The 57,270-nt window shown below is 60.9% G+C and carries 49 protein-coding genes (1 of these 49 only partly in view); 20 read left to right on the forward strand and 29 right to left on the reverse strand.

Annotation, left to right across the window (positions count from 1 at the left end):
• Window positions 1–22: 22 nt before the first annotated feature.
• The 7 genes from FKG95_RS23345 to FKG95_RS23375 form a co-directional block, all read right to left on the reverse strand.
• On the reverse strand, window positions 23–922 hold the full coding sequence (locus FKG95_RS23345) for an NAD(P)-dependent oxidoreductase (protein ID WP_142898836.1): 900 nt from the start codon (window positions 920–922) through the stop codon (window positions 23–25).
• Between the two features lie 289 nt (window positions 923–1,211).
• Window positions 1,212–1,418: a cold-shock protein gene (locus tag FKG95_RS23350; protein WP_142898837.1), complete on the reverse strand. Its 207-nt coding sequence runs from the start codon at window positions 1,416–1,418 to the stop codon at window positions 1,212–1,214.
• Window positions 1,419–1,519: 101 nt separating this feature from the next.
• On the reverse strand, window positions 1,520–2,926 hold the full coding sequence (locus tag FKG95_RS23355; RefSeq protein ID WP_142898838.1) for a DEAD/DEAH box helicase: 1,407 nt from the start codon (window positions 2,924–2,926) through the stop codon (window positions 1,520–1,522).
• A 287-nt stretch (window positions 2,927–3,213) separates the two neighbouring features.
• Entirely contained in the window at window positions 3,214–4,029 is an 816-nt protein-coding gene (locus tag FKG95_RS23360) for a DUF6134 family protein (protein WP_142898839.1), read from the reverse strand.
• Window positions 4,030–4,050: 21 nt separating this feature from the next.
• Complete coding sequence (locus FKG95_RS23365) at window positions 4,051–4,692, reverse strand: DUF3833 domain-containing protein (protein WP_142898840.1); 642 nt, start codon at window positions 4,690–4,692, stop codon at window positions 4,051–4,053.
• A 39-nt stretch (window positions 4,693–4,731) separates the two neighbouring features.
• The gene (locus FKG95_RS23370) at window positions 4,732–6,267 is read right to left on the reverse strand and encodes an MFS transporter (RefSeq protein ID WP_142898841.1); all 1,536 of its coding nucleotides are present in this window, start codon (window positions 6,265–6,267) and stop codon (window positions 4,732–4,734) included.
• 214 nt (window positions 6,268–6,481) lie between these two features.
• Window positions 6,482–8,149 (reverse strand): beta propeller repeat protein, encoded by a 1,668-nt coding sequence (locus FKG95_RS23375; protein ID WP_142898842.1) that lies wholly within the window; start codon window positions 8,147–8,149, stop codon window positions 6,482–6,484.
• A gap of 182 nt (window positions 8,150–8,331) precedes the next feature.
• On the opposite strand from FKG95_RS23375, the gene FKG95_RS23380 reads away from it, so the two are divergent.
• Window positions 8,332–9,003 carry a DNA-3-methyladenine glycosylase I gene (locus tag FKG95_RS23380; protein WP_142898843.1) on the forward strand — a complete coding sequence of 224 codons (672 nt, stop codon included), beginning with the start codon at window positions 8,332–8,334 and terminating at the stop codon, window positions 9,001–9,003.
• Here the strand turns inward: FKG95_RS23380 and FKG95_RS23385 are convergent.
• Window positions 8,969–9,931, reverse strand: a complete 963-nt coding sequence (locus FKG95_RS23385; RefSeq protein ID WP_142898844.1) for a GlxA family transcriptional regulator — start codon at window positions 9,929–9,931, stop codon at window positions 8,969–8,971. The two genes, FKG95_RS23380 and FKG95_RS23385, sit on opposite strands and share 35 nt — an antisense overlap.
• Before the next feature lie 92 nt (window positions 9,932–10,023).
• Here FKG95_RS23385 and FKG95_RS23390 point away from each other — a divergent pair, with 92 nt between their 5' ends.
• The gene (locus FKG95_RS23390) at window positions 10,024–10,917 is read left to right on the forward strand and encodes a beta-keto acid cleavage family enzyme (RefSeq protein ID WP_142898845.1); all 894 of its coding nucleotides are present in this window, start codon (window positions 10,024–10,026) and stop codon (window positions 10,915–10,917) included.
• 40 nt (window positions 10,918–10,957) lie between these two features.
• Window positions 10,958–12,442, forward strand: coding sequence for a carnitine 3-dehydrogenase (locus FKG95_RS23395; protein WP_142898846.1), 1,485 nt, complete (start codon window positions 10,958–10,960; stop codon window positions 12,440–12,442).
• Here the strand turns inward: FKG95_RS23395 and FKG95_RS23400 are convergent.
• The 3 genes from FKG95_RS23400 to FKG95_RS23410 form a co-directional block, all read right to left on the reverse strand.
• Window positions 12,439–13,629 carry an aromatic ring-hydroxylating oxygenase subunit alpha gene (locus tag FKG95_RS23400; RefSeq protein WP_142898847.1) on the reverse strand — a complete coding sequence of 397 codons (1,191 nt, stop codon included), beginning with the start codon at window positions 13,627–13,629 and terminating at the stop codon, window positions 12,439–12,441. The genes FKG95_RS23395 and FKG95_RS23400 overlap by 4 nt on opposite strands.
• Before the next feature lie 204 nt (window positions 13,630–13,833).
• Window positions 13,834–14,760 carry a LysR substrate-binding domain-containing protein gene (locus FKG95_RS23405; RefSeq protein ID WP_142898848.1) on the reverse strand — a complete coding sequence of 309 codons (927 nt, stop codon included), beginning with the start codon at window positions 14,758–14,760 and terminating at the stop codon, window positions 13,834–13,836.
• Between the two features lie 177 nt (window positions 14,761–14,937).
• A complete protein-coding gene (locus FKG95_RS23410; protein ID WP_142898849.1) occupies window positions 14,938–15,819 on the reverse strand; it encodes an IclR family transcriptional regulator domain-containing protein in 882 nt (293 codons plus the stop codon).
• Between the two features lie 576 nt (window positions 15,820–16,395).
• Between FKG95_RS23410 and FKG95_RS23415 the strand changes: the two genes are divergently transcribed.
• Together FKG95_RS23415 and FKG95_RS23420 are read left to right on the forward strand one after the other, a co-directional pair.
• Window positions 16,396–17,556 (forward strand): ABC transporter substrate-binding protein, encoded by a 1,161-nt coding sequence (locus FKG95_RS23415; protein WP_142898850.1) that lies wholly within the window; start codon window positions 16,396–16,398, stop codon window positions 17,554–17,556.
• A gap of 67 nt (window positions 17,557–17,623) precedes the next feature.
• Window positions 17,624–20,326, forward strand: a complete 2,703-nt coding sequence (locus tag FKG95_RS23420) for a methyl-accepting chemotaxis protein (protein ID WP_142898851.1) — start codon at window positions 17,624–17,626, stop codon at window positions 20,324–20,326.
• A 65-nt stretch (window positions 20,327–20,391) separates the two neighbouring features.
• On the opposite strand, the gene FKG95_RS23425 is transcribed toward FKG95_RS23420, so the two are convergent.
• From FKG95_RS23425 to FKG95_RS23440, 4 genes are all read right to left on the reverse strand, one after another.
• Entirely contained in the window at window positions 20,392–21,714 is a 1,323-nt protein-coding gene (locus FKG95_RS23425; RefSeq protein WP_142898852.1) for a DUF1835 domain-containing protein, read from the reverse strand.
• Window positions 21,715–21,915: 201 nt separating this feature from the next.
• The gene (locus tag FKG95_RS23430) at window positions 21,916–23,958 is read right to left on the reverse strand and encodes an NADH:flavin oxidoreductase (RefSeq protein ID WP_142898853.1); all 2,043 of its coding nucleotides are present in this window, start codon (window positions 23,956–23,958) and stop codon (window positions 21,916–21,918) included.
• A 25-nt stretch (window positions 23,959–23,983) separates the two neighbouring features.
• Complete coding sequence (locus FKG95_RS23435; protein ID WP_142898854.1) at window positions 23,984–25,183, reverse strand: mandelate racemase/muconate lactonizing enzyme family protein; 1,200 nt, start codon at window positions 25,181–25,183, stop codon at window positions 23,984–23,986.
• A gap of 21 nt (window positions 25,184–25,204) precedes the next feature.
• On the reverse strand, window positions 25,205–26,785 hold the full coding sequence (locus tag FKG95_RS23440; protein WP_142898855.1) for a trimethylamine methyltransferase family protein: 1,581 nt from the start codon (window positions 26,783–26,785) through the stop codon (window positions 25,205–25,207).
• Window positions 26,786–26,929: 144 nt separating this feature from the next.
• Between FKG95_RS23440 and FKG95_RS23445 the strand changes: the two genes are divergently transcribed.
• On the forward strand, window positions 26,930–27,835 hold the full coding sequence (locus FKG95_RS23445; protein ID WP_142898856.1) for a LysR substrate-binding domain-containing protein: 906 nt from the start codon (window positions 26,930–26,932) through the stop codon (window positions 27,833–27,835).
• 51 nt (window positions 27,836–27,886) lie between these two features.
• On the opposite strand, the gene FKG95_RS23450 is transcribed toward FKG95_RS23445, so the two are convergent.
• Window positions 27,887–29,707, reverse strand: a complete 1,821-nt coding sequence (locus tag FKG95_RS23450; protein ID WP_142898857.1) for an IlvD/Edd family dehydratase — start codon at window positions 29,705–29,707, stop codon at window positions 27,887–27,889.
• 231 nt (window positions 29,708–29,938) lie between these two features.
• Between FKG95_RS23450 and FKG95_RS23455 the strand changes: the two genes are divergently transcribed.
• Both FKG95_RS23455 and FKG95_RS23460 read left to right on the forward strand, forming a co-directional pair.
• On the forward strand, window positions 29,939–30,838 hold the full coding sequence (locus FKG95_RS23455; protein ID WP_179954239.1) for an SMP-30/gluconolactonase/LRE family protein: 900 nt from the start codon (window positions 29,939–29,941) through the stop codon (window positions 30,836–30,838).
• A gap of 27 nt (window positions 30,839–30,865) precedes the next feature.
• Entirely contained in the window at window positions 30,866–32,050 is a 1,185-nt protein-coding gene (locus tag FKG95_RS23460) for a fumarylacetoacetate hydrolase family protein (RefSeq protein WP_142898859.1), read from the forward strand.
• 9 nt (window positions 32,051–32,059) lie between these two features.
• Here FKG95_RS23460 and FKG95_RS23465 read toward each other — a convergent pair whose 3' ends face one another.
• The 6 genes from FKG95_RS23465 to FKG95_RS23490 form a co-directional block, all read right to left on the reverse strand.
• Window positions 32,060–33,121 carry an ABC transporter ATP-binding protein gene (locus tag FKG95_RS23465; protein WP_142898860.1) on the reverse strand — a complete coding sequence of 354 codons (1,062 nt, stop codon included), beginning with the start codon at window positions 33,119–33,121 and terminating at the stop codon, window positions 32,060–32,062.
• Between the two features lie 15 nt (window positions 33,122–33,136).
• The gene (locus tag FKG95_RS23470; RefSeq protein ID WP_218940336.1) at window positions 33,137–34,444 is read right to left on the reverse strand and encodes an MGH1-like glycoside hydrolase domain-containing protein; all 1,308 of its coding nucleotides are present in this window, start codon (window positions 34,442–34,444) and stop codon (window positions 33,137–33,139) included.
• A complete protein-coding gene (locus FKG95_RS23475) occupies window positions 34,441–35,676 on the reverse strand; it encodes a carbohydrate ABC transporter permease (RefSeq protein WP_246116874.1) in 1,236 nt (411 codons plus the stop codon). Before FKG95_RS23475 ends, FKG95_RS23470 begins: the two co-directional genes overlap by 4 nt.
• Entirely contained in the window at window positions 35,673–36,965 is a 1,293-nt protein-coding gene (locus FKG95_RS23480; protein WP_218940337.1) for a carbohydrate ABC transporter permease, read from the reverse strand. Before FKG95_RS23480 ends, FKG95_RS23475 begins: the two co-directional genes overlap by 4 nt.
• Before the next feature lie 145 nt (window positions 36,966–37,110).
• Complete coding sequence (locus tag FKG95_RS23485; protein WP_142898861.1) at window positions 37,111–38,490, reverse strand: ABC transporter substrate-binding protein; 1,380 nt, start codon at window positions 38,488–38,490, stop codon at window positions 37,111–37,113.
• A 56-nt stretch (window positions 38,491–38,546) separates the two neighbouring features.
• A complete protein-coding gene (locus tag FKG95_RS23490; RefSeq protein ID WP_142898862.1) occupies window positions 38,547–39,629 on the reverse strand; it encodes a LacI family DNA-binding transcriptional regulator in 1,083 nt (360 codons plus the stop codon).
• Window positions 39,630–40,130: 501 nt separating this feature from the next.
• Between FKG95_RS23490 and FKG95_RS23495 the strand changes: the two genes are divergently transcribed.
• From FKG95_RS23495 to FKG95_RS23505, 3 genes are read left to right on the forward strand one after another with little or no spacing between them, the layout of a single operon-like run.
• Entirely contained in the window at window positions 40,131–41,660 is a 1,530-nt protein-coding gene (locus FKG95_RS23495; protein ID WP_142898863.1) for a cryptochrome/photolyase family protein, read from the forward strand.
• A 26-nt stretch (window positions 41,661–41,686) separates the two neighbouring features.
• Entirely contained in the window at window positions 41,687–43,123 is a 1,437-nt protein-coding gene (locus tag FKG95_RS23500) for a cryptochrome/photolyase family protein (protein ID WP_142898864.1), read from the forward strand.
• A complete protein-coding gene (locus FKG95_RS23505) occupies window positions 43,120–43,389 on the forward strand; it encodes a DUF3253 domain-containing protein (protein ID WP_142898865.1) in 270 nt (89 codons plus the stop codon). The genes FKG95_RS23500 and FKG95_RS23505 overlap by 4 nt, the downstream gene beginning before the upstream one ends.
• Here FKG95_RS23505 and FKG95_RS23510 read toward each other — a convergent pair.
• Together FKG95_RS23510 and FKG95_RS23515 are read right to left on the reverse strand one after the other, a co-directional pair.
• Window positions 43,370–43,549, reverse strand: a complete 180-nt coding sequence (locus tag FKG95_RS23510) for a DUF2256 domain-containing protein (RefSeq protein WP_142898866.1) — start codon at window positions 43,547–43,549, stop codon at window positions 43,370–43,372. The two genes, FKG95_RS23505 and FKG95_RS23510, sit on opposite strands and share 20 nt — an antisense overlap.
• Window positions 43,546–45,144, reverse strand: a complete 1,599-nt coding sequence (locus FKG95_RS23515) for an FAD-binding domain-containing protein (protein ID WP_246116875.1) — start codon at window positions 45,142–45,144, stop codon at window positions 43,546–43,548. Before FKG95_RS23515 ends, FKG95_RS23510 begins: the two co-directional genes overlap by 4 nt.
• A 549-nt stretch (window positions 45,145–45,693) precedes the next feature.
• Between FKG95_RS23515 and FKG95_RS23520 the strand changes: the two genes are divergently transcribed.
• The 6 genes from FKG95_RS23520 (at window position 45,694) to FKG95_RS23545 (ending at window position 50,487) form a co-directional block, all read left to right on the forward strand.
• Entirely contained in the window at window positions 45,694–46,764 is a 1,071-nt protein-coding gene (locus FKG95_RS23520) for a putative urea ABC transporter substrate-binding protein (RefSeq protein WP_142898867.1), read from the forward strand.
• A gap of 85 nt (window positions 46,765–46,849) precedes the next feature.
• A complete protein-coding gene (locus tag FKG95_RS23525; protein WP_142898868.1) occupies window positions 46,850–47,671 on the forward strand; it encodes an ABC transporter permease in 822 nt (273 codons plus the stop codon).
• Window positions 47,668–48,465, forward strand: a complete 798-nt coding sequence (locus tag FKG95_RS23530) for an ATP-binding cassette domain-containing protein (protein ID WP_246116876.1) — start codon at window positions 47,668–47,670, stop codon at window positions 48,463–48,465. The genes FKG95_RS23525 and FKG95_RS23530 overlap by 4 nt, the downstream gene beginning before the upstream one ends.
• Window positions 48,466–48,484: 19 nt before the next feature.
• Window positions 48,485–49,741, forward strand: a complete 1,257-nt coding sequence (locus FKG95_RS23535; RefSeq protein WP_246116877.1) for an agmatinase family protein — start codon at window positions 48,485–48,487, stop codon at window positions 49,739–49,741.
• 1 nt (window position 49,742) lies between these two features.
• Window positions 49,743–50,267, forward strand: coding sequence for a hypothetical protein (locus FKG95_RS30250; protein ID WP_246116878.1), 525 nt, complete (start codon window positions 49,743–49,745; stop codon window positions 50,265–50,267).
• On the forward strand, window positions 50,257–50,487 hold the full coding sequence (locus FKG95_RS23545) for a hypothetical protein (RefSeq protein WP_142898869.1): 231 nt from the start codon (window positions 50,257–50,259) through the stop codon (window positions 50,485–50,487). Before FKG95_RS30250 ends, FKG95_RS23545 begins: the two co-directional genes overlap by 11 nt.
• Window positions 50,488–50,523: 36 nt before the next feature.
• Here FKG95_RS23545 and hemN read toward each other — a convergent pair whose 3' ends face one another.
• Window positions 50,524–51,873, reverse strand: coding sequence for an oxygen-independent coproporphyrinogen III oxidase (gene hemN / locus FKG95_RS23550; protein WP_142898870.1), 1,350 nt, complete (start codon window positions 51,871–51,873; stop codon window positions 50,524–50,526).
• A 238-nt stretch (window positions 51,874–52,111) separates the two neighbouring features.
• On the opposite strand from hemN, the gene FKG95_RS23555 reads away from it, so the two are divergent.
• A complete protein-coding gene (locus tag FKG95_RS23555; protein ID WP_142898871.1) occupies window positions 52,112–52,621 on the forward strand; it encodes a hypothetical protein in 510 nt (169 codons plus the stop codon).
• Window positions 52,622–52,823: 202 nt separating this feature from the next.
• Window positions 52,824–53,783, forward strand: a complete 960-nt coding sequence (locus FKG95_RS23560) for a YceI family protein (protein WP_142898872.1) — start codon at window positions 52,824–52,826, stop codon at window positions 53,781–53,783.
• A 432-nt stretch (window positions 53,784–54,215) separates the two neighbouring features.
• On the opposite strand, the gene FKG95_RS23565 is transcribed toward FKG95_RS23560, so the two are convergent.
• A complete protein-coding gene (locus tag FKG95_RS23565) occupies window positions 54,216–54,815 on the reverse strand; it encodes an isochorismatase family protein (RefSeq protein ID WP_142898873.1) in 600 nt (199 codons plus the stop codon).
• A 34-nt stretch (window positions 54,816–54,849) separates the two neighbouring features.
• Complete coding sequence (locus tag FKG95_RS23570; RefSeq protein WP_142898874.1) at window positions 54,850–55,335, reverse strand: hypothetical protein; 486 nt, start codon at window positions 55,333–55,335, stop codon at window positions 54,850–54,852.
• A 191-nt stretch (window positions 55,336–55,526) separates the two neighbouring features.
• On the opposite strand from FKG95_RS23570, the gene FKG95_RS23575 reads away from it, so the two are divergent.
• On the forward strand, window positions 55,527–55,910 hold the full coding sequence (locus FKG95_RS23575) for a VOC family protein (protein ID WP_179954240.1): 384 nt from the start codon (window positions 55,527–55,529) through the stop codon (window positions 55,908–55,910).
• Window positions 55,911–56,304: 394 nt separating this feature from the next.
• Here FKG95_RS23575 and FKG95_RS23580 read toward each other — a convergent pair whose 3' ends face one another.
• Together FKG95_RS23580 and FKG95_RS23585 are read right to left on the reverse strand one after the other, a co-directional pair.
• A complete protein-coding gene (locus FKG95_RS23580; RefSeq protein ID WP_142898876.1) occupies window positions 56,305–56,685 on the reverse strand; it encodes a hypothetical protein in 381 nt (126 codons plus the stop codon).
• A 506-nt stretch (window positions 56,686–57,191) separates the two neighbouring features.
• Window positions 57,192–57,270, reverse strand: partial view of a tetratricopeptide repeat protein gene (locus FKG95_RS23585; protein WP_142898877.1) — the 3' end only. It continues 1,826 nt past the right edge of the window; the window shows 79 of its 1,905 coding nt (coding positions 1,827–1,905); its start codon lies off the right edge, out of view — the gene reads right to left on this strand; its stop codon occupies window positions 57,192–57,194.

Raw genomic sequence — 57,270 nt, forward strand, 5'->3', positions numbered from 1 at the left:
TTTTCTGGTCTGACCCGGAAACTCAATCGCGCAGTTTGACGCCGCCCACATCGCCGACGAAATCACAGAGTGTCGGCACATAGTCCTCGCCTCGCCCGTCGGCTTTGGCCATGGAAAGCAGGTGATAGGTGGCAGGCGCGATAAAAGAGGGCATGTCGGCGGCTTCGGCCATGCGCATGTAGTAGCCGACGTCCTTTCGGGCATTCGCGACCGAGAATTGCAGGTTTGAGGCATCGCCTTTCATGGCATTTGTCATGCAGAAATCGAACATGCCGCTTTTGAGGGGGCCGGCGGCCATCACCTTGTAGAGATTTTCCAGATCGACACCGGTCTTGACCGCCATTGCGGCGGCTTCCGAGATCGCCGAGGCCGTGGTCATGGCAAAAAAATTGTTGATCAGTTTCAGCTTGTGCCCGCTGCCCAGGGGGCCGACATGGAAGATGTTCTCGGCCATGTCTTCGAGAACCGGCCAGACCTTCTGCACCTCATCCTCACCGCCGCCGACCATCATGTTGAGCAGGCCCTGTTCCGCATGCAGGGGCGTGCGGCCCAATGGAGCATCGATCAGCTTTGCACCCTTTGCTTCCAGGGCCGCGCCCATACGCGCGGTCGAAGTCGGATCCGATGTACCACAGTCCACCACCAGCGTGCCCGGCTGGATTCCGCTGAGCAGGCCGGCCTCGCCGGTGATCACCGCTTCCACGGCATCCGAAGTCGTCACGCAGATGAAGATGACGTCTGCTTCCAGTGCCAGCGCGCCGGCGTTGGCCGCTTCCTGAGCGCCTTTGCCGACGAGTTCATCAATGGGTGCGCGGTTGCGGTGCGCCATGACCGTGAGCGGATAGCCTTTGTTGATCAGGTTGAGGCACATGGCCCGCCCGATCAGCCCGATCCCGACAAAACCAATGCGTTGCTTACTCATATCTTCCTATCCCTGGTGCTGTTCGTTGTTGTGCCGGCAGTCGGGCGCAGTTTCACCATCTCTCCCGACTGAAGGAGATTTAGAGGCAAAGTCTAAACGACGGAGGCACGCCGCGCTATGTCTCTCCCAGCAGACTGCTTTGCGGAAAGACGCAGGTATGCTCTCTTTGCTGCACTCTTCCGGGAGCCTGTGCGGAGACAAAAAAAGCGCCCCGCTATGCGGGACGCTTTTTCTATTCCTGCCCGTTCAGACCCGATGGCGGGTTTGAACGGCGGTCAATAAACCGGTTTTACTCTACGCGGAGGTTCGCGGCGGACGCACGGCCCTGCCGGTCATTCTCCAGATCGAATTCGATCTTCTGACCTTCCTGCGGGTGGTCGATGCCGGAGCGCTCGACTGCGGAAATGTGGACAAAAACGTCCTTGCCGCCATCGTCAGGTTGGATGAAGCCGAAGCCCTTCTGGGCGTTAAACCACTTTACGGTACCAGTAGCCATTTATCGTTCCTAGTCTTCTGTGTGAATGTGATCCGACCTGGATCACGGGGTGGAAATCTCCACGTTCCCTATCTGGAAACGTGCCTCAAAAAAAGTGCCTATCATGCCGCGGTACGGACAGGACCACGCCTGGACCGCCGCCTGCGATTCCTCGGTTTTGCGGGATCGGCCGCCTGGCCGTTCTGCTTCGCAGCCGCTTTCTGGGCGCCCTGGGCGGCCACCGGCTGTTTCGATCGCTCCTGCTTCTTACCTGCAGGTTGCTTTTGTTGCGGGCGCCCTGGTTTGCGGCCCCGGTTGCGCTGGCGTTTGGGTCCGTTGCCCCGGCGTTCGTCCCGGTTGTCGCGGTCCGCTTCAGGACTTGCGGCCTGGGCAAAACCTTCAGGGGTCCCGGCAACGCTCAACCGCTTCTTGGTCAGACGTTCGATGTCGCGCAGGTAGCTGCGCTCTTTCGAATCGCAGAAGGAGACGGCGATCCCCGTCGTGCCGGCGCGCGCGGTCCGGCCAATCCGATGGACGTAACTTTCCGGCTCGTTCGGCAGTTCGAAATTGATGACGTGCGTGACGTTATCCACATCGATGCCCCGCGCGGCGATATCGGTCGCCACGAGAACCCGGACTGAGCCTTCCTTGAACTCGGAGAGCGCCTTTTGGCGGGCCGACTGCGACTTGTTGCCATGGATTGCACGGGCTGTGATGCCGGCCTTCTCAAGATGGCCGGCCACCCGGTTGGCGCCATGCTTGGTGCGGGTGAAAACGATCACGCGGGCAAAGTCTGTGTCGGCAAGCAGTGTTGCCAGCAGGCCGCGTTTCCGGCTGCCGTCGACAAAATAAACCTGCTGTTCGATCCGCTCGACCGTCGTGGCCGCCGGGGTAATCTCAACCCGTTGCGGGTCGTTCAGAAGGTCTGCGGCAAGATGTGCGACATCGTTCGGCATGGTGGCCGAGAAGAGCAGCGAATGGCGCTTTTTCGGCACAGCCGCGACGATCTTACGGACATCGCGGATGAAGCCCATGTCCAGCATGCGGTCGGCCTCGTCCAGGATCAGGATCTCGACTGCGTCCAGGCGCAGGTGCTTCTGCGACAGCAGGTCCAGAAGGCGGCCTGGGGTCGCAACCAGGATATCGAGCCCTTTTGACAAGGCCCGCACCTGCGGGTTCTGGCCAACTCCACCGAAGATTACGCTGTGGCGAAGCTTCAGGTGCGTGCCATAGGTCTCGATGCCTTCACCGATCTGGATCGCCAGTTCTCGTGTCGGTGCCAGGATGAGTGCCCTGGTGCCGCGCGCCGGCGCGCGCTGGTCCGATTCGGACAGTCGCTGCAGCAGGGGCAGGGCGAAGGCGGCGGTTTTACCGGTTCCGGTCTGAGCGATCCCGAGCAAATCCCTGCCTTTAAGCAGGAGCGGGATGGCCTGTTGCTGAATGGGAGTCGGATTGAGGTAGTTTTCCGCGTGCAACGCACGCTGAAGGGGCTCGACAATGCCGAGCTCGGCAAAAGTACTAGTGGTCAAGAAGTGTCTTTCTGCGCTTTATCACGGTAAATCGTCACTGTTCTTCGATCTACTGTGCGACGCTCTCATTGCGTCCCGTGCGCGACGGGGGACGAAAACAAAATAATTATACTGTCTCATGATACGACGCACTCGGTTATGTTTGGTGCGTATCGCGCTATCATAAGATGATGATGCAATGCACAAATGTGGTATCCCGCGTCAGAAGTCAAGCTTAATCTATTCGCAGGGGTTTTGAGAGCCGGCCCGGCCATGGGCCGGTCCCGGTCTCTCAAACCGCTTTATTTTCAGTGCTGTGCAGGCCCGATGCTGGTCATTTCGAGCCGAACGCAGTCTCCGATCAGGGGGTAACCCGCAAGGCTTGGACCGCTGGCCGACACGGGATGCCGCGCGGGCACATAGTCGATTTGCGAGCCGTCACCGGGCGCAGCGAAGTTCATCTTCAGCAGGCAGCCCTTGTCGTCGTACCAAAGATTGAGATCGACATCGCCTGAAATTTCGAAACTGCGCGCGGCTTCTTGTCCCCAGGGCATGGGGACATAGCTCTTGCTCGCTGCTGCTGCCACGTTGATCTGTGCGAGCTCGCCGGTTTGGGTGTTCAGGAGCGTCTCGGCTTTGGGCGTATCCGGGTGCCAGTAGCTGCTGGGGATAACGTCGGACGGCAGGACCGCGTTGCCGCTGTCAGATTCGACCACGAAGCCCTCGGCGCTGGCCCGGCCCTTGACCCAGTGCTCGGTGCCGTCGTCATCGGTCTTTGTCTTGATCGAGTAGAGCTGCCCGTCGCGCCAGATTTCCTGGTTTCGGTGCGTGTAGCGATAGACCGTGATGAAAGCGAACTTGACCTCAAGGTCGATGCTCACATCAACGACCAAGTCTTCGCCGCGCCGGGTAAAATCGATGCTGTGGTTCCCGATCGCATCACCTTCACGCAGGACGCTGAAGCCAAAGTCACTCTTCTTGTGGATGGCGCTGACCTGATCCAGATCACCCGCGGATGCCTGCTTGGCGAGCAGGCCCAGGAAGAGTGCGGCGAAGAGCGTGACCGTCAGAGCCTTTGAGGCCTGACCGGCAAACGATGTGCGGCTCGAAGTCCGTGCAGTCATGGGTCTTTCCTTCATCTGGTTTTAAAACCGGCCGCCGCCAACGGCTGTTTTTACATTGCGGAGGTGTTCACGCGGCTCAAACTCTGCCAGCGTCTCGATGTGATCTGAGCTCTCCCCTTCCAGACCGCTCTCCTGCGCCGGTTCTTTGGAGAAGAAGATCAGGGCTTCGCCGACTTTGATGCCGAACTTGGACACATAAGCGCGGTTGATCATGACCCGCTCGTCCTGAAGCCAGAGCCAATCGTCGAACTTGACGCGCAGGGTGCTGTCGCCGACCGGCAAATCAAAGTAGTAGGTCCAGTTGAGGGCGTTGCCTGAGACTTTGCCTTTGGCTGTGCCGACCACGCCTGCCGCGCTGCCCTCCCAGTCCTCGGGACCGGTTTTACGCAGGGTCCAGATGCGCTGTTCGGTTTCGCCGTCGTCATAGACGAAATCTTCTACGAGGGTCAGCGTTTCGCCGTCCCAGGTGCCTTCGATATCGACGGTAAAGCGCCGCCTCACATTGTCGAAGCGATCCTGGAAATGTCCCCAGGCCTTGAGTTGTCCAACGAAGTATTCTTCGAGTTTCAACGCGGGTTCCGCCTGTTTAAAGTCTTCCAATTTCAATCCACCACATGATGCGACCGACAGTGCGGTCAGTAGAAAAAGAACCCCCCGAATCATTTTCCCCGTCTCCTCATTGCCTTCGCCTTTGTCATGGCGTCAGCGTTGTTCCGCGGGCTGAAAGCCCTTTTCTATTCCGGTTACGGCTGTCACCGCGCCTATTTGGTTTTCGTTTTCTGGGTTCAGGCCTTCGCTCTGGCCGTTGCTCTCTCTCTGGGCCAGGCGTATCCGGATTGCGTCATGCACGGCGTGCGTGACCGGATAGTTCCGCATCAGAAGAACCGCTGAAATCTTGAGCGCGACCGGCAGGCCGCCGTACAGCAGGGACAGCACGAGCAGCCCGACCGCCGTGTTCTCTCCGGTTGCGGAGAAGCCCGCGAGGTCCAGGAGCGGGAAGGCCAGACCGATGGCAATGGCGAAGGTCAATTTCGACGCGGTGCCCCAGACCGCGAAAAAGATTCCGGCGCGCCGGTAGCCGGTTTTGTCTTCGTCCCAGTCGACGAGATCGGCCTGCAAGGCTGCCGGCAGCGCGAGATCCGCACCCGCCGCAATGCCGGTGATCACGACGATCACGAGGAAAGCGGTCGTGTCGCCGGTCCCCAGGAACGGAACCCAGACGAAAGCAAGACAGGCCGTGGTCATGGCGATGCGCCAAGCGCCGTGTTTGCTCCAGCGCTTCGAGGCCACGACCCAAACCGGAACCGACAGAGCGCAGACCCCGAAATAGACCACCAGCAGGAAGCCGGCCTGATCGGCGGCGCCCAGCACATGAGTTGCAAAGAGCAGGAAGAGCGTCGCGGGCAGGGCGTTCGCGATCCCGTTCAGCAGGTAGCTCACCATCAGCTTTCGAACCGGCGGGGCTTCTTTAAAGAGCGAAAAGCTGGCCAGGATCGACCCGGTTGGGAGCTTCGATTTTCCGTTGTCGGGCACGAACAGGCAGCAAACCGCAACCGCGAGGGCAAGGGTGACGACAATCATCACGCTATTACCCTGCAGGATCGCGCCGAGGTTTTCGGCCGCTTCTCCCGCCGGGGCGTCGTTAGCGGCCGTTGTGCCGGCGTCCATGCCCAGGACCAAGGGTAAGGTCAGGGCTGCGAGGCTTCCCAGAAGGCCGAAGAGAACGCGCGTGCCGCTGATCCGGCTGCGCTCATGGTAGTCCGGCGAGAGTTCCGCACCCCAGGCGTAGGTGGGTACGACCACGGCGGTTCCGGCGAGGTAGATGAGGATGGCCCAACCCAGCAGGTAAAAGGCGCTCGGGTTCTCGGGCGGCTGGAACAGCATCCAGACCGAGAGTGCAATCAGGGGGCTGCCGATGAGAACCCAGAGACGGCGCCGTCCCAGGCGTGCCGGGGTCTTTTCCGAGAGATACCCTACGATCGGATCGGTGATGGTGTCCCAGAGCCGCGCGATCAGCAGGACACCGCCGATCATCGTCAGGCTGAGGCCCGTGGCCTGGGCGTAATAGGTGGGCAGGAAGACCTGCAGGCTGAGGACGGTCGCCGCCAATGGAAAGGCCAAAAACCCGTAGCCGGCCATAATGCCGAGAGGCAGTTTCTCAAGAGTCGGAGATGACGAAGGGGTGACCGACGCTGCTGCGTCCGCCTGTCCTTCACTGCTCCGGTCTGTCTGTGCCATCTCTTTGCTTCTTTCCAGTGGGTCGCGTTACCCGATTGACTGAGTGGTTCTGCGGCCAGCTTTGCGAGCGGTTGCAATGGCTTGCCGTCTCTCTTGAACGGTCTCTATACGTCGGGGGGCGGGAATTGGATGTGTGAGGACAGGCGGAATCAGCGCGGGTGGTGATTCCCGGCACGGCAGGTGCACGACAGATGGCGAGAAGTGCCCGGAAAAGTCAGCTTTTTTGCCAATCCGGCCGGGCCTGCCGCCACCAGGATTGCCAGTTCTGAAGATTAAACCCGAAGCGCTGGCCCGTCAGGATGCTCAAGGCGCCGATTGCGTCGCCTTTCAGCCACAGAGGATCGTTGGGCTGCACAAGGCGGGATATGAGCGCATCGATGGTTTCCGCGTCCTTTTGCGCCAGTTCGGCGGCGGCCCACATGGCGGCCTGCTGAGGATCGAAATACTTTGCCGCGCCGTTCTCCGCCTTGGTCCAGGGGGCTGCGATCATGTCCGGTGGCACGCGGCCCTGACCTGACACAGCCATGGCCCAGAGCGTGATCGAGGCGCCGATATCGCCCGCAGGCTCGACAACGACGTCCCGAAAGGGATTCATGCGCCCGGCGGGGCGGGGCGTCTCCAGGAGTCGATTGAAGAAGTCTTTCGGTGGTGATGAGGTTGCGGCATCGTACGCCAGGTTCCGGATCGGACGCCCGAACGCGGCGTAGCTCTGCGGATCACGAAGCGCTTCATCCAGCGCCTGCGCCTGAGCGGTCCAGTCGGTGATGCGCATTTTGGGTTTCGGCTTAAGCTCCGGAAGTGGCGTGATTTCACTGCCGCCAGACCTTGAGGTCCCGTGCTGGAAACCCCAGAGGATACCTTGTCCGTCTGCACCCGCGCCGCCGATGTAAACCCAATCTGCGGAAGCGATCACATCAAAGGGCTCGCCGTCCGCCAGATTCCCGGCCAAGGTCCAGTCGGTGCCATTTTCACTCCGCCAGAGTTGGCCGCCGCTGGCGCTGTCCGAGATCGCCCAAAGCCGGCTGCCGTCGGATGCGAGATCGAAGGGCCGCCAGCCCGGTCGGGTTTCGGTGACTGCTTCGGAACGCGCGCCGTTACTGCGCCAGACCGCCGCACCGTCCTCTCGCCGGATGATGCCGTAAACCTCGTTACCGTGGCGAACCACTTCCGACATGGGCAGATCCCTGGGCCAGTCAGGCAAGTCGCTGACTCTCGTTCCATCGTAGCGGACCATTTTCCGGCCTTCAGGGCCTCTCAGATGCCCGACCAGGACCCCGCCGACTTCAACCAGGTCGACGATCCTCGATACACGGCGATCCGGCGTCGGGTGATCGTAGGCTTGGCGCCAGGTCCGTCCCTGATCGGACGAGACCTGCAGTCCCGCGCGCCAGCCTGAAGTCGCCGCCACCAGCTTCCCCTTCAACTCCGCCATGGCGAAGACGTGGAACATCCGCGCCGTCGTGATCTGGCCTGTCGCCCAGTCTTCGCCGTTAGTGACCTGAAAATCGCCCCAACCCGGCGAGAGGCGCGGATCCTCGGACGGCCAATAAAGCAGTCCGTTGGTGACAAAGGGGGTCCCTGCGTCCTGGCTCCAAAGGTGGCGCTCGTAGCGCGTTTCTTGAGTTGCAGGGTTGTAGCTGTAGATCTCCGCGGAGTTATGATCGACGCCTTTGACGCTGTTGGTAAACCAGAGCCGGTCTCGGAAAACCGCCATTTGGCTGATCACGGGCCATGGGCCCGTCTGCGTCAGAACCGGAAGCTCCGGAACCGATGAGGGAAGGGATTGACCGGCGGCGAACGACGAACCGGCTATCAGGATCGCAGCAGCGAGAAACCCGGTAAACCTGGTGTCAAGCGAGAGACGGGAGATCGGTTTTCGCATTGAAGTAACATAAGGCCGACAGGGTTCTTTACTTGCTTCAATCCTTCACAAACCTGTGAGCGTGATCACGTTGCGTCGGTCTCGGGCCGATTGCCTCGTCTCATCCACGTTGCTATTGGAATATGCTTCCTCATGTTTCAACCGGGTGCCGGTACAGCGGACTGACTGCAAGGGGTTCAGCAATGCGCAGCTACGATGAGATTTTTGAACTGGCCGCCGGTCGCAAGGGCGGCTGCGGGGTTCTCGAGGACTTGCTCTCGAAACCCAAATCCGCCGACGTGCTCGCCAAGCTGGGCGATGACCGCTGGCTTGCGGGCATGACCCGGTCTGTGTTTCAGGCTGGCTTCAACTGGAAGGTCATCGAGAAGAAATGGCCGGGGTTCGAAGAGGCCTTCGAGAGCTTTGATCCAAGGCGCTGGTCGCTGATGTCCGACGAGGATCTCGATCGATTGGTCAAGGATACGCGCATCGTGCGCAACGCCGTGAAGATCCTGTCCGTGCGCGACAACGCGATTTTTCTGACGGACCTTGCCCGCGAACACGGCACCGCGGCCAAGTGTCTGGGGAACTGGCCACCCGACGACTACATCGGCCTGCTGGAACTCTTGAAGAAGCGCGGCGGCCGTTTGGGCGGCACAACCGCCCAGTGTTTCCTGCGCCAAATCGGTAAGGACAGCTTTGTGCTTTCCAAAGACGTCGTCACGGCCCTCATCCGTGAGGGTGTCGTGGAGAAGACGCCCGGATCCAAGTCCTCCATGCGCGCGGTGCAGGATGCCTTTAATACCTGGTCCCGGGAGAGTGGGCGGTCACTCACCGAGATCAGCCGGACCCTCGCCATGTCCGTCGAGAGCTAATCGGAGACTGTCCGAAGTGCTGAACGTAGGCATGAGAGAGCGTAGCTGCGGAGCTGAAGCCACTGCGTGCCGCAATTTCGCTGAGACTCTGAGTTGTCTCCAGCAACAGGCCGCGCGCAAGGCCGAGCCGCAGGTGCAGGTAGTAGCGCTGCGGCGTGGTCTGCAGTTGGTCACGGAAGGAACGCTGCAACTCCCGCTGTGATGTGCCGACCGCCTTCGCGAGTGCACCAAGCTTCAGGGGCGTCTCAAGAGTATCCTGCATGACGGCTATGGCTTCGACCAGCTTCTGCGTCAGGCGCCCTGCGCCGCGCAGGGCCAGACCGGTCTGGGGGTCCTGAGCGGTGAGATGCTGATCGTAGATCAGAACGCCTGCCACATCGAGGGCCTGGGCTTCACCGTAATCCCTCGCGATGACCCGCAACATCAGGTCCAGTGTCGTGGTGGCACCACCCGCCGTGATACGGTTCTTCGCCATGACATAGCGGTCGGGAACCACTTCGATCTCGAGAAACTCTTCCGTGAAGGCTTCGAGTTCCTGCCAGTGGATGGTGGCCTTGTGACCGTCAAGAAGGCCGGCTGAGGCCAGCAGGTAGCTTCCGGTGTCCAGGCCCGCCAGAACGCAGCCGGCGCGCGCATGATACTGAAGCTCCTGCTTGAGCCTGCGCGATGCCTGGCGGCGGTAACCGTAACCGGCGACCACAAAGAGCATATCCGGCTTGCTCAGGCTGCTCAGTTTCTCATCCGCGGCAATGTTCAGACCACTCGAGGTCGTGACCGGTTTGCCGTCCAGGGAAAGAAGCGACCAGTCGTAGAGCCGGGCTCCCGCGAAGTGATTGGCGGCGCGCAAAGGCTCGACAGCGTTCGCGAGGCAGAGATTGCTGAACTCAGGCAGCAGAAGAAATGCGTAGTGAAGTGGCTTGATCGGCATGCTTTGGCGAATTTAATACGATTCAGAATGAAAATCATACGATTTTGGATTGAAGCTGCCGCTATATTCGGGAGGCAAGAGGGAGAAAGCTGATGAACTGGGAAGTCTTTGTGACCTGTGCCGTGACCGGCGCTGCGGAATCCGCCGATAAAAGCGAGCATGTGCCGGTGACGCCGAAGGAAATCGCCGCCGCTGCCATTGAGGCGGCCAAATCGGGTGCTGCCATTGCACATATCCATGTGCGCGATCCCGAAACCGGGCTGGGTTCCCGCGATCCCGAACTCTTCCGCGAGGTGGTCGAGCGTGTGCGGGAGGCGGACACGGACGTGGTGATCAATCTGACCGCGGGCATGGGCGGCGATGTGATCTTCGGCCCCGGTGAAGCCCCACTGCCCCTGAACCCGGAAGGCACCGATATGGTCGGCCCGCTGGAGCGCCTGGCGCATGTTGAGCAGTTACTGCCCGAGATCTGCACCCTTGATTGCGGGACCATGAATTTCCTGGCCGGCGACTACGTCATGACCAATACACCCTCTATGCTGAGGACCATGGCGCGCCGGGTTCAGGAGCTGGGTGTGCGGCCGGAGCTGGAAGTCTTCGACAGCGGCCATCTGGTTTTCGTCAAGCATCTCATCTCCGAAGGGCTGCTTGACGACCCGATCATGATCCAGCTCTGCATGGGTATTCCCTACGGTGCGCCGGATGACCCCATGACTTTTCAGGCCCTGGTCAACGCCCTGCCCAAGGATGCGGTTTTCTCCGGCTTTTCCATTGGCCGCATGCAACTGCCCTTCGTGGCGCAGGCCGCGCTCTGCGGCGGCAACGTGCGGGTCGGGCTGGAGGATAATCTCTACCTGTCGCGCGGCGTAAAAGCGACCAACGGGTCGCTGGTGGAGCGGGCTGTCACCATCCTGGAGGGGATGAACGTCAAGCTGCTGGGACCCGACGAGGTGCGGTCGAAGCTGAAACTGGTCAAACGCGGCTGAAAACCAAAAGAGGCTGACAACCGCCAGGGAGAGATCCGCTATGCGCGAAATTCAGAGAGTCGCCTTAATCGGCGGCGGCGTCATCGGTGCGGGCTGGGCCGCACGGTTCCTCTTTAACGGTATGGATGTGACCGTCGCCGATCCTGATCCAGAGGCGGAACGCAAGATCGGCGAGGTGATCGCCAATGCCCGCCGGGCGCAGAAGAAACTGACCTACAGCTCCGAGATCGCGGAGGGAACCCTCAGGGTGGTCAGTGATATCAAGGAAGCAGTCGGCAAGGCCGACTTTGTGCAGGAGAGCCTGCCCGAGCGTGAAGACCTGAAGATCGAGGTCCTGGCCCAGGTCAGCCAGGCGGTCGCCTCCGATGTGATCATCGGGTCCTCCACCTCCGGCCTCTTGCCCAGCCGCCTGCAAAGCAAGATGCAGAACCCGGAGCGGCTGGTTGTCGGGCATCCTTTCAACCCGGTTTATCTGCTACCTCTGGTCGAGGTCTGCGGCGGGGATCTGACCTCGGCGCAAAGCAAACAGGATGCCGCGGCGATTTACGAATCACTTGGGATGAAGGCGTTGATCCTGCGCAAGGAAATAGACGGTTTTTTGGCGGACCGGTTGCTGGAGGCGGTCTGGCGCGAGTCGCTCTGGCTGGTCAATGATGGCATCGCGACGGTCGAGGAGATCGATGACTCCTTCCGCTACGGCGCAGGGCTGCGCTTCGCGTTCATGGGCTCCTTCCTGACCTACCGGCTTGCCGGGGGCGAGGCGGGCATGCGCCACTTCATGGAGCAGTTCGGGCCGGCTTTGAAGCTGCCTTGGACCAAACTCGAAGCGCCTGAACTGACCGACGAGTTGATCCATAAGGTGGTGACCCAATCCGACGCGCAGGCCGCTGGTGTTTCGATCCGCGATTACGAGCGCAAGCGTGATGATTGCCTGGTCTCGATCCTTCAGAGCCTGCGCAAGAACGATTTTGCCGCCGGTTCCGTGCTGAAGGACTACGAGGCGAAGCTCTTCGGTCAGGCGCAGGTGCGGGTGATGGCGGCGGACGACGATCTCAGTCAGCCGCTGGTCCTACTGCAGACGGCGGTCGATCCTGAGTGGGTCGATTACAACGGACATATGACGGAAAGCCGCTATCTGCAGGTCTTCGGAGAGGCTTCGGATGCCTTCTACCGCTACATCGGCGTGGACGCGGCCTATCTGGCGGCGGGGCACAGCTACTACACTGTCGAGACGCACATCATGCATCTGCTTGAAGTCCATGCCGAGGAACCGATCGAGGTGCAGACGCAGCTTTTAGGGCACGATGAAAAGCGCCTGCGGCTGTTTCACACGATCGTCCGTTGCGAAGACGGCGCGGAGTTGGCGACGGCGGAGCAGATGATGCTGCATGTGAATACCAGGGCGCAGAAGGCCTGCGCCGCTTTGCCCGAGGTGCTCGCGCCGGTAAAGGCGATCGCGGAAGCGCATGCCGAACTGGAGCAGCCCGGTGCAGCCGGCCGGCGTATCAAGGATCTGGCGGGCTAAGCCTGGTACCCGCTGTACTGACTCGCGACCCAGGCATGGAAGGCATGGGTCGCGCTATCCATGACCGGGGAGAGGGTGCCGCCATCGAAATCCGGCGCGTGCCGGCCGCGCTGCATGCCTTCCACCACGCCGATATCCTCGATGAAGATGCCTTTCCACATTTCGCTGTTGCGCTGGCGCAAATCCTGCCAGGGTGCCTCCGTCATCTCCGGTGAGGTGTAGTAGATCTCGACCCGCTCCAGCGTTCTGTCGTGAGACAAGGGATCTAGCAGGATTGCGTAAAAGTGATCCTTGTGAATTCCCAGCAGAACATTGGGATAGAGTGCGATGTACTCGGCGCAGGTGGACCATTTTTCCGGCAGGTTTCTGAAGTGGGCGAAGCTGCGGCCTGAATCGTCGAGCTTCGGATTGTAGACGGTCGTTCCCTGGCCGGAAAACTGGCCCTCCTCAATAATGTTGTAGTGATCCTCGAGCCGCGAGTAGCTGTTAAGGCCCGGATGGATCCAGGGCAGATGGTAACTCTCACAGTAGTTCTCGATGGCGAGCTTCCAGTTGCTCTTCACTGTCAAACTGAAGGAGGACTCCGGGCCACCGTGATAAACCCTTTGCCCTTCGAATTCCGACCAGCGCTCGGTCAGTGTCTTGGTGGCGGTCTCGAAGCCCGGTGCATCGCCCGAGAGATTGACGAAGATGAGGTCCATCCAGACGGTCGAGCGCACCTCGTAGAGGCCGAGTTCGCTCTTGGTCACGGCGGGGTGGTCGTTCCGGCCCGGGCCGCCCAGATGCGGAGTTGTCTTGAGTTCACCGTCCAGACTGTAGCACCAGGAGTGATAGGGGCAGCGGATCACGCCGCGGAAGTTGGCCGGCTCATCGACCAGGATCATGCCCCGGTGGCGGCAGACATTTTGGAAGACCCTGATGCACCCTGTCCTGTCACGCAGGAGCAGCAGCGGAATTCCCAGAAAGGTGACCGGTTTGGCATCGCCGGCCTGCGGGATTTCCTTACCGAAGCCGATGCAGGACCAGTTCGGCGAAAATACCCGTTTTTTCTCTTCCTCGAAGATTGATGCGTCCGTGTAGAAGGCGTTTGGCAAACATCCGCCCTCGGCCACTCGGGTGAGGCCGGGCGCCGGGGGTGAAATCGGGAGCCGGGCATGATTCAGATCCGAAGTTTCCGCCAATTTCATGAGTGCCTCCCCTCGTTTCGGTCCGGTTGACGAGCGTGGTCTGTTTTGACTGTTACAGAACGGCAAACAAGGCGTCGGGATCAATAGGCCAAATGGTCATGTATCGGATGATCTGAGATCAACAAACGCGACTTCAACTCAATTGAAGCCGCTCAACTGAAGCCGTTGTCGTCAAGCCTCTCGGCCAGCCCTGTGCTGGGGTACTCAGGACGCGGCTGTTGCACGGCTGGCGGCCTGCTCGGCGGTATGGAGCAGCCAGTCCATGAGCATCTGAGCGTGTCCGGTCAGATTCCGGCTGGCGTTACTGGTCACGTAAAACGCACCCGGAGCCGTGATCTCAAGCCTGGTGAGACGTGTAAGCTTACCCGAGTCGAGAAGTGGCTTCACCAGACTGTTCCAGCCCAGCGCTACGCCAAGGTTGTCCTGCGCGGCCTGAAGCGCGATGAAGTAGTTGTTGAAGCGGCGGGTGTCGAGGTTTTGAGGCGTCTGGCCCTGACGCTGAAACCATTCGGTCCAGTCGGTCCACTCGGGATCAACGCCATCCATAACCAGGAGAGGGAGTCCGGTGACGCCCTCAAGATCTCTGGTGGGGTGCGCCTGGGCAAAGTCCGGGCCACAAACCGGGTAGATGCGGTCGTCGAAGAGTTTGAGTGCCCGCTCATCCGGCCAGACGCCTTTGCCGTATCGCACACGGATATCAACTTCCGAGGTCCGCAGCTCATGAGCCCGGTCGGCAATGACATGGTTCAGCGTGATCTCCGGATGGCTTCGCGCGAAACCGCCCAATCGCGGCATGAGCCAGAGAGAGGCGAAGGCCGTTGTTGCACCGATGGTAACCGACGCGCGGCGTTCCCTGTTCCTGATGTCCTGGTAGGTCTGAGAGATCTGACTGAAGCCCTGGGCGAGGATGTTGTAGAGCTTGGTGCCCTCCGCTGTCAGAACAACGCCCCGATGAACCCTCTGGAACAAAGGCAATCCGATGTCAGCTTCCAGCGCTTTGATCTGCCGGCTGACAGCGCCCGGTGTGACATTGAGTTCATGGGCGGCGCGCTTGAAACTCAAGTGCCGGGCCGAAGCTTCAAAGGCAGCGAGGCTGGTCAGGGATGGAAGCTCGTAATACTGCCGGGGCATTCTGCGCGGTCTCGTGTTCGTGGCACCGATTTCATCGTTCGGATCCTGTCATTGGAGGCTCGTTTGGAATTCCGGTCAATAGCCGGATGAAGAGCACCTTGACTTGGGCATTCAGTCCTGCCCCGAACCCGGTTGTCGCCGCTGTTGCGGGCACTTGGCTTCCCGAGGCCCCGGACATCAGCCGTGGCTCGCGAAGTCCGGTTTCGCGCCGCCGAGGGCAGTGGTGATTTCTGCAGCCGCTTTGACAATAAGGCCGCCCAAGACCTGCACCCGTTCGTCCGTCAAACGCGCGGTCGGGCCGGACAAGGAGATGGCGGCCAGGGGGTGGCCATATTCGTCGTAGATAACGGCCGCGACACAGCGCAGCCCGATTGCGTTCTCTTCGTCATCGAAGGCATAGCCCCGCTGCCTTGCCAGACTGAGCGCCTGGCGCAACCGCACCGGTGTATCGATTGTCTTTTCGGTGTAGCGGCCGAGGCCCCGGCGTTGGACGATCCTGTTGACCTCCATATCCGGCAGGCCCGAGAGCAGCGCCTTGCCGACCCCGGAACAGTGAAGGGCCACGCGGCCGCCGGGTTTCGCGATGGCCCGCATCATCTGCCGGCATTCCACCTGTCCCAGATAAATCGCCTCTCCCTGGTCTTCCACCGCGAGATTGACGGTTTCACCGCTGTCTTCCATCAGGTTGCGCATGTGTGGTCGCGACATGGCGACCAGATCACGCGATCTGACAAAGGCGTTGCCCACGACAAAAGCCTGCACGCCGACCAGCCAGACGCTGCGCTCCAGATCAAAACGGACAAAGCGTTCTTCCTGCAGGGTGGTCAAGAGCCGGTGTGTTGTTGAGGGAGCCAGTCCGACTTTCTGGGCGAGATCGCTCAGGCTCAGGCCATAGTCTTCGTCGGTCAAGGCATTCAGAAGTGAAATCGCACGCGCCAGCGACTGAACCTGGCCGCTGCGGCGGCGGGCTGATCCCTCCTGCTTGGCCGGGCTTTCCTTTGCCGCCGTACCCCGGCTGCGACCTTTACGGCGTTGTTGGGAAGCTGGGCTCTTCGCCATCCCCGATCCTGTCTCCGTCCAGTCTGTCTGTTGCAATAGGCATGGTGAGCCCGCGCATACGGCAGTCCGCAAAGCCGGCTCATGAATAGCGGTATCGTATGACCGGCGCGATTGCCAGAGGTGATTCGTTCACACCACGCAACATCCCCCGATAATCAACATGATTACAGCGACATAGCTGAAGTGTCTTTGTCGGTTTTGCTTGTAACTGCAAGTAGTAGGCCAGTCACAATCTACTTTTTGGGGTCAAGTTAACTGCGATTTAAGAAAATAAGGCGAAATTTGTGTGAATTCAGATCGAAGGTTCGAAGTGTAGGGAAACAAATAATTTACTGAAATCTGAAGCGGCGAATCCCGACATGCGTCATCGTTTTTGTTCTCCACGGATTAACTCTCTGATTTTGCTTAATAAGCGGTCAAGAAACGCGTGTAGGCAAAGCAAGCACTCTACCTCGAGGTGGAACGAACAGGTGGAGTGGGGGGCAAGCAGAAGCCACTGCGCATAAAGGTTCTTGTTCGCATCACTTGGCAATCATCCACCGAAGCGGGGGGTGAACCAACAATTGGAGATAGTCTATGAAGAAAATCCTCGTACCTCTCGCGGCAGCCGGCCTTCTCGCCGGTGTTGGCGCTGTAAACGCAGAAACGCCCGGCGTTTCGGCTGACCGCATCATCATGGGCCAATCCGCCGCTTTCGGTGGTCCGGCTGCTGCGCTCGGCACCGGCATGAACCATGGCCTGATGGCAGCGTTCCAGGAGATCAACAAGGCCGGTGGCGTTCATGGCCGTCAGCTGGAAGTCAAGCAGATGGACGATGGCTATGAGCCGGATCGTTCGATCGCCAACACCCGTCAGCTGATCGAGCAGGACAACGTGTTCGCTCTGATCGGCGCTGTGGGCACGCCGACTTCCAAGGCGACGCAGCCGATTGCAACCGAAGCCGGCGTTCCCTTTATCGGTCCCTTCACCGGTGCAGGCTTCCTGCGTGACCCGAACAACAGCAACGTGATCAACGTGCGTGCGACCTACGACCAGGAGACTGAGACCTGGATCAAGCACCTGACCGAAGACCTCGGCATCAAAAAGGTTGCCATTCTCTATCAGGATGACGGTTTCGGCCGTGTCGGCCTGTCCGGCGTGAAGAAAGCTCTGGAAGCCCGCGGCATGTCGCTGGTTGCCGAAGGCACTTACAAGCGTAACACCGTCGCCGTGAAATCCGCTTTGCTGGAAATACGTAAGGCCGAGCCGGAAGCGGTTGTGATGGTCGGCGCTTACAAGCCCCTGGCTGAGTTCGTTAAGCTTTCAAAGAAGCTGAAGATGGATCCGGTTTTCGTGACCATCTCCTTCGTCGGTTCCACCGCGCTTGCCAACGAGCTGGGCGATCAGGGTGAAGGCGTTGTCATCAGCCAGGTCGTGCCGTTCCCGCAGGACACGACGATCCCGCTGGTTGCCGACTACCACAAAGCTCTGAAGGCCTACGATCCTTCGCTGGAGCCTGGCTTCGTGTCGCTCGAGGGCTACATGGTCGGTCGTCTGACGATCATGGCGCTTCAGGAAGCCGGCAAGGAACTCTCGCGCGAGAACTTCCTGAGCTCGGTTTACGGCACGGGTTCGTTCGATCTGGGTGGTGCCACGCTGAACTACGGCAATGGTGACAACCAGGGCATGGACAACGTCTTCCTGACGGTGATCCAGCCGGACGGGAGCTTCAAGGCCGTTGAGACCTTGACCCGCTAAACCAAAGTGTGTGCCCGGGTGACCATTGGGTCACCCGGGTTTTTTTCCTGCGAGGTGGAGCTTCAGGATGAGTGGTAATTTTATGGGGTTTGTCAAAGACGGTTTGACCAAGGGGCGTAACAGGGTCAAATCGGCGACGAAATCTGAAGCGAACGGAAACCCGGCCGATTCTCAGGCGGAGTCCATGGACTCAAAGGCCGTAAAGAAATTCGGTATCGGCCAAAAACTCTATCTGGCGCTCGGGGCAATTACGCTTATTACCCTTGTAGCGGCGTCCATGACCCTGCTCACGTTCGAGCGCGTGCGAACCACTCTCGATGCACTGACGCAGACTTCCGTCACCGGTATTATGAATTCCATGGGCATGTCCGCCGAGAGCGCCGCACTGGCTGCGACCGCACCTGCCCTGCTCAACGCCCAATCCGCCGACGAGCGCGCTAAAATCAAAGAAGTGATTACAGAACGACTGCAGGCGCTCGAGACGTTGCGCGCAGGCATTCTGGACGACGACAGCCGCGCCAAACTCGGAACCCTGGTCAGCGAATTGCAGACGTCGCTCGACAATTTGAGCAACCGGGTCAATGAGCGCGAGGGCTTTCGTCAAGACGCCGATGCAATCAACCGCCAGCTTCAGACGGCTCACGAGAACTTCTTGAATTTCGTGGTGCCCGTTGTCGACGATAAGAACTTTTTGCTCGCAGTTTCGAGCGAAGAGACAACCGCGCGCGCCGGCAACGTCATCGAACAGCTGGTTGGCAAAGAAGTGCAGTTCTTAAAGTCTGCACTGAGCCTCAAAGCGGCAGGACATCAGCTTATTGGCCTGATGGTGCAGATCGGTGCCGCCGGCAGCCCGGATGATCTGGTGCCTTTGAGAGAGCGTTTCACCGCGATCAAGGCTTCGATCGAGACAGCCTCGGCAAGCCTGCCAGAGACGGATGCTGCTACCGCCGTTATCACCATTGCCCAGAATCTTATAAAGTTGGGGGACGGAGATAACTCCGCGTTTGATCTGCGGGCGCGGGAATTCAGGTCCAAGTCTCTGTCGTTTGTTGAGCTGCAAGCGCTCAACAACGATCGCAAAAACTTTCAGGAAGCGCTGACCGAGTTCAGCTTTACCTTCGAAAAAACGCTTGAGCCTGTTGTCGACGATGCCGAGTTCAATCTGGAGATCGGCAAGGACGATCTTACGGGCGAACTGACAGAGTCGATTTCGACCTTCGTCAACAAGGACGTTGCGGAGCTGCGTGCATTGATTGAGCTTCGTGCCGACGTGAACCTGGCGGCGGGTCTTTTGAGTGCAGCCGTGGGTGCGCCCGACGTGGATGCGCTCGGTGCGATTCAGGAGCGCTATACCTCGGCTGCCAATACGATCTCGACCGCATTGCGCGCTTTCGCAGGAACCGAACTTGAAGCGCCGGCGACCGAGGCCGTTTCCGCGATAAAGGCGATCGGTTCGGGTGAGAAAGGCATCTTCACTGTCCGCGAAGCCCTGCTGCGTGCCCAAACCGCGGCCAATGAATCCCTTGCGAACAGCCGTGATCTTGCCGAATCCGTCAAGGTCGCCGTGGACAAGGTTGTTGCCACCTCCAGCGAGCAGGCGGCCGATGGGAGCGAGACGGCGCGTGAAGCCATGGAGAGTAGCCGTTTCGTGCTGATCCTCATGATGGTGTTGAACGTAACCTGTAGCTTGCTGGTTGGCTGGTTCCTGATTTCGCGTCAGGTCGTGCGCCGTCTGGTTGGCCTTGCCGACGGAATGGGCGAGGTTGCGACCGGCAATCTGAAAGTCGACATCGATGCCAAGGGCCGGGACGAGATTACCGACATGGCCAAGGCTCTTGTCGTCTTCCGCGACAATGCCTCTGAAATGGAGCGCATGCGGGCGGAGCAGGAAGAGATGGAGAAGCGTTCTGTCGAGGAACGGCGTCAGGCGATGACTGCGATGGCGGACCGTTTCGAAGAGTCGGTCCAGGGCATCGTCAATCAGCTGCTGTCTTCCGCCCAAAGTATGGAGGACAACTCCGGCTCGATGAGCGGTGCAGCGGATAAGACGAAGGAAGCCTCGAACACCGGACGCACGAGGGCCGAAGAGACATCGGGCAGCGTTCAGACCGTTGCAGCGGCTGCCGATCAGTTGACGTCAGCCATCCGTGAGATAAGTGCCTCGATCAACCAGACCACCGATAAAGCCCGGACGGCATCTGAAAAAGCACAGACAACCAATGAGGCTGTCGTCTCGCTCAGTGACGCCTCCGAGAAAATCAGTTCGGTGATCGAGCTGATCCAGGGTATCGCAGAGCAAACCAACCTGCTTGCCTTGAACGCCACCATCGAAGCCGCGCGCGCCGGCGATGCAGGTAAGGGATTTGCGGTGGTTGCCGGTGAGGTGAAGAGCCTCGCCAGCCAGACAGCAAAGGCGACCGAGGAGATCACCCAGCAGATCGCAGCGGTCCAGGAGGGGACCTCGGAGGCCGTAAACTCGGTGAAGGAAATCAACAGCCTGATTCTCGAGATGACGGAAACCATGGTTACGGTGACAGCCGCTGTCGAGGAGCAGGAAGCGTCAACGACCGAGATTGCCCGCTCCACCCAGACGGCGGCCAATGGTACGGGTGAAGTGACCCAGACCATGGTGCGCGTTGCAGACGTTGCGGATGAAACCGGCCAGCTTGCCGCTCAGGTCCTCAACTCGGCGCAGGAGCTTTCCGGTCAGGCGCAAACCCTGAACGAAGAAGTCGGCGGCTTCTTGAAGACGGTGCGCACCGGCACCTGATCCGATCGTTCCAGGAGAAACGAGAACCGGGCCCGTCTTATTGGCGGGCCCGGTTTTTTTACAGGTCATTCCTGTTTCAAAACCGGTCGCTGTGCCGTCCGATCCCAGCGCCAGGACGCGGCGTGCCGGGAGACCTCGACACCGCCGACCCAGCGGGCGACGGCCCCGTGCGACTGGAAGTCAGACCGACCCGCCACAAGCTCTTTGCCAAGGGGTGTTAAGAAGATTTTTCGATCCGGCCAGAGCTGCGGTTTGGGGTTTGTCCCGGTTTTGATGGGTGGCTTTTCGGCCTTGTTCAGGTTCGCGAGAAATGACCAGTACATCAGATCGCCCAGGTAGGGCAGCGGTTCCCTCTCGAGCTGCAGCTTCCGGAAAAGCTGGCCGCCGGTCATGGGACCTTCCGCGAGCATTTTCAGGGTGAGGCGTTCAGTCAAACCAAGACCGTCATCGAGACCGGGAAGCTCCTGCAGGTGCCGCAACAGTGCCGGTGCCATTTGCGGCAGAGCGGGCGTGCCCGTTCGGGCTATCTCGAAAAGGCTCTCGGGCGACGTCTGCCGCAATGCATCCCAGACACGCGTTCCGAGTTTCAGCATCTGCGGCGTAACGGGCTGACGCTGCTGCCACAACATGCGTAGTGCCGCTGGCGAGAGCTGCCCCAGGCCGTTGAAGCGCGTGATCACCGGGAAGCGGTCGATACAGATGAGCTCCACTTGGCTGGAGCGTCGGCGCCGATGTTCTTGCTCTGCAAGCAGCGCGAGGATCCGCGCGAGAATCAGCTGGTCGTAACTGTCGTGCTCGAACCAGAGGATGATCCGCTCACGGGTCATGGCTTCCTTCAACTCCGCGGTCTCTCTACTCTGGCGCGCTCGGACATCCTCGATTGGAAGTCCGTAAGCGCCGGAGATAAACTGCGCGCGGACTTCGGGCAGGTCGTCTCCCGCCGGGACGGGGCCATGGCAGTAGGGATCCGCGAACTCTATGAAGTCGCCTGCAAATCCCGCGGTCTTGAGGCCGTCCCTGATATCCGAGCCGCAGCGGACATGGATTGTATCGCTGCGCGCATCAGGTGCCGCCGCACCCTCGGCGATGGCCTCTCTGGCACCATTAAGTCTCTCTATATGTCTCACGAGCTTCGGCCAGCTCTCGACGCCCAGTTCACGGGCGAGAATCAACTGAGCATCGCTAAGCCTTGCATATTTCTCGGCGATGATTTCGGGCGCGTGATTACGTGCTTTCGGGTGAAATTCAGCAGCGCGTCGCAGGGCGTCCGGGGCGCTCGACTTCAAGGCGCGTTGCAGCTCGCGGGCACGCTTTTTCTGCTGTTCGATATTGAGACGAACCTGATCGTCGCTCAGGACCGGCTCGGTCCGGGTCGTGTCTTCGGGCATAATACCCCCTCCGTTGTCACCTGGGTCCGCATCTTCAGGCCAAAGGGGAAGATCCCAATATGTCGTCTAGAGCATGTTCCGATCTTACGGGGGCATGCTCTAATGGTTGTGGGCGCTGCCCTTCCCGCGGACGGGGTGCGTCAACCTCGCAAGTATCATCATGCGGGGTCCGATGCGGCGGGGCAAGTGGAGTCTTTGCTGTCAAAAGGTCAGACAAAGCCGCAGGGAGTCATAGATGGCCGCGTGAATATTGCGGCTGGAGACGGCGTCACCGACCCGGAATAGCTGATAACTGCCGTCCGGATTGGCCGCGAGCGCCTGCGGTTGCATGGTGATCAAGGCGTCGTAGTCGACCGCACCTTGATTGACGGAGTCCGGTTTCAGTTCGAAGTAGAGTTCATCCAGCGGCAGGGTTCCGTGTTCCACGACGACCTGGTCCACCAGCCGTTCCTGCGAGGTCTTGCTGTACTCGTTGAAAAGTGTCGCGGCGAGACGATTGCCGTCCCGCCGCACGGCGGTCAAACGCTCCGTCAGCGTGATCTTCACGCCGCACTCGGAAAAAGCTTTCAGGTATATCGGCGAGTTCGTGCCGCCGATTTCCGGCGCAACGCTGCGTTCCGGCGTAACATATTCGAGTGTCGCACCCGCGCAGGCCAGAGACTCGGCGGCCATCATGCCGGGGTGTGCGCCGTTGTCGTCGAAGAGCAAGATCTCCTGCGCGGCTTTACTGTCGCCGGCCAGCACGTCCCAGGACGTGACCACCAGGTCTTCCCCTGCCTCCAGAAAGCCGGTATTGGGCAGGCCGCCGGTGGCGACGATCACGATATCGGGCGATTCGGCCAGTACGTCCGCCGCCTCGGCATAGCTGCTGGTCTTGAGGGTCACACCCAGATCGGCGCAGCGCTCCACGCGCCAGTCGACAATTCCGATTATCTCCCTGCGGCGTTGCAGTTGCGCCGTGAGGCGGACCTGTCCGCCGGGTTCGCTTGCGGCTTCGAACAGCACCACCTCGTGCCCGCGCGCCGCTGAAACTCTTGCGGCCTCCAGTCCGGCGGGACCACCCCCCACGACGACCACTTTCTTTGCGGGGCCGGGGCCGCGCTGCACCTCCTGCGGAATAGTCGCTTCCCGCCCGGTCGCCGGATTGTGAATGCAGTAGGCGGAGCGGCCTTCATAGATGCGATCGATGCAATAGCCCGCGCCGACGCAAGGCCGGATCTCTTCCTCGCGGCCTGCCATGATTTTTCGGGTGATATGCGGGTCCGCCAAATGAGCACGGGTCATGCCGACCATGTCGAGCTTACCCTCCGCTACGGCATGGCGGGCGGTGGCGACATCGTTGATGCGCGCCGCATGAAAGACCGGGAACCTGGTTGCCGCCCGAACTTCGCCGGTGAAGTCCAGGTGGGGCGAGGACCGGGCGCCCATGTTTGGAATGACATGGGACAGGGACTCGTCCGAATCGATGTGCCCACGAATGACGTTCAGGAAATCAACCTGGCCGCTTCCGACCAGACGCTGAGCAATCTCCAAACCTTCTTCCCGGCTCAGGCCCTTGTCCCAGTCTTCGTCCACCACCAGCCGCAGGCCGAGGATGTAGGCCGCGCCGACTTCCTTACGGATGGCGTCGATGACCGCAAAGGTGAAACGCAGGCGGTTTTCCAAGGATCCGCCGTAATCGTCGTCGCGATGGTTCGTGGCTGGGGACCAGAAAGCATCCATGAAGTGGCCGTAAGCTTCGATCTCGACCCCGTCCAGTCCGCCCGCCTGACAGCGCGCGGCGGCTGCGGCGTAGTCCCGCGTAATCCGCGCGAGATCCCAGTCCTCGGCTTGCTTCGGGAAGGCGCGGTGGGCCGGTTCGCGTACCGGCGAGGGCGCCAGGACCGGCAACCAGTCGTCCTGACTCCAGGAGGTGCGGCGGCCCAGATGGGTGATCTGGCACATGACGGCGGTGTCTTCTTGGTGACAGGCGTCGCTCAGTTCCCGGAACCAGGGGACGATCTCGTCTTTGTAGACATGCAGATTGCCGAAGGCTTCAGGGCTGTCGGGCGAGATGATGGAGGAGCCGCCGATCATGGTCATCGCCATGCCGCCCTTGGCCTTTTCCTGGTGATAAAGACGGTAGCGCTCCTTCGGCATGCCGTCTTCGGAATAGGCCGGTTCATGGGCCGTGGACATGATGCGGTTGCGCAGGGTCAGGTGTTTGAGCTGGTAGCTTTGCAGCAGAGGGTCTTGTGTTGCCATGATTCGCCTGTGTCGTCGCGGGCTTTCAGTTTAGGGGCAGCCGGCGGAAACGGCCAGGTGCGGCGGGATCGTGAAAATGGCTCATGGGCCCGTTCTCGGCAAAGTGCCGGTGCCAGCGCTCCATGGCTGCGGGGTCGAGATCAACGCCAAGTCCCGGACCTTTAGGCAAATGCACCACATTATTGGTCTGCCGGAAGGGGCCGTCCTTGATCACGTCGCCGACCTGCCAGCGGAAAAGCGACTGGGAGGGTTCGGTGATCCAGTGGGTCGCGGCCACCACATGCAGATAAGCCGAGGTCATAATCCCCAGGTCGTTGGAGTAACACCAAAAACCCTTGCCCATGGCTTCGCAGGCCGCGACGAACTTCAGGGTCCTGGCGATCCCGCCCAAGGCCGCGAAGTTGCAGACGAAAGAATCTGGCGCTCCTAAAGCGACGGCACGCCGCAGGTCGGGAATATGGGTCGAGAAGGGAATGCGGGAATGTTGCCGGAGTTCGGCCATCTCTTCGAAGCTCGCGACCGGGTCTTCGTAATTGCGGATGTTGTAGGCCTCGATCTCGCGCAGGACCCAGCGCGCCGTGGTCAGGGACCACTGCATATTCGAATCCAGCCGGATCATGGCCTCCGGCCCGAGAGCTTCGCGCAGCAGCCTGACGGTCCGGATCTCCAGCTCCGGATCGCCCTGGATCAGCTTACCCTCGAAGAACGTGCTCCCGTGCTGCTCGCGCATCTTCAGGCAGTAGTCGACGATGGCCTCGGGTGTCATCTCGCCGCCCGTTGCAGTGCCATCCTGGCCCCGCCACGCGGGCCTGAAAGAGAAGTACTCCGTGAAGGGAATCGCCTTGCGGACCGCGCCGCCCAGCAGCTTGTAGAGCGGCAGATCCATGGCCTTGCCGCGAATATCCCAGAGCGCCAGTTCCACCGCGCCGAAGGCCACGGTCGAGGCATTCTCACCCGTGTTGGCGGTGATCTGGTAGGCGGGAACGCACAGCGATTCCGCGTTGGCGAGATCCAGCGGATCTTGCCCGATCAGCGCGGGTTTGATCTCCTTCTCGACGACTTCTCCAAAGTGCCACCAGGGCGCTTCGCCCAGCCCGACGATTCCCGCATCGGTTTCCACCTCGATGATGGACTTGGAGGCGCCCGGATAGAGGCCCGCCGTCCACCAGAAGGGCGCGTCGAAGGGGACGTTGACGTGAGTGACTTTAATGTCCGTAATTTTCATGAATGCTTGTTTCCCCGCTGCTCAGTACCAGGCGTCTTCCACGGCGTCTTTTTTGTTGCGGATGAAAGCCTGAAGCTCCTCGTCCAGGGCCTGGTCCAGCGGCGGAGCCTCATAGGATTTCAGCGTTGCCGTCCAGCGGCTGTGCGCGCGTTTCACCGCGTCCTGTTTGCCGTTGTCGCGCCATTGTTCATAGGAGGAAGAGTCGGCCAGCTCGGAGTCGAAAAACGCGGTTTCATAGTTGGCCATGGTGTGGGCGCAGCCGAAGAAGTGTTTGCCGGGGCCGACCTCGCGGAAGGCGTCCAGCGCCAGGGCGTTGTCGTCCAGAGGCAGTCCCTTCATAAAGCTGTGCATCATGCCCAGATGATCGGCGTCCATGACGAACTTTTCGTATCCCATGACCAGTCCGCCTTCCAGCCAGCCGGCGGCCTGTAGGATAAAGTTCGCACCGCTGAGCAGAGCGGGCGTCAGGGAGTCCGCGCTTTCTTGGGTGGCCTGCGCGTCCGCGACTTTGGAAGACGTCAGGGATCCGCCGCAGCGCAGAGGCACGCCGAGACGCCGCGCCAACTGGCCGACCGCCAGATACGCGACCGCCGGCTCCGGCATGCCGAAGGTCGGCGCGCCCGAGCGCAGCGACATGGAGCTGAGAAAGTTTCCGTAGATCACTGGCGCGCCCGGCCGGACGAGCTGAGTGAGCGCGACATCGACCATGGCTTCGGCGTGCGCCTGCGCAATCGCGCCCGCCGAGGTCACCGGCCCCATGGCGCCGCCCAGAATAAAGGGCGAAATCACGCAGCCCTGATTTGCGGCGGCATAGGCACGGATCACTTCGGTCACCATCCCGTCGTAAACCAGCGGCGAGTTCACGTTGACGTTGCCCATGATCACGCAGTTTTCGTCAGTGAATTCCTGCCCGAAGGCGATCCGCGCCAGTTCGATGGAATCCAGGGCGCGCTCCGTCGTGGTGATCGACCCGAGGAAGGCTTTGTCGCTGTAGCGGATGTGGCTGTAGACCATGTCCAGATGACGTTTGTTCACCGGCACGTCGACCGGCTCGCAGATGGTGCCGCCGGAGTGGTGGATCCAGGGTGAGGCATAGGCCAGCTTGATCGGGTTCCGGAAGTCCTCGAGGCTGCCGTAGCGGCGGCCGCCCTCCAGATCGCTGACGAAGGGCGGACCGTGCGCGGGAACAAAGACGATACTGTCACCGCCGATGGTAACCGAGCGGGCCGGATTCCGGGCGTGCTGAACGAAAGACCGGGGCGCCGTCGCCTGGATGATGCGGCGCACCAGGCCGCGCGGGAACCTGATCCGCTCGCCTTGGATATCCGCGCCGGCCGCGCGCCAGAGATCCAGTGCGGTCGGGTCGCCGAGGATTTCGATCCCGATCTCCTGCAGGATCGTATCGGCAGTGTCGTCGATCTTTTGAAGCCCTTCTTCCGACAGGAGTTCGTAGTACGGAATCCGGCGCGTGATGAATGCGGGCGCCGCCGCGTGGCCTTCCGCGCGCTGCGCCCGCCTGGCTTTTCTGCCTCTGCGGCCGTCCCGCGGCGCAGGTTTCTTTTCGCCGGAAGTTTTGACCGCTTCGTCCGTTTGCGCCGGCATGATCCTGCTCCGCTTCAATGAAGAACCATCGCACTCTTCGACAACGCTCGCTGGCACGATGCCTAACTGAACAATGACGACTCTAATCCGGGCCCGAGCGCCTGTGACGCTTGAAAATCCTTGGTCAAAAGATAAGCTGTATTTATGCGAAGTCTGCGCAAACTCATTCCCTCACCCGGGGCTCTCTTCGTTTTCGAGGCGGCCGGACGGCTGTCCAGCTTCACGCGGGCGGCGGAAGAACTGAATGTCTCTCAGGCGGCGGTGAGTTATGCCATAAAGCAGCTTGAAGAAACCCTGGGCCAGGCTCTGTTCCGGCGACAGCATCGAAAGGTCGTCCTCACCGAGGCAGGGGAGCGGTTTTTCTACGATGTCTCTATCGGTCTGACGCACATCAGGCGCTCGGCGGAGGCCCTGCACCAGGATCGCACCGGGCGGCACGTAACGATCTCGGTTTCCACGGCTTTCGCCAGTCAGTGGATGCTGCCGCGTCTGGCCGGGTTTCACGCAGACTGCCCCGATGTGGATTTGCGGCTTCAGACCACGGACCGGGACAGCGATCTGGCGATGGAGGGGATCGGCCTGGGGATCCGGCGTGGCACTGGGGATTGGGCCGCTTATCACTCGGCGCTGATCGCGACGGAGGATATCCGGCCGATCTGCAGCCCCGATTATCTGGCCAGGGAACTTGAAGATCCGACGCTTGAGCGACTTGCGCGGACCCGATTGATTCACCTGGACGAGCCCTTTCGCGAACGGCCGGGCTGGCGCGAATGGTTCGCCGCGCAGGGGATCGACTACCGGAGCCGGGAAGAAGGCCTGCGCTTAAACGACTATGCCCTGGTGATCCAGGCCGCCCAGGAAGGTGAAGGCGTGGCGCTGGGCTGGCAGCACCTGACCCATCGCCTGATCGCGCAGGGGCTCCTCGTGAACCCTGTGCGGGAAACGCTGCAAAGCGAGTTCGGCTTTTACGTGGTCTGGCCGAAAGCCATCGCCCTGATTCCCCACGCCGAGGAAGTCCGGGACTGGCTGCTGGCCCAGGCGGAGCTCTGACGGGTTTCTCTCCCCGCCAGAGCTTGTTTCCGCATCAATGATGGTTTCCCATCAATGATTATTTCTGGGCGTAACCTCTGTGACCCGATTGTACTTGGTCGCGGGCTCCAGACACATGCCGTCCGAGAGCGAACCCACCATGGAGCGGTAAATCTCCTGCCAGGCGGTCTGATGCGGCGGGATCGATTGCTGCCACGCGGCCTTGCGGCTGGCGATCTCCTCGTCTGAGATCAGCATGTCGACCCGGCCCTTGCGCAGATCGACGCGCAGGATATCGCCGGTTTTCACGATGGCCATACCGCCGCCCAGGGCTGACTCCGGCGAAACGTTGAGGATCGAGGGGCTGCCCGAGGTGCCGGACTGGCGCCCGTCGCCGATGGTCGGCAGAGCGGAGATACCCGCTTTGATCAGGGCGTCCGGCGGCTGCATGTTGACCACCTCTGCGGCGCCCGGATAGCCGATCGGCCCGGCGCCGCGGATCAGCAAGGTGCTGCGCTCGTCGATTTTGAGCGCCGGATCGTTGATGCGGTCGTGATAGTCCTCCGGCCCCTCAAAGACGATGACACGGGATTCAAAGGCATCCGGATCCTCGGGATCTGACAGGAAGCGTTCGCGGAAGTCGGGGCTGATCACGCTGGTCTTCATGATTCCGGAATCGAAGAGGTTACCCGTGAGGACACGGAACCCCGCCTGTTGTTTCAGGGGATTGTCCAAGGGGCGAATGACATCGTCGTTGTAGACTTTGGCGTCCGCGTAGGCCTCGGCCATGGTCTGGCCGCTGACCGAGAGGGCTTCGCCGCGCAGCTTGCCCAGCTCTCTCAGGCGGGCGAAGACGGCGGGCACGCCGCCGGCGCGATGGTAACTCTCAGCCAGATATTCACCGGCGGGCTGACAATTGACCAGCAACGGCAGGTCGAAGCCGATCTTCTCCCAGTCCTGCACATTCAACTCGACCCCCATGTGGCGCGCGACGGCGACCAGGTGGATCGGGGCATTGGTGGAACCGCCGATCAGGGTGTTGACCGCAATGGCGTTCTCGAAGGCCTCCCGGGTCATGATCTTATCAGGCGTCAGGTCTTCGTGAACCATGTCCACGATCCGCCGCCCGGTGCGGTAAGCCATCTGCGCGCGATCACGGTAGGGCGCGGGGATTGAGGCGCAGCCGGGCAGGCTCATGCCCAGGGCTTCCGCCAGGGAGTTCATGGTCGAGGCCGTGCCCATGGTGTTGCAGTGCCCGAGGCTCGGGGCGGCGTCGCCGACAAGCTTGATGAACTCCTCGCCGGTGATGTCGCCCGCGGAAAAGCGCTGGCGGCATTCCCAGGCGATGGCGCCGGAGCCGAAACCCGGCTTGCCGTCCCGGAAACTGTCGAGCATCGGCCCGCCGGAGAGCACGATGGAGGGCAGGTTCGCGGTGGCGGCGGCCATCAGCAGCGCTGGTGTGGTCTTATCGCAGCCGGTGGTCAGAATGACGCCGTCCAGGGGATAACCGTGCATGACTTCGACCGCGCCCAGATAGGCGAGGTTGCGGTCCAGCGAAGCGGTCGGGCGGCGGCCGGTTTCCTGGATCGGATGCACGGGAAAGACAAGCGGCACGCCGCCGGCATCACGGATGCCGTCGCGCAGGCGTGCTTCCAGGTCGACATGGATGCGGTTGCAAGGCGAGAGGTCGCTGCCGGTCTGGGCGATGCCGATGATAGGACGTCCGGATTGCAGTTCTTCCGGCGTCAGGCCGAAGTTGAAATAGCGCTCCAGATAGAGCGCTGTCATCCCCGGGTCGCCGGCGATGTTGAACCACTTCTCACTGCGCAGCGGCTTGCGGTCCGTGCCGTTTCCGGAGGACTTGGGGGCATCGTTCGGGGGCTTTTTCGCCATGTGCCTGACTTCCTGCTGATCGCGGCCCGGCCAAGCCATCGGAAGTGGCTATCGACAGGGTCGGTTCGTTATCGTAAAAAGTAATACTAATAGAAATAAGCCATGGCGGCGGCAAAGTCACGTCTTGCGTCCGTCGGCCCGACACCTCGAGCTTCGGGCCATTCAGCCGAAGTGCCGACGCCATTGCTCAGTGGATCTTACAGGCGGGGAACAGAGAGTGTCTTCAGGATTGTGACCGAGAAACACTTACAAGCGGAACTGCTGCTGGATTGCCGGAATTTTCTCGGCGAAGGCGTGCGCTGGAACGGCGCGCTTCAGAAGCTTTTCTGGGTGGATATCGAGCGGGCCGAGCTTTGGTCGCTCGATCCGGAAGACCATGCCACCCGGACTTGGACGCTGCCCGAACGTATCGGCTCTTTTGCCTTCAAGGGCAACGGCATGATGCTTGTTGCGCTCGAGAGCGGCCTGCACGAGTTCGATCCGGAGACCGGCGAAGCAAAGCGGCTGACCGAGTTCGAACCCGATCTGCCTTCGACCCGCATGAACGACGGCGTTTGTGACCGGCAGGGGCGGTTCATTGTCGGCGGGCTTGATGAGGAAAGCCTCCGTCCGCTTTCCTCCGTCATTTCCTACAGCGCGGAAGGTGATGTTTCACCTCTGATCTCCGAAGTCGGCTGCACGAACTCCCTCGCCTTCAGCAGCGACGGCCGGAAGATGTATTTTGCCGATACCTCCGACCGCTTTATCTATCGCTTCGACTATGACATCGAGAATGGACGACTGGGAGAGCGGGTTCTCTTCGCGGCTCTACCGGAAAAGGGCGGACGCCCGGACGGATCGACCATAGATGCGCAGGATCATCTCTGGAATGCCGAGTGGGGCGGAAACCAAGTGACCTGCTATGATCCCGATGGCGCGATCGTGGCGCGGGTGACACTGCCGGTCAGCAACATCACCTGCTGCACCTTCGGCGGATCCGAACTCAGCAAACTCTTTATCACCTCGGCGCAACAGGGTTTGACTGAAGAGCAGCGCGTGGCGCAACCTCATGCCGGCAGCCTCTTCGTTTGCGACCTGGCTCCCGGTGGACTGAAAAACCGGGGCCTCCCCGATGTGCTCTATGCCGGGTAACCGGCGTCTTAAGGAAAGCGACGCGATATGATGCAAGCGATTGAAACCTCCATCCTTTTGCCGGAAGACAGTGACAACGCACTATTGGTTGGACGGGTCTGGGAGCCTGTGCTGGGCGGACCCACTCTCTGTCTGCTGCGGGATGGCGCGCTTTTCGATTTGAGTTCCGTCGCCCCGACCATGCGCGACCTTCTGGAGCTGGAAGGTCTTGGGGATAAGATCGAGGCGGCCGGCGAGTTGCGTTTGATCGCTGCCCTGGACGACGCCCTCATGGGCAGCCAGGAAGAGACGGCGGCGGAAGAGCGTTTGCATCTTCTGGCCCCTTGCGATCTGCAGGCGGTAAAGGCGGCGGGCGTGACCTTCGTAGCCTCCATGCTGGAGCGGGTGATCGAGGAGCAGGCGCGCGGTGATGCCAGCAAGGCGGAGTCCATTCGCGCGGATATGACCGCGATCATCGGCGACGATCTCTCCAAGATCGAACCGGGGTCAGACGGGGCCGCACGCATCAAGGAAGTCCTTCTGGAGAAAGGCGCCTGGTCGCAGTATCTGGAGGTCGGGATCGGCCCCGATGTCGAGGTCTTCACCAAGGGACAGCCCATGTCATCCATGGGCTTCGGCGCGCAGATTGGCCTGCACCCCAAATCGACCTGGAACAATCCGGAGCCGGAAGTTGTCCTGGCAGTCAACAGCCGGGGCGAGATCGTCGGCGCCACGCTCGGCAACGACGTCAACCTGCGCGATTTCGAGGGCCGCTCGGCTTTGCTTCTGGGCAAGGCGAAGGACAACAACGCCTCCTGCTCGATCGGGCCGTTCCTGCGCCTTTTCGACGGCGGCTTTACGCTGGAGGACGTCTGCGGCCTGGATCTCTCCATGACTATCGAAGGCACCGACAACTACCGCCTCGAGGCGGTCAGCTCCATGAGCAAGATCAGCCGCGATCCTGCTGATATCGTCAGCCAGACCATCGGCGCCCACCATCAGTACCCGGATGGTTTTATGCTGTTCCTGGGTACCATGTTCGCGCCGACGGACGACCGGGATAATCCCGGCCAGGGCTTTACCCATAAGATAGGCGACCGGGTGACGATCTCGACGCCGCTTCTGGGCGCCCTGATCAACCACGTCAATCTCTCGGACCGGCTCCCGCCCTGGCAGTTCGGCACCGGGGCTCTCATGCGAAACCTGGCAAAGCGCGGTCTGTTGAAAGACTGACAGAAGAACTCAGCTTCTAATGGCCTGTTCGTCGTCGCCGAAGAAGTGCAGCCGGGTTTCGTCGAAGCGAAGCCCGAGGTTTTGCCCTGGACGGACATCGATGTCGCCGACATGTCGGACTGTCAGGACCCCTAAAGGACCGCAGTTGATGTAGAGCATAACGTCTGCGCCGAGGTATTCCGTCACCTCGACCTCGCCGCTGCAGTGCCCTTCTCCGGGCGCGGCCACCTCAATGTGTTCCGGGCGGATACCCAGGTGCGCCGGTGCCCGGCCCGTTGCGGCGTGGGCAAAGTCACCCTCGCCATGGCCCGGCAGACTGAAGCGCTCGCCCTGCGCCGTGCAGCTCATGACGTTCATCTTTGGGCTGCCGATAAACTGGGCGACGAAGAGGTTGTCGGGCCTTTCGTAGAGCGCACGGGGTGAACCGACCTGTTCTATCTTTCCGGCCTGCAGCACCACGATCTTGTCCGCCAGGGTCATGGCCTCGACCTGATCGTGGGTCACATAGATCATGGTAGCCTTTAGGGTCTGGTGCAGCTTGGCGATCTCGAAACGCATGTCCACGCGCAGGGCGGCGTCCAGGTTCGACAGGGGTTCGTCGAAGAGGAACGCGCTGGGTTCGCGTACGATGGAGCGGCCGATGGCGACCCGTTGACGCTGGCCGCCTGAGAGCGCCTTGGGCCGCCGGTCGAGATAGTCGTCGAGCTTTAAGACCTTCGATGCGGCCTCGACTTTTTCGGCGATTTCCGCTTTGGGCGCACCTGCGGTCTTCAGGCCGAAGCCCATGTTGTCGCGCACGCTCATATGGGGATAGAGCGCGTAAGACTGGAACACCATAGCCAGGCCGCGACCCGAGGGCGGCTCGCCCGTTACGTCCCGCTCGTCGATCCTGATGGCGCCCCGGCTGGTCTCCTCCAGGCCCGAGACGAGACGCAACAATGTGGATTTACCGCAGCCGGAGGGCCCGACAAAGATGACGAACTCGCCGTCGTCGATCGTCAGGTCGACGCCCTTGATCACCTGTAGATCACCGAACCACTTTTCGACTTTTTCCAGTTGGATCGCACCCATGATCTTCCCCTTGCGTTATGCGCTTGCTGCGAAGTGTTTCGGCGAGGCCCAGGCCAGCCAGGTCGCCGCCGTCCAGGTGAAGTCACCACCCCCCGCGCCGCGCCCCGTGAGCGGACAGAAGTATTCGTAAAACCCGGCCTGCTCGATCAGCGCCCCGGTGTCGCCACGGACACGCCCAGCGAGATCGCCATAGCCGCGTTCGGCCAGACCCCGGCCAATCAGCTCGTTGACCACGCACCAGGCCGGGCCGCGCCAGTAGCGCAGCGAGTCGAACTTCGGATGCTCCGGATCGAAACTGGGCACTGCAAAGCGGCAGGCCGCAAGGACCCGCGTCAGGCTGGCGATGTTCGCCGTCTCCTGCGCGGGCGCCTTAAGGCCGGCGTAGAGACTCAGAAAGGACACACTTGAGACGCCGTCCGACGCCAAGCCGTTGCGTAGATCCCGCGCGCAGTAGGCACCGGCCTCCGGATTCCAGAGCGATCCCGCGCCGGCCTCCGCGCGCGCGATCCATCCTTCGATTTCCCCGACGGCGGCGCGTTCTCCAAGGGCATCCGCCAGTGCCAGAAGATCCCGGTCGGCGCGCAGCAGAACAAAGGTCAATCCCGGATCTGCAACAAAGAAGGGGCCGTTTCTGGCGATCTCCATGGAATCCCAGCCGCAATCGCGCCCGAACTGGATCACGGCGATGTAGCGGTCGTAGTCGGCCTTAGTCGGCCGCATCTCGGCGTGGATCTGATCTGTGTCGCGGCGTTCGTAGGGCTCGACCTTGCTGGTGTCGACCCGCGACATGGCTTCGTCCCAGTCGGGTGAATTGTCGCGGCCCGATTCCCAGGGATGGGCAATGGCGATAACGCCCTGGCCGTCCGGATCGCGCTGTTCATGGAACCAGCGATGCCAGGCCAGCAGCTTAGGGAAGAGCGCGCGGGCGCGCGGCATCGCGGTCTCGTCCGGTCCGGCCTCGAAAAGGTCCCTCGTCACCGTGGCGGCGACCGGCGGTTGGGAATAGCCGGAGCTTGGCGGCGTGGTGCCGGACTGCCAGATCCGCGGGCCGGGAAAGTAATCGGGATCGTCGCGCCGGAAGATGATGTGCGGCACCATGCCGTTGGGCCACTGCGCCTCCAGCAGGGTCTCCAGCTCTTGCCAGGCGCGGTCTTTGTCGATCTGCGCGAAGCCGCGCGCGGCGAAGGCGGAATCCCAGTTCCACTGATAGGGATAGAGCCGCGCGGTCGGGACCGTAAAGCCGCCACGATCGTTGGCCTGCATGATTTGCGCGGCTTGTGCGTCCAGCTCTGCTGCACGCTCGGGGTTTATCATCATATTCATCCTTTGACGGATCCTGCTGTCAGACCTTGGACCATATAGCGTTCGAACCAGAGGAAGATGCCCAGCACCGGCAGGGTCGCGATAACCGCGCCTGCCATCAGATGCTGTCGCGGCACTTCCGAGGAATTGAGAGAGACGACGCCGCGTGACAGAGTGAAGATGTCCGGGTCGTCGAGAAACATGAAGGCGAAGAGGAACTCGTTCCAGGCGATCATGAAGACGTAGAGCGAGACCGAGGCCATCGCGGGCAGCGACAGCGGCAGGGTGATCTTGATGATCACACCAAGCCGCGACAGGCCATCCATCAGACCTGCTTCCTCCAGCTCGGCGGGCAGGCCCTGGAAATACCCCTGCAGCATATAAAGCGCGACCGGGATCGTGGTGGCCGGATAGATGATTAGAAGCCCCGCGACGGTGTTGCGCAGACCGAGCTGCGAAAAGACCGCGTAAAGCGGGATCACCAGCACGATGGCGGGCACCATGTAGATCAGCAGGATCGAGCGCGACAGCACCGCGCGTCCGGGAAAGCGCAGGCGCGAGACCGCATAGGCGCCGGGGACGCTGAACAGGAGGGTCAGGATCACCGTCGCCACGGATACAATAGAGGAAATCAGCAGGTAACGCCCGAAGTTGAACTGGGTGAAGAGCTCTCCGTAGGAGCGGAAGAGACCGCCGAAACCGCCCGAGAAGTCGATCGAAAAGTCGAGCGGATTGGCCAGCAGAGACTGTTGGCTCTTCAGGCTGGTCATGACCAGCACGTAGAAGGGCAGGGCGACGATAACCGTGAAAAAGACAAAACCGAAGCCCTTGAAGACCCGGATCAGAACCTTTTCGAAGTCGTAGCGCCGCAGGGTGCCGCGGGCCGCATCGTGCAGACAGGCCCAGTTGGTGAAGGTGACGCTGCCGACGATCAGCAGAACCGCTGCAATCTGCCACAACGGTGCGACATCCAGCGGCAGGCCAAAGGGTTTGGCAAAGCTCACCACGAAGAGAGTGACAAGGACAGTCGCCGCTGACAGGGACCGGATCATCGGCGTTCGCTCCGCTGGTTCCCGTGCCATCAACACCAGTGCCCCTAACAGACCCGCCAGGGCGGCTGCGTTGACGGAGGGCTGGGCCGGCGCGCCCGAGACCAGGGCAAAGGTGACGCCCAACACGATCATGGCGAGGACGCCCCAGAGGGTGCCGGAGAAAACGGCGAGCAATAGCCCGTTGCGAAGAACTGCCATCATCCTTCGTCCTTTGGCGAGAAGCGGAAGTAAACGATCGAGAAAGTGAAGAGGACCACGAAGACCACGACGGCGACTGCCGCACCGGCACCGAGGTTGGCCAGGGCGAAACCCTGTTCATAAACGTCGACAGTCAGAGTCCGGGTGCCCGCGCCGCCGCCGGTCAGCAGGAAGATGTCGTCGAACTTGTTGAAGGTCCAGATGAAGCGCAGCAGGAAGAGAACCGACAGGATGCCCGCGAGCTGCGGCAGCGAGAGATACCAGAACTGCTGCAACGGCGACGCGCCGTCCAGCTCGGCGGCCTCGTACATATCGCCGCTGATCGATTGCATGCGCGCCAGGATGAAGAGGAACGAGAGCGGGAAGTAACGCCAAGCCTCGAAGGCGATCACGGTGGTCAGGGCAAGCGGGAAGGTGAATTCGAAACCAAACAGCTTGAAACTGGCCTCGCGCTGACCGAAGAAGTTGATCGGACCGCCCGCTGCGCCCGTCTGCTGCAGAATCGCGTTCAGGGCGCCGGAGAAGGGATCGAGCAGGACGACCCAGGTAAAGGCGACGGCGATCACCGGTGCCACATAGGGGAAGAGAAACAGTCCGCGCAGAATGGCACGGCCGCGGAAGGCCTGGTTCATCAGCAGGGCGGCGAAGAGGCCCAGCACCAGCGCGCCGGCAGTCCCGAAAACCGTGTAGTAGATGGTGACCTTCAGAACGCTCCAGAACTCGGAACCCGCGAAGACCTTGCGAAAATTCTCCAGCGTCAGTTCGGCGTTGGTGAGGATGTTTTCGGAGTCGCCGCTCAGGACCGGTTTGCTGTCACGCGGATTGATCGAAGCGTCGAGGAACGCCTGCCCGACGGTGACTTCGATCCTTAGGCGTTCCCGGTAACCGCCCTCCAGGTCGCCCAGGTCGCAACGCAGGCTTTGGTTTTCGATGACGCAGCGGGCGTCGAGTTCCACTGGAGTCAGACCAGCAGGCCAGCTGTCCGTCATGACCACATCGGCGATGCCGCGCTCCCGGGAGGAATTGCGCAGGCGGTATTCGATCCGGACCTGATCGCCCGCTGCGTTCGCGTCTCCCCGGATACGCTCGTTCGCGACAGGTGTCGGCGGGCGCAGGTCGGCCAGCTGGACCGGCTTGAAACTGATCCAGAAGTTCGCCAGCAAGGGAATGAGGACAATGCTTGCAATGATGAGGAAGGTCGGCGCCAGCATGCCGTAAGCCAGGCGCGCTTCCCGCCTTTGCATCGGCCCTATGCCCTTGGGCGGTCCGGAGGTCGGTTCAAGGCTGCTCATGACACACTGCTCCTCTTCGAAAAGAAAAGACGCGTAGAGAAAGAAATTGCGGGTGGCTCGTTTGCTCTCGCCGCTGCCGGGGTGACCGCGGGAAGAAGCGGGTGACCCGGACAGGCCGGGCCACCCATCGAGTCGCCCGCCTGGGTTATTCGATCCGGGCCAGTTCTTCGTTCATCTTGGCGACCGTCGCGGCAGCATCCCGCTCGCCCTCGATGTATTCGCGCACCGCGCGGTTGATGACCTGTGAATTGATCATCTTGGAGGCCAGCGAAAGCTGCTTGTCGGCGACGCCCCAGCGGTTGGCGGTCTCCAGTCCAGCGACGATGGTCTGGATAACCTGGGCCGGGTAGATTTCGCTCAAGGGAGCTTTGCGGTCGACCCCGACGGGAAGCTTGGACCAGGCCTCGACGAATTTCGTCTCGTCGTTGCCGTCGCCCCGGCGGATCGGGAACTTGCCCTCGGGTGCCAGAGAAAGCGTGCCGGTATAGCCTTCGTCCATGGAGAACTTGACGAACTCAATGGCCGGGTCCGTATCCGCATCCGCGGTGATGCCCAGATAGCGGATGTCGGCCCAGGCCGCGCCCTCTGGGTTGGAAGGTCCGGCGAAGGTGGTCACGACCGCGGTCTTGGAAGCCAGTTCGCGCGACGTCGGGTCGTCGTTGATCGTCGGCGGGGCGCTGTCGCGCAGGCCGGCCAGCTCGTCGAGAATGAAGGGAGACCAGATGATCATGGCCGCCTTGCCCGCAAAGTAGATCTCACGGGACTGTTTCCAGTAAAGCTCGCCTGGTGGCGAGGCTTTCGCGATGGTTTTGTAGAAGTCGAGGACTTCCGTTGTCGCTGCCTCATCCAGGGGCGCGAAGCCCTTCTCGCCGACGGGGGAAACGCCGTTGGCCAGGAAGACGTGCTCCAGCACCTGGCTCATGAAGTTCTCGTCAACCTTGGTGGCGGCGACAAAGCCGAACATCTCCGGCGGATTGTGCAGAGCTTCGATGGCTTTGGTGATGTCCGCGTAGCTGTCGGGCGCGGCGAGGCCTTTTTCGTCGAAGAGGTCTTTGCGATAAACGATCATCTGAGTCCAGCCGTCGACTGGTACGGCGGCATAGCCGTCATCGACCGCGGCCATTTGCAGAGCGCCCGGCGCGAAGGTGCCTGCGCCCAGGTCCTCGACCACATCCGAGGCGGCGTCGCCGTCCAGGATACCGGCCTCGGTCCAAGGGAGAACATACTGCAGGGTATGATAGATCACGTCCGGCAAATCACCGGCGGCGAAGGCCGCCGTGGCCCGGGTGCCCAGGTCTTTCTCGGTGACTGGAATCACCTGTACTTCGATACCGGTTTTGGCCTTGAAGTCGGCGGCGATCTGTTCCTGCAGCGCCAGCCGCTCAGGCTGTTCTTCGGTGGTCCAGAAGCGCAGGCTTTCGGCGGCGAGACTGTGGCTCCCGATACTCAGTGCGATCGCGGCGGTCGCGATCAGACGGGCGGATTTTTTTAAGGCCAGGGGTCGAATGGATTTGACGTCTTTCATTTTCTTTCCTCCCTCGTTCAGCGGTTGTTTCTTCGCGTTCTTGATTACTCCGGGCGTCAGGCGGCGTTGCCGCAGGCGATCTTGCGCGCCAGTTCTTCAGTACTTTGAGCGGGCGGACCGTCCGAGGTCCGTTTTAGGAGTTTTGCCTGACGGATAACCTGAAGCGTCGCGGGATCCTTCCCTTCGATCACGTCCAGCAGCATGTCGGCCACTTGCGCGCCGTGATCGCCGCCGGATTGATCGAAGGTCGTCAGCTGCGGTTCCAGATAGGCGCCGAACGGCAGGCCGTCGTATCCGAGTATGCTAACGTCCCGGCCGACGGTCAGGCCCAGAGACTTGACCGCCGTATAGGCGCCGATCGCCAGGAGGTCGACGGCGCAGATAATGGCGGTCGGCGGCTCCGGCAATAGCAAAAGCCGCCGGGCGATTTCTTCGCCGCTTTCAATATCCAGGTTCGATGCGGTGTGAACCGGTGCATCCGTCGATGCGATCCCCGATGCCGCGATGCCGCGCAGAAAGCCCTTGAGGCGCAGGCGGGCGAAGTTCATGTGGGGCGGTGCGGCGATGTGGGCGATATTCCGGTGACCCTGTTGTACGGCCAGAGCGACCGCCTCGACAAAGGCCGCTTCGTTATCGATGTCGAACCAGGCGTAGTCGTCCGCCGTGTCGCTGCGGCCGTGCGAGACGAAGGGTACAGCGGCGCTGCGCAGGAATTCGATGCGCGGGTCATGGGTTTCGGTCCGGCTCAGGATAAAGCCGTCAACCTTTCGTGCCTCGATCAAACGCCGGTAAACCTGGACCGCTTCCTGGGTGGAGCCCGCCGTCGAGACCAGCAGGTCGCGGCCACGGGCGTTCAGGCTGCGCGACACGCCACCGAGGAATTCCGAGAGAAAGGGATCGTAGGGGGCCGGGGTGCCGCGCACGATGACAATCCCGACAGATTCGACCCGCCCGCGCTTCAGACCCCGCGCCAGAGGATCCGGCGTGTAGCCGAGCTCCTGCGCAGCTGTTTCGATTTTCGCGCGGGTTTTCGGGCTTACGTCGCTGTAACCGCCGAGCGCCCGTGAGACGGTCGATTTGGACAGCCCGAGCGTCTCGGAAAATTCCTTGAGAGTCAGTTTTCCCTTTTTCGGGGCCACGTGTTTTTCCGTCCCTATGGTTTGGATTGATATTTCCAAAACCGGTTTTGTTTTTTCTATTTCTGCGCTTCTTTTGGTGATTTGTCAAACGCCATATTGTGGAGTTCTCAATAATTGATTTGAAAACAACATGTTGACTAGCCATTGGCATGCATGGAGCCTCAAGCCGTGGTTTCGTGATCTTTCTCGCGAGTGCCGAAAGTTTCTGAAGCGAGAGTCTTTTCGGTAAATTGGCCTTAAAACCAGGAGCTGAAACCGTTACTTGTGGTCAATATTTTCTCAAAATACGCGGATATTTGCATTCAAATGACATGATTCCCGGTTTTAAAACCGGTTTTGTACGACTTTACAATCTCTAATGGTGTGCGTTGTCCGGGGCTCGCGATCTGGAGAGGGACCGGGCAGAAACCCTAAGCGGCGTCGGTGTCACGTGATCTAGTGATGCCCCGCGCCCGTAACAATTAATGCTTCGTATTCCGGATTTTGATCGCCCGATTCTTCATGTCCCAACGCCGCCTCGTTCTGATTCTCGGTGACCAACTGACGCCAGCACTTTCGTCGCTGCAGGCGGCGGACCGTCAGCGTGACATATTGGTCATGGCCGAGGTCGTCGAGGAAGCGACCTACGTCCGGCATCACAAGAAGAAGATCGCTTTTCTTTTCTCCGCCATGCGCCATTTCGCCGAACATCTCCGGTCCGATGGCTGGACCGTCGATTACCAGACACTCGACGATCCGGACAATAGCGGCTCGCTAGGGGGAGAGATCGCGCGCGCCGCTAAGCAGCATGACGCGGCGGCTGTCACGGTTACCGAGCCCGGTGAATGGCGGCTGCGGGACGCGATGGAGGGATGGTCGGATGCGCTCGGACTGCCGGTCGAGATCCTGCCGGATACGCGCTTTATCGCTTCGCATGATGACTTCGCCGACTGGGCTGAGGGCCGAAAACAACTGCGCATGGAGTTCTTTTACCGGGAAATGCGCCGCAAGACCGGTTTGCTGATGGAGGGCGACCAGCCGATTGGGGGGAAGTGGAACTTCGATGCCGAGAACCGCAAGCCGGCGAAGAGCGATCTCTTCATGCCGCAACCCGCTGGTTTTAAACCGGATAAAATCACCAAGGACGTTTTGAAGCTTGTCGCAGAGCGCTTCGGGGATCACTTCGGCGAGCTTGGGCCCTTCTGGTTTGGGGTCACGGCGGCGCAGGCGGAAGAGGCGCTGGAGACCTTTATCGAGCAGGCGCTGCCGAAGTTCGGTGATTTTCAGGATGCTATGCTGACCGATCAGCGTTTTCTCTATCACTCCATCCTGTCGCTTTACATCAACGCAGGCCTGCTGGACCCCCTGGCGGTTTGCCGCCGGGTCGAGACGGAATACCACGCCGGGCGCGCGCCCCTGAATGCCGTGGAGGGCTTTGTCCGCCAGATCATCGGCTGGCGCGAGTTCGTGCGCGGCATCTACTGGCTGAAGATGCCGGATTACGCGGGGGAGAACTTCTTCAATGCGAAGAGGGCCTTACCCGACTTTTACTGGACTGCCGAAACCGACATGGCCTGCCTGCGCGCCGCCATTATGCAAACCAGAGAAGAGGCCTACGCCCATCATATCCAGCGGCTTATGGTGACCGGCAACTTCGCCATGCTGGCCGGTGTCGATCCGAAGGAAGTCCATGAGTGGTACCTGATGGTCTACGCGGACGCCTATGAATGGGTGGAACTGCCCAACACCCTGGGCATGAGTCAGTTCGCCGATGGCGGCCTCTTGGGCTCGAAACCTTATGCGGCGAGCGGCAATTACATAAACAAAATGTCAGACTATTGTCACAGCTGCCGCTACAAGGTGCAGCAGAAGACCGGCGAGGAGGCCTGTCCGTTCAATCCGCTCTACTGGCACTTTTTGGAGCGTAATGGGGATAAGTTGCGGGGCAATCCGCGCCTGGGGCAGGTCTACCGGACCTGGGACCGGATGAGTGACGAAAAGCGCGCCGACTATCTGGACTCGGCGGATCGTTTCCTGGAAAAGCTGGTGTGAAGTCTTGAAAGAAAGTTGGATAAGCTATGACCTCCATCGTCTGGTTTAGGCAGGATCTGCGGCTCGCGGACAATCCCGCGCTGGCGCAGGCCGCGCAGCAGGGTGACGTCGTCCCAGTCTTCATCCTGGACGAGGCGGAGGCGCTGGGCGCTTCTCCTGCTCTGGGTGGCGCGGGGCGCTGGTGGCTCCACCACAGCCTCAAGGCGCTTGGCGATGATCTGGGAGGGCTCGTTCTCCTGCGCGGCGATCCGGCGGAGCAGTTGGCGCGGGTGATTGAGGCGGCCGGCGCGACGGCGGTCTACTGGAACCGTTGCTATGAACCGCACGGCATCGATCGTGATACCAAGATCAAAGCCGGCCTGACGGCGCAGGGTATCGAGGCGACGAGCTTCAAAGCCGCATTGCTGCATGAGCCCTGGCAGCTCGAAACAAAGACCGGCGGCCCCTTCAAGGTCTACTCGCCCTTCTGGCGGGCCGCGCTGACCCGGGAGGTCGAGGCGCCTTTGCCACGGCCCAGCGAGACTAAACTGGCGGACTGTAGCCTTGGTGAGAGTCTCGAGGATTTTGATCTGCTGCCGACGGCCCCGAACTGGGCGGAAGGCTGGGAGGATCTCTGGCAGCCGGGCGAGGCGGGCGCGCGAGACCGCCTGGAGGAATTCCTGGAGGAAGGCCTGAAGGGCTACGGTACGCTTCGCAACCGGCCCGACCTGCTGAATGTCTCACGCCTCTCGCCGCACCTGCACTTCGGGGAGATTTCGCCGCGTCAGATCTGGGCGCGCACGCGTTTCTTCGAGGAAGACCGCCCGGAGGTCAGCAAAGACGCCGGGAAGTTCCTGAGCGAGGTTGGCTGGCGCGAATTCTCCTATCATCTGCTTTACCACTTTCCGACCCTGCCCGAGAAGAACTGGCGCCCGGCCTTCGACAACTACCCCTGGCGCGAGAGCGAGGAAGATCTCAAGGCCTGGCAGCGCGGCATGACCGGCTATCCCATCGTCGATGCGGGCATGCGCGAACTCTGGCAGACCGGTTACATGCACAACCGGGTGCGCATGGTGGTTGCCAGCTTCCTGATCAAGCATCTGCGCCTGCACTGGAAGCACGGCGAGGCCTGGTTCCGTGACACCCTGCTGGACGCGGATCTGGCCAACAACTCGGCAAGCTGGCAGTGGGTCGCGGGCAGTGGCGCCGACGCCGCGCCCTATTTCCGGATCTTCAATCCCATGACCCAGGGCAGCAAGTTCGACCCGGACGGGATTTATGTCAGGCGCTTTTGCCCGGAGCTTTCCAAGCTGGATAACAAAGCGATCCACGCGCCCTTCGAGCTGACCGAAATCGAGCTCGCCGCGGCGGGACTCAAACTGGGCCGGGATTACCCCAGACCCATTGTCGATCATGCACAGGCGCGGGCGGCAGCCCTGGCGGGTTACAATGACGTCAAGGCTTCGAGTGAAAGCGCGGCGTGACCGAACGCCCTGAGCCGGGGGAAATCGCAGAGGCTGTCCTGCGGCTCTGCGCGGCCCGTGGTCCGGAGAAATCCATCTGTCCTTCGGAGGTGGCACGGGCGCTGATAAAAGATCTCGACGAATGGCGCGAACTAATGCCCTCGGTCCGTGCCGTCGCCGCTGATCTGCACAGGTGTGGCAAAATCTCTATTCTGCAAGGCGGCTGCGAGGTCGATCCGCAGTCCGCGAAAGGGCCGATCAGGCTGGCTATTCCGCGGAAGCGTTAGTCAGGCTGCCAGCCCCGCCCATCTTCGCAGCGCGCCGGCAGCGCTCCGAGCAGTAGCGGACCTGGTCCCAGTCTTTCGCCCATTTCCTGCGCCAGGTGAAAGGCCGTTCGCAGACCGGGCAGAGCTTGCTGGGCAGATCGGCTTTCTTCCGATGTTTCATCCCTGCGGCTCCTCGCTGGGAAGCAGGGTCAACTGGTCCGGGTTTTCCTTCTTGCGGCGTTTGCGCCCGGTCATGGGGATGCCGCTTTTGCGGCTGCCGTGTTTGCTTTGGATCTCGTCCGCGGTTTCCTTGAAGGCGGGACCGCGCCGCAGCGCCCAGATTTTCTGGCGGGCTTCCTTTGCCGCCGCCAAATGATCGACGACGGGGAAGGGATAGCGCCTGCCGAGAACGCGGCCCGCGCCGTCCCATTTCCAGGGCTCCTGCAGCGCGGCATCGGGAACCTCCGCCAACTCCGGCAGCCAGCGGCGCGTGAAGCTGCCGTCCGGGTCCTGATCGTGACCCTGTTTGACCGGATTATAGATCCGCACCGTATTGATCCCGGTGGTGCCGGATTGCATCTGAACCTGAGGCCAGTGAATGCCCGGCTCGTAGTCGGTGAAAAGGCGCGCCAGATGCTCACCAGGTGCGCGCCAGTCCAGCCAGAGATGCTGGCTGGCAATCGCCATCAGCATGGCGCGCATGCGAAAGTTCATCCAGCCGCTCGCAGCCAGCGCGCGCATGCAGGCGTCGACGAAGGGCAGGCCGGTCTCGCCCTTCTGCCAGGCGGCGAGCCGTTCCGTATCTGGCGTATTGGGGCGAAGCCCATCGTAGGCGCTATGCAGGTTGGTGTGTTCCAGATCCGGCGCGTCTTCGAGCTTCTGCATAAAGTGACAGTGCCAATGCAGGCGGCCCGTGAAGGAACTGAGCGCACCGCGCCAGGAACCGGTCGTGCCCTTCGGCGCCTCCTTGAGCAAACGTTGCCGCGACCAGGTGGCCTGCGCGATCTCACGCGGCGAGAGGCTGCCCCAGGCAAGGTGCGGCGAGAGCCGGGAACAGGCCCGAAAGGCGGTCACGGGGCTGGACATGGCAGTGCGGTAGGCTTCGCCCCGGCTGTTGAGAAAGCTTTCGAGGCGCTCCAGGCCGTTCCGGCGTCCGCCGCTCTGCCGCTCGGAGCAGAGATCGGGAGCGAGGCCCAGCGCGCTGGCGGTTGCTATCCCGCCCGGATCAAACCCGGGGATGGGCCGCAGTGCGGGCGGCGCGGGCGTCACGGCCTCTGCCATGAAACTGTCCCAGCGCCGGGCCCAGCCGTCCCGTGTCTTCAGGCGGCGGATGACACCGTTCTGACGCTCCTGATGCCAGGGAATGCCGGCGGCGCGGCACCAGGCCGCGACCTGCCTGTCCCGCTGATAGGTCCAGAGATTGCCGGTCTCTTCATGGGACCAGAGCGCGGCGATGGGATGGGCCCGGGCGATATCTTCCAGGACTTCGGTGACCGCGCCGGAACGAACGATGAGTGGCTGGCCCAGCGCAAAGAGCGCTTCCCGCAGCTCGTTCAGGCACTCCGTTGCGAAGGCCCACTGGCGGCCTGACATATCCGGTTGCTGCCACAGTTCCGGTTCGGCCACGTAAAGCGGTAACACAGGCCCCTCGGCCGCGGCTTTGGCGAGCGGGCGGTGATCTTCAATGCGCAGGTCGCGCTTGAACCAGACGATCTGGAGGGGGTGTTTGGGAAGTGTCATGCTCTGTGAGATAGCGGGCGCGCTCGGTTTATCCATGGATGATACGCGGCTCGGCGCTCAGCAGATCAGAATTGCGGCGCGCGGCGGTATTTCTGCTCACTAATTGTGCAATGCGATATTTTTTGAGCAGTGACCAGGTGTTTCAATCTGCTGCCCGGCAACGGGATTCTTTTGGAAGAGATCTATCTATCTGTGAAGTCATGCGGAATTAGATGCCGGCATGGCTTGGCACAGAGCTTGCGAAGCCACAGGGATGCAGCGCGCCTAGGGTTCCGGTTTCTCAGAGCGCGATCGTTCCTGACGGAAAACGCCAGGAACGTGGATCGGCCTCTCAGTTTAACAAACAGAGACTGATTCACGTTTTTCACTGAAAGGGTGGAAAACGATCAGAGTCTGGGAAACGCAGGACCGAGAGGTGCAAACCGGACGGCCATGACATAGGTCCGGTGACACGGCGGGATAAAAACCCGGGAGTAAACTGCATAGGTTTGCGCGCGCAAACCTTCTCCCGGTTTGTGCGCAGAGAACCTGATTGCAAGGCCGATCCATAAGGTCCGGCCCAACGAACAGGAGATGCGTACAGCCATGTTACGGACATTCACCAAAGCGATCTGTCTTGCCGCGGCCTTGACTTTCACGGCCTCGCCGCCCGCCGCAACAGCCGCCGAAAAAACCGAGTTCAAAGTTTGCTGGTCGATCTACGTGGGTTGGATGCCCTGGGGATATCTGCAGGATTCCGGCATCATGAAAAAGTGGGCCGATAAGTATGGAATCGACGTCGAGATCGTGCAGATCAACGACTACGTGGAATCGATCAACCAATACACTGCAGGCGCCTATGACGGCTGCTCCATGACCAATATGGATGCGCTCTCGATTCCGGCCGGGGGCGGCGTCGATACGACGGCGTTGATTGTCGGCGACTATTCCAACGGCAACGACGGGATCATCCTCAAAGACAAAGGCAAGCTGCAGGAGATAAAGGGACAGAATGTGAACCTGGTCGAACTTTCGGTTTCACATTACCTGCTTGCCCGCGCGCTCGACTCGGTTGGCATGTCGGAGCGGGATGTGACCGTCGTCAATACGTCCGATGCGGACATGATCGCCGCCTACAGCACTTCCGACGTGACCTCTGTGGTGACCTGGAATCCCCTGCTGTCGGAGATCGAGGCGCAGAAAAACGCGACCAAGGTCTTCGACAGCGCGGGCATCCCCGGTGAGATCATCGACGTCATGATGGTCAACACCGAGACCCTGGCCGCCAACCCGTCGTTCGGGAAGGCCCTGACCGGCGCCTGGTACGAGGTGGCCGCGCTCATGGCGTCCGACAGCGCGGAAGGCAAGGCCGCCCGCACGGCGATGGCCGAAGCTTCCGGCACCGATCTGGCCGGATACGATGCCCAGCTTGCGACCACGGAGATGTTCTATAAGCCTGCCGACGCGGTGGCCTTCAATCAGTCGAGGGAACTGCCCCAGACCATGAAGTTCGTGGCGGAGTTCCTGTTCGATAAGGGCATCCTGGGCGAGGGCGCGCCCAGTCCCGAATTCGTCGGTGTCGCCTTTCCGGACGGCTCTGTGTATGGCGATCCCAATAACGTCAAGCTGCGGTTCGACAGCACCTACATGCAGATGGCTGCCGAAGGTGCGCTGTAACTTCGGTGCTCATTAGGTAAGTGAGCTAACCCTGCCTCGTCCATGCCTCTTCTGGGCTTGGGCGGGGCAGGCAGGGACCGCAACCATGCGCATCACCAATCGAAAGCCGAGCCGTCCGACGGCCTTTCTGCTGGGTCTGACCCCCTTTCTCGGGGTGCTGATCGCCTACGCGGTGGCCAGCCACTACCGGCGTCTGGAGAATCCGGCTGATAAGCTTCTGCCGTCCCTCTCGGACATGGGCGCGGCCTTTATGCGCATGGCGTTCGAGGCGGACCGGCGCTCGGGCAATTATCTGCTGTGGCTGGATACCTGGGATAGCCTCTGGCGGCTTGGCTCCGGGATGCTGATTTCCACGGCGATTGCCCTGATACTTGGGATTTCCATCGGCTTCGTCGCCCATGTCCGCAGCGGGCTCGCGCCCTTCGTCGCGACCTTTTCGCTGATCCCGCCGATCACGGTCCTGCCGATCCTTTTCATCATTTTCGGTCTGGGCGAGGTCTCCAAGATCATGCTGATCGTGGTCGGCACCGCCCCCGTGATGGTACGCGGCGTTTCGCAGGCGGTGATGGATATTCCGCGTGAGATGATCATCAAGGCCGAAACCCTGGGTGCCTCCGTCTGGCAAATGGTCACCCGGATCGTGTTGCCGCAGACCCTGCCGCAATTGATTACGGCGCTCAGGCTGGGGCTGGTGCCCGGCTGGATCTTTTTGGTCTCGGCTGAAGCCATCGCCTCCACCTCGGGTCTCGGTTACCGCATTTTTCTGGTGCGCCGCTTTCTGGCGATGGATGTGATCCTGCCCTACGTCGCCTGGATCACGCTGCTTGCCTTCATCATCGACCGTCTGTTGCGTCTGCTCTCCAAGCGGGCCTTCCCCTGGCATCATCTCAAGGGGGATAGTCTGTGAACGCGTCGCCGCAGATCCGGGTGCGGGATCTTTCCATGTCCTACGGCCCTTGCCTGGTTCTGGAGAGAGTCAATCTCGAGGTGGAGCAGGGCGCTTTCTGCACTATCGTCGGAGCGTCCGGCTGCGGGAAGTCGACTTTTCTGCGCCTGCTGCTGTCTCAGGAAACGCCGACGCGCGGTACGATCGAGCTGAATGGTACCGCCTTGCCGCCGGAACCCACGCCGGACCGGGGGATCGTCTTTCAACGCTATTCCGTCTTCCCGCATCTCTGCGTCGAAGACAATCTGATCATTGTGTCCGAGTTCGAAGCCTCCCGCTGGACGGGCCGGCTGTTCGGCGCGGAACGCAAGGCCGCGCGCGAGGCCGTGCGCGATACTCTGGATCGGATCGGTTTGACCGCTGCCCGCCATCGCTATCCGGCGCAGCTCTCCGGCGGCATGCAGCAACGCCTCGCCATTGCTCAGGCGCTCCTGAAGAAGCCCGACATTCTACTGCTTGACGAACCATTCGGCGCGCTGGACCCCGGGATCCGGGCCGACATGCATGAATTGCTGCTGGGTCTCTGGGAAGAGCTCTCCATGACCGTCTTCATGGTGACCCACGACATCAACGAGGCCTTCAAGCTAGGCACTCGCATGCTGGTGTTCGACAAACTGCGCCACGACCCCCATGCGCCCGAGGCCTTTGGTGCGACCGTGACCTATGACCTTCCGCTCACCAGTGACCGGGCCAACGACCAGGAGAGCACACGTCCCTCGCTGGACGAACTTCTCCCTTCACGACCAAACCCGTAAAACAGAGGACTCCCTTCCCATGTACGAGAGAATTCGAGACAAGACCCGCCGCGCGCATCGGGCCGCCGGGCCGATTGGCGGCCCCTGCTTCTCATTTCCCCCTGCCGCGGTTCGCCACCACCACCCGGACTTCGACAAGCTGCAGCTGCGTGGCTGGAAGGCGGTGCAGAAGGAAAAGGACCTGCCGACGGCAGCCTGGGAAAAAGAGAAGCAGTGGGCGCTGCGCATGGGCCTGACCGGATCGGACTCTCTGACGGATAAGTCCATCCCGACTTTCGCGCGGGGTGAGCTGCCCCACTACGCGGGCATCAATACCTTCCTGAAAGCGCCTTACATCGAGGACGTGACCGCGGTCGGGAATTACGACGCCGCGATTCTGGGGGTGCCCTTCGACGGCGGCACGACCTACCGCCCCGGCACGCGCTTCGGGCCCCAGGGCGTGCGCAAGATCTCCGCGCTCTACACGCCCTACAATTACGAGATGGGCGTCGATCTGCGCGAGCAGATGACCCTCTGCGACGTGGGCGATGTCTTCACCATTCCCGCCAACATCGAAAAGACCTTCGACCAGGTGACCCGCGCGGTCAGCCATGTGGCTTCGTCCGGCGCGCTGCCGATCATCATCGGCGGCGATCACTCCATCGGTTTTCCCTGTGTGCGCGGGATCGCGCAGTGCACCTCCAAGCGTATCGGGATCGTGCATTTCGACCGCCATGTGGATATCCAGGAGAAGGACCTGGACGAACGCATGCACACCACGCCCTGGTACCACGCGACCGACCTGGCCAATGTCCCCGCGGTCAATCTGGTGCAGATCGGCATCGGCGGCTGGCAGGTGCCGCGCGAAGGCGTCGAGGAAGCGCGCAAGCGTAACACCAGCATCTTCACCATGCGCGATGTCGAGGAGATGGGCCTGGCCGAAACGGCGGCGCGGGCGCTGGAACTGGCCTGGAAGGATGCCGACGCGGTTTACCTTTCTTTCGATATCGATTGTGTCGATGCCGGGTTCGTTCCAGGCACCGGCTGGCCCGAGCCCGGCGGCTTTCTGCCCCGCGAGGCGCTGGAGCTGGTGTCGCTGATTGCCCGGGAAGGGATTTGCGGTCTTGAAGTGGTGGAGGTCTCGCCGCCCTATGACACCTCGGACATTACCGCGCTTTTGGCCACCCGCGTCATCGTCGACGTGCTGGGCACCCTGGTGGCCCATGGCAAGATGGGCGCGCACAAGGGCCTGATCGACAAGCCGGTGAGCATTCCCGCCGGCCCGGAGGTCGCGTGACATGACCAAACTCGACAGCATGCATGCGCATGACCATCCACACGATCATGGGCACGGGCATGGGCATGGGCATTCACAGGATCACAGCCATCCCGGCCCGGGACATAATCACAGGCACGAGGGCACGGAACACCTGCACAGTCATGTGCACGGCCAGTCGGACAAGGAACGGGCGGAGGAAGTCAAAGTCCTGGCGACCAGTTTCCTGGAGGGATTCCGAAGTGCCGAGGATAAGACCAGCTATCTGCGCCTCGCCGGTGTGCCCTTCCAGCGCAAGGGGTCCGACGGCCTGATCATGTATCTGGTCGATGCCGCCATTGTCGCCAACTGGCAGATCGGCACGGCCTCGCCGGCCTTCGCGTCGCGCGAACTGCTTTATATGCCGTTTCCCGGCAAGATGATTGACAGCCGGGAAAGCATGACTTTTACCTACGTATCGCTGAGCGAACGGACGGATGTCGACCTTCTGTCGATGCTGGCCGAACGCGTTGAAACTTCACTGCAGGGAGAGACCCATGATCACTAAGAGCTTTACGCTTTCCGGCGCTGCCGCCGCCGTCACGCTGTTCGCGGCGGGACCGCTTGCTGCCCATCCGGGCGACCACAGCGGTTTGGACGTGAGCGGCTTTATCGCCCACTTCGTTCAGGAGCCGTTTCACGCTGGCGGACTGCTGCTCGCCATCGCCCTTGGCGCTTTTGCCGTCGTCAAGCTCCGCAAAGCGCGCGCAAACCGTCGCGAAAAATAGCGCGGGCAGAGGATTCGAATCGGATTCGAATCGGACTCAGATCGCCCGCGAGTGCCGTGCTTCGCCATGCTCCAGGTAGCTGTCGAAGACGGCGCACACGGCGCGGACCAGGGGCTGGCCGCGTTCCGTCACGGTGATCTTATGGTCAGCCACCTCGACAAGGCCGTCGGTGATCAGAGGCTTCAGATCGCTCAGTTCCTTGTCGAAGGCTCCGCTGCTCACCTGCCCGGCGTCGCAGAGTGCCGAGACGTCGAGTTCGCCCTGGCACATAAGCTCTTCGATGGCACGCCGCCGCAGGCGGTCGTCATCGCTGAGCTCCCGGCCTCGCGCGACGGCGAAGTTCCCCTCCCGGATGTCCCTGGCATAGGCGACGAAATCCGGACTGTTCTGGATGTACCCCAAGGGCAGGCTGCCGATCGCGGAGACGCCTAAGCCGATCAGGACGTCCGCATCATCCAGAGTATAGCCCTGGAAGTTACGGCGCAGCCCTCCCGTGGTGAGCGCCTTGGCCATGGGATCTTCCGGCAAGGCGAAGTGGTCCAGGCCGATCTGCGTGTAACCGAGCCATCCCAGCATCTTGGAGGCAAAGCCCGCCTGTTTCACGCGCGCGGGGCCGTCCGGCAGCGCCGCTTCGTCGATCAATTGCTGGTGTTTCTTCATCCAGGGCACATGGGCGTAGCCAAAAAGGGCGATACGGTCGGGCCTGAGCGCGGTGCTCAGGCGCAGATTTCGTTCCAGCTTGCTCAGGTCCTGGCTTGGAAGGCCGTAGAGCAGGTCGAAATTGATCGAGGGAATGCCGGCGGCGCGTAGGTCGGCCACGCATTTCTCGACCATTTCGAAGGGTTGAACCCGGTTGATCGCTTCCTGGACCTCCTTGTTGAAGTCCTGCACCCCCAGGCTGGCCCGGTTGACCCCGGCCGCGGCGAGAGCCTTGGCTTGAGTCTTGCCGAGTCTGCGCGGATCGACCTCGACCGCGACTTCCGCGTCCGGCGCAAAATCGAAGTGCGCGCGCAGCAAATCCATCAGGCCCGTAAAATCCTCGTCCGACAGCAGATTGGGCGTTCCCCCGCCCCAATGAATGTGGCCAACCTGGCGGCGCTCAGGCAGGGCCGCGGCGACCAGCTCGATCTCCTGACGCAGCAGCTTCACATAATTCGCAACTGGGGCGTAGCTGTTGACCACCTTGGTGTGACAGCCGCAATACCAGCACATCTGACTGCAGAAGGGGATATGCAGATAGAGCGAGAGTTTCTGATCAGGTCGGATCGCACCCAGCCATGCCGCGTAATCCCGTGAGGTGACGTCAGGTGTGAAATGCGGCGCGGTCGGATAGCTTGTGTAGCGCGGTAGCCGGGCGTCGCGATATTTGGCGAGGGTTTTGTCCATGGCGTGAAGCTAGGAGGGCTGCAAGCTCGCCGCCTTGATTTCGATCAAATGAAATTTACTTCTTCACAGGTTTTTGATGTGCCCTCTACCTGGGATAGCAGGCGGCCTTAAAGAGATTTTTAGTCTTTTTCTTCATTAATTTTATCTGTTTCGGGCTCCCTACCCGGCGGTGTCCATCCCTCCGACCGCCCCCTCAGATGGGCTGCGTCCGGGCCACTGTTGTTCTGGAGATACTCTTATGAAAAAGCCTTCCATCGATACATCTGCATCCACAGCGCGTCACGGTATTGCCGTGGCTTTTGCTGCCGCCGCTGTGACCTTAAGCGCGTTTTCGATGAGCAGCGAACTGCAGGCATCAGGCGATGCGACCGTGATTGTCCTGACCCAGACACCATGCCAGTTCCTTGAGACCGAGGGTGTCGACCATGGCTACAGCGCAGAGAAACGGGCGGACTGCATGAAAATCAACGATGCCTCGGGCGCTGAACGGCTCGAAAAGTCGGAAAATCTCGTTCTCAAGCCGGGAAAATATATCTTCCGGGTGTCCAACAAGAATGTCCCCTACACCCTGGGCTTCTGGCTGCGCGGGGACGGGCTTGCGAACCGCGCCATGCTTCCGAGCGTATCCGGGGGCGGTCTGGCCGAGGGGCAAACCGCGGATTACCAGATCACTCTGGAGGAGGGCGATTACGTCTTCTCTTGTCCGCTCAATCCGACACCTGACTACAAGCTTCGGGTTAAGGGCTGAGTCCGGAACAGAAGCCTCGCAGAAGGCCGCGGCAGCCGGCAAATCGACCGCCGTGGCATTTTTCTCCAAAAAAAAAATCGAATAAAACGCCGGGTAGCGTGTTGGCGTCCTGTAAATCGATAACTGCTCCCGGTTTCGATGGCAGGCGTTTGGTCTCTGTTGTCGGCTGTTCAAGGGGGCTGGACAGAGAGGAAACAGGAACATGGTTAAAGCCATTGCGAGTGCGGTTTTTGCCCTGGCGGTCCTTACGGGAACCGCGCAGGCGGAGAGCTGGAGTCTGTCTTCCGGCGAATCGAAGGTCTCCTTCGGGTCTATCAAGAAAGGCACGATCGGCGAAGTGCATCACTTCGGCGAGGTCAGCGGGCAGGTCGCCGCCGACGGTGCGGTCAAAATCGAGATCGATGTCGCCAGCGTCGAAACCTGGATCGATATCCGCAACGAACGCATGCTGAAATGGGTCTTCGACTCGGTCAACTTCCCAAAAGCGGTCATCTCCACCCAGCTTGATATGAGTAAGCTGCAGGCGCTGGAGCCCGGCGAAACCCTCTCCATGGATGTGACAGCGACGCTCGCGCTGGCCGGTCAGAGCAGCGATATCGACGCCAGCCTCTTCGTGGCCCGCCTGAGCGACGGAAAGGTGCTGGTGACCAGCGACGAACTGCTGATGCTCGATACCGCGGATTTCAATCTGACCGAGGGTGTCGAGAAGCTGCGCCAGGCGGCGGAGCTGAGCTCGATCGCGCAGGCGGCACCGATTTCGATCCGCCTTGTGTTCACTGCCGACGAAAAGAGCGCGGGGCTTTCCCCCGCCGTCGTGCCCGCGGGACTTAAAGTCTCCGCGGTCGCGGCCGCGGTCACCGGCGATGCTGCGGCGGGGGCGAGAGCCTTCCGCCGTTGCGCGGCCTGTCATGAGGTCAAAAGCGAGAAGAATAAAGTCGGCCCGCATCTGGTCGGCGTGGTCGGCCGGGCGGCCGGCAGTATCAAGGACTACCGCTATTCCGAGGCTATGTCCTCGACGGCCATTGTCTGGACGCCAGAAACTCTGGGTGAATTCCTGAAGGACCCGAAGAAGTATCTTCCCGGGACCAAAATGGTCGCGAAACTGAAAAAACAGAAAGACATCGACAACATCATCGCCTACCTCGCCGAGGGGCCGGAATAGCCGCTTTTCCGCGGCTCTCGCGCCCGGCATTCAATTTAAGATCTCTATCGCTTTATTTTCTTTTCAACCAAGTCCTTTCAGCAAGATACCGACGTCTTAACCATTTGTTAGGGATTGCCGATCTATCAGTTTCTTCAGATAGATGTGCGTGTCGCGGCGGACTTCAAAGCTTCCAGAAACTGCCACAAAACGATCACCATCTGAGGTGATGTTTCGTCGCGTTCGATGCCTACATCTTGTGCAGAGAAGAAACCAGGAAAGCTAGGAAGCAGAGTATGAACCGCAGTTGGAGCGCACAGGGCGAGGAACCAACTCTTGAGACCTTTTTTGAAGATCCGATCGTGGATCTGCTGCTGCAGCGTGACGGCCTGACCCAGAGCGACGTCTGGCAGGCGATCGATAAAGCACGGCCCGCATTCCGGAACAGCGATGTTAAGACACCGCCGTGTAGCACTTTACCCCAAAATCGTCATACCAGCTTAGCCAAGACTTCTTGTCACTATTGATGATCTGCGGACAGATCCAGACTTGGTAGCCGAGGTCGATGGCGCCGTCGATCCGGGGACCCTGGTTCATATGATTGTCGTAGCCGCCGACAACGGTTCGGTTGACGCACATTTCCCCCATCTGACCCATGACGATCAGTTCGTTGATACCCGCCGACCGCAGTAATGTGTCCAGGAGGCTTTTGCCTCTGTTGTTTCCGAGGGATTTGCCGCTCGCGTCTATGATGCCAAAAGCATTCATCCCGATCTTGAAAAAGACCGGAGTGTCCGGCGGCAGCATCTTCGCAAGGTCGTTGTTGGTCGGGTGACGGCCCGCAGTCGTCATTGCCGGGTTCAGCTCGATCATGACACTTTTGAATTTCATTTCCTGGGCAAAGGCGATGATCCGTTGCTGGTCAATCGTGCGCTGACTCAATGTGTTGCTGCTATCCTGCTCGTCGATAATCAGGAGGCCGAACCTGCGGTTGGTTTTGCCCTGAAGATAGGTCTCGATGCCTGGTATCAGCCCGCCGGTGTATTTGGTCACCTGACTGCTCCCCCGTTCCGCGCAGCCCCTCCGGTCACTTCGGGAACGTGAATCCGTTTCTGACCTTGCGGACCCTATAGCTGGTACCGGTCACGTAGTGGCGGTATTCGAAGAGCTTGGGTTTCAGGGTCAGGATTTCATAGGCGTCGTAAAACCTCGCCTTGGCCGTGTCCGTCCCCACCATCTGATCGCCTTGGCGCCAGCCCTGGGTTGCGGAGAAATAGACCGGGCCCGAGACGCCCCAGATACCGGTTTCCATATGCGCGCGGGTGCGGCCGTCCGGCGCGTAAATCCGGAACTGGATGCTGTAGGTGCCATCCTTCTTCCAGTGGACGACCCACTGGATCCGCCCCCCGTCGGTGGGCGGTGTCTCGCCGAACCAGGTTCCCACCAGCAGGTTCCTGCGCTCCTCCTGGGTCAGGAACGACTGGCTTTCGTCCGCATGCGCGGCTTTATGGGCCGTGACCGTGGTGCCAGCCAGAACCAGTGCGACGACAAGTCTGTAGATGATGCGGCACATGACCGCCCTCCCGTCCGTCAGCCCGAATTTTGCCTCGGCTTTGGTTTTTCTAATTTGTAGGCTAATCAATTTTTGCAGGAAATCGCAATTCCGCTGTACGCATTTCCGGCGTTATGTTGCAGAATTATGATGGTTATATTTACCATGGGTTGTATTTTCTCAGCGTCTTCATCTTGCAGGGAATAAATGCCGTGAGAACGAGCTTCGGGGACCGGATTGTTCCAAGCCTGATGGTCAGCGATCTGGATGTGACTCTCGACTTCTATGTCGAGAAGTTAGGGTTCGAGGTCACGGGCCGTTATCCTGAGATGGGCGACCCGCTCTGGGCCGAAATCGAACGCGACGCTGTCGCCCTGCAGGTCTTCTCTGCGGACTTTGCACCGGAGGGGTTCCCGTCCCGTCCCGGTCTGACCGGCACGCTCTATTTCTACCCCGACGACGTTTTACGGCTTGCCGCGGAGTTAAGGGGACGGGTGCTGTTTGAATGGGGACCGGAGGTCATGGACTACGGCCAGCGCGAATTTGCGCTCCGCGATCCCGATGGTTACTACCTGGCCTTCGCGGAGCCCGCCTGAAGTGACCGCTGGGTTGGGAACTCATATTCTTTGACGGTCTTGACGACAAAATTATGTGTTCTGGCAAGGAATTAAGAGTGGAGCGATGCTGAAGCATCGTGCTTAGCCAGAATTGGACCGATGACACGACGCTGTCCAGAACTCATAATCTTATCGCCCGGATGGGTCGTATTTTGCCGGATTTTAGGTGCGTTGACGCCTCTTACCGGGCCTACGGGCCCGCTTTCGAGCCCTCGCCTGCCTAAAATCCGGCAAAATACGATCAAGACCATCAAAGAATATGAGTCCTCAACCTAGGCAGGCGCGCGCAGAGGTGTAACCTCAAACGGACCGAATGCTGGCCTCTTTTCGGGCCGACAGGAGTCTCGTTTTCAAGCCAACAGGGGTCTGGTTTTCAGGCCAGCAGGAGTCTGGGCGGTCCGGAGAAAACCCTGCGGCAGTCCAGAACCCGGTGATCGGACGCGCGTCGGTCGAAGGCGCGCCTGTCCCCGGCTGAATAGCCCGTCCGGGCATCGGGTGCGCCGCTTTCAGCTCCACTGCGGCGTACAAGAAACCGACGCTCTGCCCTGCGGCGATCTGACTGCCGCCGTTCGATCATATTCAGATGCGCGGGACCGAAACCAACCGGAGTCCGCTCTCCAGCGTCAGAGGCCTGCCTTGTCTCGACATCGAGAACCTCGCCGCTGACGTCATTCAGGATGGTTCCTGTGAGACGGTCTCTCAGCAATCCGATATCGCGCAGGGTGTGATCGTTTAAAGCCTCAAGATTAACCATCCGGCGTTTCTCAACCCTTTGCGCTTTGAACTGCGCGAATGCGATTTTGAAATCAGTGATCAGCGGCTTTGCCGCGCACGCAATCCGGTGTTTGAACAGTCTGAAAACTTGCCGCTGCCCTGCACCGCGATTTGAAGCGGACATGGGATCCATCCTTTCGTCTTCTTGCCGATTTTGCGGAACAATCGCTGCGCGTCTGAAGCCGGCCGCAGCCAAGATCCGTCATTCTGTTATTGGCTATTCTCCAAGTCCGCCGTGAAGCGGCTGTGATTTTTCAGCAGGCTCCTTAGAGGCCGGGCGTGAAAAATCTGTCAAAACTGTGCCTTTGGTTTTCTGAATCTGAGCCTGAGTAAAAAAAACCGGCTCCGCCATGGAAGAGAGGCGGAACCGGGAGAGTGGGAGGCAAAGGGTGTTCGAGATGTTGTTTTCCAGATCTTCAGGGCCTTACGCGTATCCCGAGGTCTAGAACTCGGGGGCCTAGAACCCGGGAGTCTAGAGCCGAGAGTCTAGAGCCGGGAGAGACTGAGGCTCGTGGCATCGCCCGCCCAGGCGGCGTTGAGCAGGCGCTGCATCTCGGCGGCGGCT

This window comes from Denitrobaculum tricleocarpae, assembly GCF_007004665.1.
GTDB lineage: Bacteria > Pseudomonadota > Alphaproteobacteria > Kiloniellales > Kiloniellaceae > Denitrobaculum > Denitrobaculum tricleocarpae.

Excerpts from the sequence above, each read along its gene's own strand:
- FKG95_RS23430 (WP_142898853.1), bottom strand. The coding sequence starts at position 23,958 with ATGGCAACACAAGACCCTCTGCTGCAAAGCTACCAGCTCAAACACCTG.
- FKG95_RS23425 (WP_142898852.1), bottom strand. The coding sequence starts at position 21,714 with ATGCCCGAAGACACGACCCGGACCGAGCCGGTCCTGAGCGACGATCAG.
- FKG95_RS23495 (WP_142898863.1), top strand. The coding sequence starts at position 40,131 with ATGTCCCAACGCCGCCTCGTTCTGATTCTCGGTGACCAACTGACGCCA.
- FKG95_RS23390 (WP_142898845.1), top strand. The coding sequence starts at position 10,024 with ATGAACTGGGAAGTCTTTGTGACCTGTGCCGTGACCGGCGCTGCGGAA.
- FKG95_RS23375 (WP_142898842.1), bottom strand. The coding sequence starts at position 8,149 with ATGCGAAAACCGATCTCCCGTCTCTCGCTTGACACCAGGTTTACCGGG.
- FKG95_RS23480 (WP_218940337.1), bottom strand. The coding sequence starts at position 36,965 with ATGAGCAGCCTTGAACCGACCTCCGGACCGCCCAAGGGCATAGGGCCG.
- FKG95_RS23450 (WP_142898857.1), bottom strand. The coding sequence starts at position 29,707 with ATGGCGAAAAAGCCCCCGAACGATGCCCCCAAGTCCTCCGGAAACGGC.
- FKG95_RS23420 (WP_142898851.1), top strand. The coding sequence starts at position 17,624 with ATGAGTGGTAATTTTATGGGGTTTGTCAAAGACGGTTTGACCAAGGGG.
- FKG95_RS23470 (WP_218940336.1), bottom strand. The coding sequence starts at position 34,444 with ATGAATATGATGATAAACCCCGAGCGTGCAGCAGAGCTGGACGCACAA.
- hemN (WP_142898870.1), bottom strand. The coding sequence starts at position 51,873 with ATGGACAAAACCCTCGCCAAATATCGCGACGCCCGGCTACCGCGCTAC.
- FKG95_RS23510 (WP_142898866.1), bottom strand. The coding sequence starts at position 43,549 with ATGAAACATCGGAAGAAAGCCGATCTGCCCAGCAAGCTCTGCCCGGTC.
- FKG95_RS23440 (WP_142898855.1), bottom strand. The coding sequence starts at position 26,785 with ATGCCGGCGCAAACGGACGAAGCGGTCAAAACTTCCGGCGAAAAGAAA.
- FKG95_RS23400 (WP_142898847.1), bottom strand. The coding sequence starts at position 13,629 with ATGAAATTGGCGGAAACTTCGGATCTGAATCATGCCCGGCTCCCGATT.
- FKG95_RS23380 (WP_142898843.1), top strand. The coding sequence starts at position 8,332 with ATGCGCAGCTACGATGAGATTTTTGAACTGGCCGCCGGTCGCAAGGGC.
- FKG95_RS23370 (WP_142898841.1), bottom strand. The coding sequence starts at position 6,267 with ATGGCACAGACAGACCGGAGCAGTGAAGGACAGGCGGACGCAGCAGCG.
- FKG95_RS23410 (WP_142898849.1), bottom strand. The coding sequence starts at position 15,819 with ATGGCGAAGAGCCCAGCTTCCCAACAACGCCGTAAAGGTCGCAGCCGG.
- FKG95_RS23570 (WP_142898874.1), bottom strand. The coding sequence starts at position 55,335 with ATGTGCCGCATCATCTACAGACTTGTCGTCGCACTGGTTCTGGCTGGC.
- FKG95_RS23465 (WP_142898860.1), bottom strand. The coding sequence starts at position 33,121 with ATGGGTGCGATCCAACTGGAAAAAGTCGAAAAGTGGTTCGGTGATCTA.
- FKG95_RS23405 (WP_142898848.1), bottom strand. The coding sequence starts at position 14,760 with ATGCCCCGGCAGTATTACGAGCTTCCATCCCTGACCAGCCTCGCTGCC.
- FKG95_RS23555 (WP_142898871.1), top strand. The coding sequence starts at position 52,112 with ATGAAAAAGCCTTCCATCGATACATCTGCATCCACAGCGCGTCACGGT.
- FKG95_RS23365 (WP_142898840.1), bottom strand. The coding sequence starts at position 4,692 with ATGATTCGGGGGGTTCTTTTTCTACTGACCGCACTGTCGGTCGCATCA.
- FKG95_RS23500 (WP_142898864.1), top strand. The coding sequence starts at position 41,687 with ATGACCTCCATCGTCTGGTTTAGGCAGGATCTGCGGCTCGCGGACAAT.
- FKG95_RS30250 (WP_246116878.1), top strand. The coding sequence starts at position 49,743 with ATGACCAAACTCGACAGCATGCATGCGCATGACCATCCACACGATCAT.
- FKG95_RS23580 (WP_142898876.1), bottom strand. The coding sequence starts at position 56,685 with ATGGTTAATCTTGAGGCTTTAAACGATCACACCCTGCGCGATATCGGA.
- FKG95_RS23345 (WP_142898836.1), bottom strand. The coding sequence starts at position 922 with ATGAGTAAGCAACGCATTGGTTTTGTCGGGATCGGGCTGATCGGGCGG.
- FKG95_RS23520 (WP_142898867.1), top strand. The coding sequence starts at position 45,694 with ATGTTACGGACATTCACCAAAGCGATCTGTCTTGCCGCGGCCTTGACT.
- FKG95_RS23460 (WP_142898859.1), top strand. The coding sequence starts at position 30,866 with ATGATGCAAGCGATTGAAACCTCCATCCTTTTGCCGGAAGACAGTGAC.
- FKG95_RS23435 (WP_142898854.1), bottom strand. The coding sequence starts at position 25,183 with ATGAAAATTACGGACATTAAAGTCACTCACGTCAACGTCCCCTTCGAC.
- FKG95_RS23385 (WP_142898844.1), bottom strand. The coding sequence starts at position 9,931 with ATGCCGATCAAGCCACTTCACTACGCATTTCTTCTGCTGCCTGAGTTC.
- FKG95_RS23525 (WP_142898868.1), top strand. The coding sequence starts at position 46,850 with ATGCGCATCACCAATCGAAAGCCGAGCCGTCCGACGGCCTTTCTGCTG.
- FKG95_RS23395 (WP_142898846.1), top strand. The coding sequence starts at position 10,958 with ATGCGCGAAATTCAGAGAGTCGCCTTAATCGGCGGCGGCGTCATCGGT.
- FKG95_RS23560 (WP_142898872.1), top strand. The coding sequence starts at position 52,824 with ATGGTTAAAGCCATTGCGAGTGCGGTTTTTGCCCTGGCGGTCCTTACG.
- FKG95_RS23415 (WP_142898850.1), top strand. The coding sequence starts at position 16,396 with ATGAAGAAAATCCTCGTACCTCTCGCGGCAGCCGGCCTTCTCGCCGGT.
- FKG95_RS23515 (WP_246116875.1), bottom strand. The coding sequence starts at position 45,144 with ATGGATAAACCGAGCGCGCCCGCTATCTCACAGAGCATGACACTTCCC.
- FKG95_RS23475 (WP_246116874.1), bottom strand. The coding sequence starts at position 35,676 with ATGATGGCAGTTCTTCGCAACGGGCTATTGCTCGCCGTTTTCTCCGGC.
- FKG95_RS23360 (WP_142898839.1), bottom strand. The coding sequence starts at position 4,029 with ATGACTGCACGGACTTCGAGCCGCACATCGTTTGCCGGTCAGGCCTCA.
- FKG95_RS23485 (WP_142898861.1), bottom strand. The coding sequence starts at position 38,490 with ATGAAAGACGTCAAATCCATTCGACCCCTGGCCTTAAAAAAATCCGCC.
- FKG95_RS23445 (WP_142898856.1), top strand. The coding sequence starts at position 26,930 with ATGCGAAGTCTGCGCAAACTCATTCCCTCACCCGGGGCTCTCTTCGTT.
- FKG95_RS23350 (WP_142898837.1), bottom strand. The coding sequence starts at position 1,418 with ATGGCTACTGGTACCGTAAAGTGGTTTAACGCCCAGAAGGGCTTCGGC.
- FKG95_RS23545 (WP_142898869.1), top strand. The coding sequence starts at position 50,257 with ATGATCACTAAGAGCTTTACGCTTTCCGGCGCTGCCGCCGCCGTCACG.
- FKG95_RS23535 (WP_246116877.1), top strand. The coding sequence starts at position 48,485 with ATGTACGAGAGAATTCGAGACAAGACCCGCCGCGCGCATCGGGCCGCC.